This window comes from Cyanobacteria bacterium FACHB-DQ100 (genome assembly GCA_014695195.1).
GTDB lineage: Bacteria > Cyanobacteriota > Cyanobacteriia > Leptolyngbyales > Leptolyngbyaceae > Leptolyngbya.
The window spans coordinates 230687-286468 of the sequence record JACJNW010000019.1 but is presented as its reverse complement, the minus strand read 5'-3'; the positions used below and the strand labels follow the sequence as shown (position 1 = coordinate 286468).

Annotated in this window: 47 protein-coding genes and 2 pseudogenes (1 of these 49 running past the window's edge); 18 read left to right on the top strand and 31 right to left on the bottom strand. The window is 48.0% G+C overall.

Annotation, left to right across the window (positions count from 1 at the left end; genetic code table 11):
- Window positions 1-225: 225 nt before the first annotated feature.
- Together H6F51_06265 and H6F51_06260 are read right to left on the bottom strand one after the other, a co-directional pair.
- Entirely contained in the window at window positions 226-798 is a 573-nt protein-coding gene (locus tag H6F51_06265) for a hypothetical protein (protein MBD1822101.1), read from the bottom strand.
- A gap of 24 nt (window positions 799-822) precedes the next feature.
- Window positions 823-1305, bottom strand: coding sequence for an NUDIX hydrolase (locus H6F51_06260; protein ID MBD1822100.1), 483 nt, complete (start codon window positions 1303-1305; stop codon window positions 823-825).
- Between the two features lie 196 nt (window positions 1306-1501).
- On the opposite strand from H6F51_06260, the gene H6F51_06255 reads away from it, so the two are divergent.
- Window positions 1502-2002: an Orange carotenoid protein gene (locus tag H6F51_06255; GenBank protein MBD1822099.1), complete on the top strand. Its 501-nt coding sequence runs from the start codon at window positions 1502-1504 to the stop codon at window positions 2000-2002.
- Between the two features lie 3 nt (window positions 2003-2005).
- On the opposite strand, the pseudogene H6F51_06250 reads toward H6F51_06255, so the two are convergent.
- Window positions 2006-2413 (bottom strand): annotated as a pseudogene (locus H6F51_06250) (biotin/lipoyl-binding protein).
- Between the two features lie 227 nt (window positions 2414-2640).
- Between H6F51_06250 and H6F51_06245 the strand changes: the two are divergent.
- A complete protein-coding gene (locus H6F51_06245; protein MBD1822098.1) occupies window positions 2641-3840 on the top strand; it encodes a PAS domain S-box protein in 1200 nt (399 codons plus the stop codon).
- A 67-nt stretch (window positions 3841-3907) separates the two neighbouring features.
- Window positions 3908-5944 (top strand): response regulator, encoded by a 2037-nt coding sequence (locus H6F51_06240; GenBank protein ID MBD1822097.1) that lies wholly within the window; start codon window positions 3908-3910, stop codon window positions 5942-5944.
- A gap of 3 nt (window positions 5945-5947) precedes the next feature.
- On the opposite strand, the gene H6F51_06235 is transcribed toward H6F51_06240, so the two are convergent.
- Window positions 5948-6934: a GntR family transcriptional regulator gene (locus H6F51_06235; protein ID MBD1822096.1), complete on the bottom strand. Its 987-nt coding sequence runs from the start codon at window positions 6932-6934 to the stop codon at window positions 5948-5950.
- A 370-nt stretch (window positions 6935-7304) separates the two neighbouring features.
- On the opposite strand from H6F51_06235, the gene H6F51_06230 reads away from it, so the two are divergent.
- Together H6F51_06230 and H6F51_06225 are read left to right on the top strand one after the other, a co-directional pair.
- Complete coding sequence (locus tag H6F51_06230) at window positions 7305-8018, top strand: dienelactone hydrolase family protein (protein MBD1822095.1); 714 nt, start codon at window positions 7305-7307, stop codon at window positions 8016-8018.
- Between the two features lie 50 nt (window positions 8019-8068).
- Complete coding sequence (locus tag H6F51_06225) at window positions 8069-8956, top strand: S1 RNA-binding domain-containing protein (protein MBD1822094.1); 888 nt, start codon at window positions 8069-8071, stop codon at window positions 8954-8956.
- A gap of 69 nt (window positions 8957-9025) precedes the next feature.
- On the opposite strand, the gene H6F51_06220 is transcribed toward H6F51_06225, so the two are convergent.
- The 6 genes from H6F51_06220 to H6F51_06195 form a co-directional block, all read right to left on the bottom strand.
- Complete coding sequence (locus tag H6F51_06220; protein ID MBD1822093.1) at window positions 9026-10003, bottom strand: 2OG-Fe(II) oxygenase; 978 nt, start codon at window positions 10001-10003, stop codon at window positions 9026-9028.
- Window positions 10004-10618: 615 nt separating this feature from the next.
- Window positions 10619-11698: a hypothetical protein gene (locus H6F51_06215; GenBank protein ID MBD1822092.1), complete on the bottom strand. Its 1080-nt coding sequence runs from the start codon at window positions 11696-11698 to the stop codon at window positions 10619-10621.
- A gap of 124 nt (window positions 11699-11822) precedes the next feature.
- Complete coding sequence (locus H6F51_06210; GenBank protein MBD1822091.1) at window positions 11823-12344, bottom strand: BON domain-containing protein; 522 nt, start codon at window positions 12342-12344, stop codon at window positions 11823-11825.
- Between the two features lie 59 nt (window positions 12345-12403).
- Window positions 12404-13537 (bottom strand): DUF2382 domain-containing protein, encoded by a 1134-nt coding sequence (locus tag H6F51_06205; protein MBD1822090.1) that lies wholly within the window; start codon window positions 13535-13537, stop codon window positions 12404-12406.
- A gap of 273 nt (window positions 13538-13810) precedes the next feature.
- Entirely contained in the window at window positions 13811-14323 is a 513-nt protein-coding gene (locus H6F51_06200; protein ID MBD1822089.1) for a hypothetical protein, read from the bottom strand.
- A gap of 34 nt (window positions 14324-14357) precedes the next feature.
- Complete coding sequence (locus H6F51_06195; GenBank protein MBD1822088.1) at window positions 14358-14798, bottom strand: hypothetical protein; 441 nt, start codon at window positions 14796-14798, stop codon at window positions 14358-14360.
- A 221-nt stretch (window positions 14799-15019) separates the two neighbouring features.
- Between H6F51_06195 and H6F51_06190 the strand changes: the two genes are divergently transcribed.
- The 3 genes from H6F51_06190 to H6F51_06180 all read left to right on the top strand — a co-directional run bounded on the left by H6F51_06190 (window position 15020) and on the right by H6F51_06180 (window position 17751).
- Entirely contained in the window at window positions 15020-15529 is a 510-nt protein-coding gene (locus H6F51_06190) for a hypothetical protein (protein ID MBD1822087.1), read from the top strand.
- A gap of 161 nt (window positions 15530-15690) precedes the next feature.
- Entirely contained in the window at window positions 15691-16962 is a 1272-nt protein-coding gene (locus H6F51_06185; protein ID MBD1822086.1) for a hypothetical protein, read from the top strand.
- Between the two features lie 96 nt (window positions 16963-17058).
- Window positions 17059-17751 (top strand): ribonuclease, encoded by a 693-nt coding sequence (locus H6F51_06180; protein MBD1822085.1) that lies wholly within the window; start codon window positions 17059-17061, stop codon window positions 17749-17751.
- An 86-nt stretch (window positions 17752-17837) separates the two neighbouring features.
- Here H6F51_06180 and H6F51_06175 read toward each other — a convergent pair whose 3' ends face one another.
- From H6F51_06175 to H6F51_06120, 12 genes are all read right to left on the bottom strand, one after another.
- Window positions 17838-18107: a YciI family protein gene (locus tag H6F51_06175; protein MBD1822084.1), complete on the bottom strand. Its 270-nt coding sequence runs from the start codon at window positions 18105-18107 to the stop codon at window positions 17838-17840.
- 11 nt (window positions 18108-18118) lie between these two features.
- Window positions 18119-20551 (bottom strand): phenylalanine--tRNA ligase subunit beta, encoded by a 2433-nt coding sequence (locus H6F51_06170; GenBank protein ID MBD1822083.1) that lies wholly within the window; start codon window positions 20549-20551, stop codon window positions 18119-18121.
- A gap of 70 nt (window positions 20552-20621) precedes the next feature.
- Window positions 20622-21431 carry a prepilin peptidase gene (locus H6F51_06165; GenBank protein MBD1822082.1) on the bottom strand — a complete coding sequence of 270 codons (810 nt, stop codon included), beginning with the start codon at window positions 21429-21431 and terminating at the stop codon, window positions 20622-20624.
- A gap of 73 nt (window positions 21432-21504) precedes the next feature.
- On the bottom strand, window positions 21505-21753 hold the full coding sequence (locus tag H6F51_06160) for a hypothetical protein (GenBank protein MBD1822081.1): 249 nt from the start codon (window positions 21751-21753) through the stop codon (window positions 21505-21507).
- Window positions 21754-21893: 140 nt separating this feature from the next.
- The gene (locus tag H6F51_06155) at window positions 21894-23384 is read right to left on the bottom strand and encodes a response regulator (GenBank protein ID MBD1822080.1); all 1491 of its coding nucleotides are present in this window, start codon (window positions 23382-23384) and stop codon (window positions 21894-21896) included.
- Between the two features lie 8 nt (window positions 23385-23392).
- The gene (locus H6F51_06150) at window positions 23393-24373 is read right to left on the bottom strand and encodes a chemotaxis response regulator protein-glutamate methylesterase (protein MBD1822079.1); all 981 of its coding nucleotides are present in this window, start codon (window positions 24371-24373) and stop codon (window positions 23393-23395) included.
- A 3-nt stretch (window positions 24374-24376) separates the two neighbouring features.
- Window positions 24377-27082, bottom strand: a complete 2706-nt coding sequence (locus H6F51_06145; protein ID MBD1822078.1) for a response regulator — start codon at window positions 27080-27082, stop codon at window positions 24377-24379.
- Entirely contained in the window at window positions 27079-27741 is a 663-nt protein-coding gene (locus H6F51_06140) for a purine-binding chemotaxis protein CheW (protein ID MBD1822077.1), read from the bottom strand. The genes H6F51_06145 and H6F51_06140 overlap by 4 nt, the downstream gene beginning before the upstream one ends.
- A 4-nt stretch (window positions 27742-27745) precedes the next feature.
- Window positions 27746-29344: a methyl-accepting chemotaxis protein gene (locus H6F51_06135; GenBank protein ID MBD1822076.1), complete on the bottom strand. Its 1599-nt coding sequence runs from the start codon at window positions 29342-29344 to the stop codon at window positions 27746-27748.
- Between the two features lie 11 nt (window positions 29345-29355).
- Window positions 29356-30519, bottom strand: a complete 1164-nt coding sequence (locus tag H6F51_06130; GenBank protein MBD1822075.1) for a tetratricopeptide repeat protein — start codon at window positions 30517-30519, stop codon at window positions 29356-29358.
- A 4-nt stretch (window positions 30520-30523) separates the two neighbouring features.
- Window positions 30524-30973 carry a chemotaxis protein CheW gene (locus H6F51_06125; GenBank protein MBD1822074.1) on the bottom strand — a complete coding sequence of 150 codons (450 nt, stop codon included), beginning with the start codon at window positions 30971-30973 and terminating at the stop codon, window positions 30524-30526.
- A 74-nt stretch (window positions 30974-31047) separates the two neighbouring features.
- Entirely contained in the window at window positions 31048-32502 is a 1455-nt protein-coding gene (locus H6F51_06120; protein MBD1822073.1) for a mechanosensitive ion channel, read from the bottom strand.
- Between the two features lie 218 nt (window positions 32503-32720).
- On the opposite strand from H6F51_06120, the gene H6F51_06115 reads away from it, so the two are divergent.
- Window positions 32721-34874 (top strand): SLC26A/SulP transporter family protein, encoded by a 2154-nt coding sequence (locus H6F51_06115; GenBank protein MBD1822072.1) that lies wholly within the window; start codon window positions 32721-32723, stop codon window positions 34872-34874.
- 54 nt (window positions 34875-34928) lie between these two features.
- Here the strand turns inward: H6F51_06115 and H6F51_06110 are convergent, their stop codons facing one another.
- Window positions 34929-35291 (bottom strand): hypothetical protein, encoded by a 363-nt coding sequence (locus tag H6F51_06110; protein ID MBD1822071.1) that lies wholly within the window; start codon window positions 35289-35291, stop codon window positions 34929-34931.
- 264 nt (window positions 35292-35555) lie between these two features.
- Here H6F51_06110 and H6F51_06105 point away from each other — a divergent pair, with 264 nt between their 5' ends.
- The 4 genes and pseudogenes from H6F51_06105 to H6F51_06090 all read left to right on the top strand — a co-directional run bounded on the left by H6F51_06105 (window position 35556) and on the right by H6F51_06090 (window position 40469).
- Window positions 35556-39095 carry a HEAT repeat domain-containing protein gene (locus tag H6F51_06105; GenBank protein ID MBD1822070.1) on the top strand — a complete coding sequence of 1180 codons (3540 nt, stop codon included), beginning with the start codon at window positions 35556-35558 and terminating at the stop codon, window positions 39093-39095.
- Between the two features lie 87 nt (window positions 39096-39182).
- On the top strand, window positions 39183-39422 hold the full coding sequence (locus H6F51_06100; protein MBD1822069.1) for a UPF0175 family protein: 240 nt from the start codon (window positions 39183-39185) through the stop codon (window positions 39420-39422).
- Window positions 39419-39922 (top strand): annotated as a pseudogene (locus H6F51_06095) (DUF3368 domain-containing protein). The gene H6F51_06100 and the pseudogene H6F51_06095 overlap by 4 nt, the downstream one beginning before the upstream one ends.
- Window positions 39923-40058: 136 nt before the next feature.
- Window positions 40059-40469, top strand: coding sequence for a hypothetical protein (locus tag H6F51_06090; protein MBD1822068.1), 411 nt, complete (start codon window positions 40059-40061; stop codon window positions 40467-40469).
- Here H6F51_06090 and H6F51_06085 read toward each other — a convergent pair.
- Window positions 40466-41404 carry a hypothetical protein gene (locus H6F51_06085; GenBank protein ID MBD1822067.1) on the bottom strand — a complete coding sequence of 313 codons (939 nt, stop codon included), beginning with the start codon at window positions 41402-41404 and terminating at the stop codon, window positions 40466-40468. The two genes, H6F51_06090 and H6F51_06085, sit on opposite strands and share 4 nt — an antisense overlap.
- A gap of 47 nt (window positions 41405-41451) precedes the next feature.
- Window positions 41452-42132 (bottom strand): response regulator transcription factor, encoded by a 681-nt coding sequence (locus H6F51_06080; protein MBD1822066.1) that lies wholly within the window; start codon window positions 42130-42132, stop codon window positions 41452-41454.
- 78 nt (window positions 42133-42210) lie between these two features.
- Here H6F51_06080 and H6F51_06075 point away from each other — a divergent pair, with 78 nt between their 5' ends.
- Entirely contained in the window at window positions 42211-42858 is a 648-nt protein-coding gene (locus H6F51_06075; GenBank protein ID MBD1822065.1) for an ATP phosphoribosyltransferase, read from the top strand.
- The gene (locus H6F51_06070) at window positions 42855-44654 is read left to right on the top strand and encodes an ABC transporter ATP-binding protein (GenBank protein MBD1822064.1); all 1800 of its coding nucleotides are present in this window, start codon (window positions 42855-42857) and stop codon (window positions 44652-44654) included. Before H6F51_06075 ends, H6F51_06070 begins: the two co-directional genes overlap by 4 nt.
- Before the next feature lie 229 nt (window positions 44655-44883).
- On the opposite strand, the gene recF is transcribed toward H6F51_06070, so the two are convergent.
- Both recF and H6F51_06060 read right to left on the bottom strand, forming a co-directional pair.
- On the bottom strand, window positions 44884-46011 hold the full coding sequence (recF, locus tag H6F51_06065; protein ID MBD1822063.1) for a DNA replication/repair protein RecF: 1128 nt from the start codon (window positions 46009-46011) through the stop codon (window positions 44884-44886).
- A gap of 122 nt (window positions 46012-46133) precedes the next feature.
- The gene (locus H6F51_06060) at window positions 46134-48980 is read right to left on the bottom strand and encodes a cation-translocating P-type ATPase (protein MBD1822062.1); all 2847 of its coding nucleotides are present in this window, start codon (window positions 48978-48980) and stop codon (window positions 46134-46136) included.
- Window positions 48981-49201: 221 nt separating this feature from the next.
- On the opposite strand from H6F51_06060, the gene H6F51_06055 reads away from it, so the two are divergent.
- Both H6F51_06055 and H6F51_06050 read left to right on the top strand, forming a co-directional pair.
- Window positions 49202-50302, top strand: a complete 1101-nt coding sequence (locus H6F51_06055; GenBank protein ID MBD1822061.1) for an ATP-binding protein — start codon at window positions 49202-49204, stop codon at window positions 50300-50302.
- 95 nt (window positions 50303-50397) lie between these two features.
- Window positions 50398-50637, top strand: a complete 240-nt coding sequence (locus H6F51_06050; protein ID MBD1822060.1) for a helix-turn-helix transcriptional regulator — start codon at window positions 50398-50400, stop codon at window positions 50635-50637.
- Window positions 50638-50642: 5 nt separating this feature from the next.
- On the opposite strand, the gene H6F51_06045 is transcribed toward H6F51_06050, so the two are convergent.
- Complete coding sequence (locus H6F51_06045; GenBank protein MBD1822059.1) at window positions 50643-51734, bottom strand: Gfo/Idh/MocA family oxidoreductase; 1092 nt, start codon at window positions 51732-51734, stop codon at window positions 50643-50645.
- A 127-nt stretch (window positions 51735-51861) separates the two neighbouring features.
- On the opposite strand from H6F51_06045, the gene H6F51_06040 reads away from it, so the two are divergent.
- The gene (locus H6F51_06040) at window positions 51862-52521 is read left to right on the top strand and encodes a DUF4230 domain-containing protein (GenBank protein MBD1822058.1); all 660 of its coding nucleotides are present in this window, start codon (window positions 51862-51864) and stop codon (window positions 52519-52521) included.
- Between the two features lie 79 nt (window positions 52522-52600).
- Here H6F51_06040 and H6F51_06035 read toward each other — a convergent pair whose 3' ends face one another.
- The 3 genes from H6F51_06035 to H6F51_06025 all read right to left on the bottom strand — a co-directional run.
- Window positions 52601-53488 (bottom strand): hypothetical protein, encoded by an 888-nt coding sequence (locus H6F51_06035; GenBank protein MBD1822057.1) that lies wholly within the window; start codon window positions 53486-53488, stop codon window positions 52601-52603.
- Window positions 53489-53557: 69 nt separating this feature from the next.
- Window positions 53558-54709 (bottom strand): glycosyltransferase family 4 protein, encoded by a 1152-nt coding sequence (locus H6F51_06030; GenBank protein MBD1822056.1) that lies wholly within the window; start codon window positions 54707-54709, stop codon window positions 53558-53560.
- 18 nt (window positions 54710-54727) lie between these two features.
- Window positions 54728-55782 carry the 3' portion of a glycosyltransferase gene (locus H6F51_06025; GenBank protein ID MBD1822055.1) on the bottom strand. The gene runs 196 nt beyond the window's last position, so only the last 1055 of its 1251 coding nucleotides appear in the window; its start codon lies beyond the right edge, outside the window — the gene reads right to left on this strand; its stop codon occupies window positions 54728-54730.

The window sequence follows — 55782 nt, the reverse complement described above, 5'->3', positions numbered from 1 at the left end:
ATGGCTTTCCAAAGATTTCCGTCAGAAGAGCCATTCAATCACGTTGATCCATAGATCTAGAATACGACTAATTTGCTCAGTCAGCGATCGCGCTTTTCAGTCTTATTTTCCATTGCTACTTAATCTTTACAAGAGCCTCTAAGCAGGTCGAAAATGACTTCTGTAACATCGCTAACAGATGTTCTCCTCAACTCCATTAGAAGAACAGCAGTTTGGCATCTATGCTTACTTTTTCTTATCTTTGCGCTTCTTTTTGCCCGGTTTTTTAGATGCCACAGGTTCAGTAGGATGCAATTTATCGATCAAAGTTTTCGCACCTGAAACCGCACCCTCAACTGCTGTCATCGTCGTGTTACCTGCTGTTCCAACTGCCTGCTGTACCGATCGCCAAGTCCCCACTTTAAGCGTATCCACCACGTCGTCTAGTGTTGGTGCCACGTCTCGAACAGCATCGCGAACTGCCTCAATCACATCTTGTACACCCAGTGGCGAAGCTCCCATCCCGGAGGCTAGGGTCATTCCAGGTTGCTCTACTGGATGCGCGATAGTATGAGGAAGTTCTTGACCATTGCTGCCGTTCTCAGCCGTTGCAGGCAAAGGAGCATGAGCAGGAAACTTTTGCAGGAGGCGTTCGATCGCCGCTTCTATAATCTGTCCAAGCAGCACACTCGCCATCACCATGCCCGCAGTCTTGATGCTTTGTCCAGCGCTATCTAAGCGGGTCTGATTCTTTTGATCTTTAGTCTCTTTGTCTTTAGCTTTTTTATTGTGTTTCTTTTTAGATTTTTTCTTAGTCATATCACTACTTCAATCATAGGTGTTCTACTCTAGCTCTCTGCTCTTGCTCACGCCTTCTGCATTAGGGGAGAGCATTTCCGGCAGTTGGGCAAGCAGCCGTTTGAGTTGAGGATGTTGCACCTTTTTGATTGCTTGTAAAACGCTAAACCAGCGCCGCTTTCTGACTTTCGCTTCTGCCCAATCTTCGAGAACGACTTCAACTTGCATGAGAAAGACTTCGACTCGACAAGGCAGCCCTAGCTTTCGGCGCTGATAGTCTCCGATCGCCGGAGTTTTGACTAAACCGCGAACTCCTGCTTCTTCGTAAGCTTCTTTTGCTGCCGAGTCCGCCGCGGACATGAACGGTTCAATCCAGCCCTTGGGAATGCTCCAACGATCGACGTTTTTGGCGGAACTCCGTTTAGTTGTAGTAACTAAGAGCACCTCAATGTTACCCGATTGAATACGGTACGGAATCACGCCAGACTGATGGATTACTGGAAATTCTTTTTGATCAGAATGAGACAGTTTCAACGATCGTGCGATTGAACTCTTCTTTATTATCTTCTTTATTAATAGTGTTTGTTCAAAGGGAAACTTGCAATCCTGAGAAATTTAAACCATGCTACCTCTGTCTGTAGCTAGGTTCAGCGGTCTATCTCTGGCAGGTCGAGTAAAACAGTTCGTCTTGCTACGGTTTGGAGGTCGAATTGGTAACTACTTTATGACCTATACAACTTCGGGAACCGCAAACGATTTAGTCGAAGCGTTTCAGCAATTAGATGCTGATACTCAGCTTGCGTTGTTCTGGTTTATTTACAAGGAAATGGGCGGTGCGATCACACCAGCCGCACCTGGTGCAAGCACCGTTTCGCCCGCGATCGCAGAAGGTATCTTCAACCAAATTAAAGAACTCCCCCACGAAGAACAATTAAACGTACAGCGCGATTTGATTTGCCGCCGCAACACCCAACTCACTCGCGAATATGGCGCACTGGGTGATACAACCAAGCTGCTCGTCTGGTACTTGTTGGCGCAGGGTATGGAAAATGCAACGATCATCCCCATGCCGCCAGGATATCAGCTTGCAGAAGAGGCACAGTCTTTGCTTGATCGCGTGAAGCAAATGGAGTTTGAACAACAAATCACCTTCTTCAGAGACTATGTTGCACCGATGGGCGTTGATCCAACTGTGGCTGAGGTTGATCCTGAAACCGGACTGTAATTTTTAAGTTTCACAGGAAGTAAACCACTCCCTCCATACCCGCTTAGGGTATGGAGGGAGTGGTTTACGCTGCTCTAGTTGAATTAGGGGTTGTCCCGTCTTAACTTCCTGGTTTTCCTCAACAAACACTTGCTCGACCGTTCCTGAAACTCGTGAGCCGATCGAGCGAATATTTCCAGTAACAGTCGCATTATCCGTCGATTGATGTGCCGAGGAAAATTGCCAATAGAATTAGCCGAATGTACCTGCAGCGATCCCATTGGGAGATCTCAGATGTATTTGGGTTGATAATCGTTTAACGAGGCAGCTTTCATTGGAAATCTCACAGTGAAGCGATGGACAGATTAGAGCTAAGGAGTATTGATATACCTGTTTATTTAGTGCGCTAAATATTTTAACTAGAATGCTCATATGCGAGGATTACCTAGCGTGCGTACTATTTAAGAAAGAGAAAACTGCACCCTTTAATCGGTTCTCCAACAGAAGCGGAGGTATAGCAATCCGAAATGAAGTGGGGAGTGGAGAGTGGGGTGTCGATATAGCTCAGCTCTCTCTTTCAAGTTAAAGCCTGCCGCTAAGCTCAAATATCGGGCTAAATCTCTGATAAAGTTTGCTATGACCCCTGGGATTCATGTCACATGGACGAGACTTTAGACCCGAATCCTCCTGAGCTAGAATTACGCATTCGTGCCTTTAAAGCACAAGCTCAGGCGTTTCAGCGATCGATCACTGCTCTGCCGCAACCCGTTCAACCCGCGATCGATCACTCTCTCTCGACTGTCCTTGTTCAACTCGAAACTCTGCTCAATCCACACTCTGCGTCGCTGCTGATCGCAACCCACCAAACCGAAGAACAATGGTTAGCACTTAGTGCCTGTCTACCCTTTGGCATTTTTAGCTGTAATGTGCAGGGACAGTGTACCTACATCAATTCCCGTTGCGAAGAAATTGTCGGACATACGCTCGAAGAAAGTATTGGAGATCGCTGGCTAAAGTATGTGCATCCCGAAGATCGCGATCGGATCTTGCCTCGCTGGATCGAAGATGCCAAGGCAGAGCGACCTCACACTGAGCAATTCCGGGTTATTACCTCGGCTCAAGAAATCCGATGGTTGCATGTCAGAACTGCTCCGATGTTTTCAGAACAGAACGAGTTAATTGGGCATACCGGAACGATCGAAGACATTACTATTCAGAAGCTAGCAGAAGCCAAAGTCCAAGCGTCTCTACAAGAAAAAGAAGCATTACTCAAAGAAATTCATCATCGCGTCAAAAACAATTTGCAAATTATTTCGAGCTTAATTTATTTACAAGCACAGCGCATTCAAGATCCTGAAGTAAAACAAATTTTCAAGGATAGTCAAAGCCGGATTAGTTCGATGGCATTAGTTCACGATACTTTATACCGCTCTGAAGATTTTGCCAATGTCAACCTCTCAGAATACGTACAATCTTTGACGCTGAGTTTATTCAACACGTATCGAATTCAGCCAGAGCGCGTAAATTTATTGGTTCAAGTTCAGCCAAATATCGTAGTCAGCCTAGAGAAAGCAATTCCATGTGGTCTAATCCTGAATGAACTGATGACCAACGCTTTGAAGCATGGATTTATGGATGAAGAAATCGGAGAAGTAACCGTCATCTTGAACCATGATTCTTCTAAGGTTTGCTTAATCGTAGAAAATGACGGAAAAATTCTTCCTGAAAGTTTTGAGCTACAGGAAATTCGATCGATGGGGTTACGCTTAGTGAATGCTTTAGCGAATCAATTAAATGCTCAGATTACAGTTGAAAAAGCTCAAAAAACTCGGTTCAATGTCACATTCAATTGTGCTTAAATCTGTTGCTTAAAATATCTCAACAGAGCCTACAATAAGAGCGAATTAAGAAGTGAGAACGGTGAGCGTGAAAAGAATCCTTGTGGTCGAAGACGAAAGCGTTGTCGCTTGGCACGTGCAGGAAGTATTGCAAACATTTGGATACCAGGTGATTGCGATCGCAACCAGTGCCCGTCAGGCAATCCAGATTGCCACCACCCAGCGCCCGGATTTGGTCTTGATGGATATTTGCTTGCAGGGAAAAAGCGACGGCGTTTCTGCGGCAGAATATCTCTATCTCAAGCTGAATCTTCCCGTTGTTTATCTCACGGCTCACGCAGACGAATACACGCTCAGACGTGCCACCGAAACCTCTCCGTTCGGCTACTTGATTAAACCGTTTCACGAAGCAGATTTGCACACCACGATTCAGGTTGCCCTGCGTCGTCACCAGATGGAAGCGGCTCTTAAGGATGTCCAGCAATGGTATGCTACCACCTTAGTTAGCATTGGGGATGCCACGCTCGCCACCGATGTCGATGGATTCATCACGTTCATGAATCCTGCTGCCGAGTTCTTCACAGGCTGGACGCAGGAGCAAGCCTTGGGAGAATTTGCAGGACGAGTACTGGATCTAATCGATGAAGAGACCGGAGCGCCCATCAACAACCCGATTCTGGCAGCTTTATGCCAGGGTGATACAATTACATTGCCCGCTCGTGCAGTTTTACGATCGCGCGACGGAACAAAGCGCCCTGTCGGTGACAGTGCCTCTCCAATTCGCAACCGAGATGGGGAGATTATTGGTGGCGTTATGGTGTTTCAGGATATGAGCGATCGCTGCCAGCGCGAGTCGAGTCTAGATGCCCAAAAGCAAATTCTGGAGACCACGCAATCGCTGTTGAGCGCTCAGCTAAAAGAGCGTACTGAACAGCTTCAATTTGCAATCGCGGTTGATCGACTCCGCCAGCGTATTTTCGATCAGTGCGATACCGATCGAACGGAATTTCTCCAGTGGATGCTGCAAGAAATTGGGCAAACGCTAAACCTTCACTACAGTTGGATTGCCTTTCACGACCCAGCCGCGGCGATTTCGACGATCGCAGCGGAGTTTAATGCTGAAGATGCGGAACCGAGATCGCTGCTGCGGCGCACGGTAGAAACTGCGAAATTCTCGTCGTTTTATTCGCGGCTGTTTCAGCGCCAGTGCTGGCTCTGTCCACCCCTAGAGACCCTACCGCCGATTTATCGCGCCCTGGCTCAAGTGATTGTCTGCCCCATTCAGGGAAAGCACGGCACGATCGGCGAATTCGGCATTATTCTGTCAGAGTACCCGCGCTGGAGCGAGTTTCAAGCCGAGGCGATCGGACAACTGGTCAGCCAAGCGATCCGAGCCTATCAATCTGCCCAGCAAAACCAGATTGCACAAGCGCAGATTGTGGAACTGAGGCAGCTCAAGGCGCTCCAGGATGAATTTATTGAGGCGCTGTCTCACGAACTGCGGACACCGCTAACAAATATGCGAATGGTGATCGAGCTAATGCAGCACGGGGTTGCTTCTCTGATCGATCCAGACGTTCCCAACCCTCATGTTCAACGGTTAGATCAATACTTGAACATTCTGCGGCAGGGGTGGCAAGAAAAATTCCGCTTAGTGAGCGATTTACTCGTGTTTCAAAATTCTTCAAGTTCTTCAGATGCGATACCCCTGACCGAAGTGCAAATTCATGATTGGCTAGCGCTCTTAATCGAGCGATTTTCGCGAGACACCACGATCGTAATTCAGCTTAAACAAACTCTAGACCCAGTTCCCAAACTGCTCGTTCACTTGCCCACCCTGGAAAAAGCGCTGAGTCAAATGCTCTTGTATCTCAATCAGTTGACTCCTGATTTACCGATTCAACTCCACACACAAATCGATCTTGAGCAGCAAACGTTTTGCCTCTCCGCCAATTGTGCTTTGAAGAGCGGCAACGAAATCGGGCTTCAGCAAGAACAAAATATTTCTAGCCTGAGATTGGCATTGCTGCGGCGATTTGCATTTGATTTAGGTGCAGATTTAATCGTGAACCAGCAATCGGAAATGACGGTTCTGAAGCTGGCTCTACCCATCAGAATTGCCTAATCCTTATTCCAAACCTAGCTCTCGTCTCAGTAGATTAATCGATTTGCCCACAATAAAGTTTTCGCAGCAGATGACTTGAGGCGGGCGAATGATGTCATCGCGAGAAGCTGAGATCGTTGCTTTTACGCTTGCACAACTTACCTGATCAAAGCAGAAAATCGTTTGTGCCGTTCTCACCATTGCATTGAGTTTATAGCGATCGTCTATCTGTGCGGTCATGACTAACAGGTCATCGCCGCGCAAGCTGTGGATAATCACCTCCGCTACGCCGACAGTTCCACCGCTCAGGCTGACAATGCCTAAACAAGTGCCTTTTGGCATGACTTTGACCAGCTTCAATTCCTGCTCAAAATCGTAGATATCGATCGGAATAACTCGCGCTGCTTTCGGAGACGCGATCGCTTCAGCTTGGGCGATAAAGTAACGACTGGTCACGACGGTACTCGATCGCGTTTGATCTAGCACTTGTCCAAGTTCTTCCATTGGCACAAGCTGCATCGGAATTGCCAGAGCGCGCTCTAGTTCCCGCATCAAAACTTCCCCGTTTGCCAAATCATGTTGGGGAGCTGTCACGAGAACTGAAGCGCTACACCGCAATCGCCAATCAATCTCTGCAAGAAATAATTCTCGCGCCTGTCCGAGTGAACAGCCTTGTTTGACCAGTTCATCCAAGCTAGATTGAATGATTTTGTGGGCTTGGGGATATTGTTCAAGCAGGGGAGACTTGATGTGTGCCCCTGTATCGTGCCCTTGATCGCGCACATAAATTCCAGACCCCGCTTGAGCATCGACCACGCCTGCATCTTCTAGTTGGCGATACACTTTGCTAATTGTGTTGCGGTGTAGTCCGGTTTGCATTGCCAGTTGTCGAGTGCTGGGTAAACGATGTCCGGGTGGAAATTGCCGCGATGCGATCGCAAATAAAATCTGGTTATACAGTTGAGTTGATGCCGGGATATCGCTATCTGGCTGAATATGAAATTGCACCATGCCCGTGCCCTCAAACCTCAATCATGGAATCTTACTGGAAAAATCTTTTAGTGGTTGTGCTTTTAATTAGCCCACAAACGTTGTCCTCATTTTAGAAGAGAGAGGCAATGAGTTGGGTACTTCTTCGGGGTTGCGATCGGTCGTACTGAAATCAGAACGCATTATTCCTCAATCACTTCCGCTTCTATAAACTCAACTTTATCTGCTTGACATCAATTCTGCTGACCCTGATAGAGACAGTATAGCCTGCGATATTTTGATCGCTCTTTTGAATTTGTCACGGTAGTTAAAGTTAGAACGGTCTATTTTCGTCGATCTGGAGCTGCGTTTTTCGTTCAGAATACAGAGTGTTGGGTTGTGAGACGCGATCGTGAATTCCTCCTGGATCAAACTTTCAACTGGTTCGCTTGATATTGATGCCTACATCAGCGAACCGGATGTTTCCGCATCGTCTGCCATTATTGTGATTCAAGAAATCTTCGGGGTGAATTCGCATATTCAAGCAGTGACAAAGCGATTGGCGCAAGCGGGCTACTTGGCGATCGCGCCCGCGATTTTTCAGCGAACTGCACCCGGATTTGAGGTGGAATATAGCGAGGAAGGCACCAAGCTTGGGCGATTTCACAAGGATCAAACGACAGCGGATCAATTGCTGAGCGATTTGAGCGCGACGATCGCGTTTCTGCAAACCAAAGGCTTTAACGAAGTGGGCACGATCGGGTTTTGCTTCGGTGGGCACGTTGCCTATCTGGCAGCAACGTTGCCCGAAGTCAAGGTGACCGCTTCCTTCTATGGTGCGGGAATTGCGACAATGACACCGGGCGGGGGAGAACCAACGATCGCTCGAACGCCAGAAATTAAAGGAACGCTGTATGCTTTTTTCGGTACACAAGATCCACTGATCCCGATCGACCAAATCGACCAAATTGAAGCCGCGCTGAAAGAGCATCACGTTGATCATCGCGTCTTTCGCTATCCCGCAGGACATGGATTCTTTTGCGATCAGCGATCGGACTACAATTCAACTGCGGCGGCGGATGCTTGGGAACAAGTTAAGACGTTATTTTCGAGACTAAGGCACTAGAATTAGAAAGCCAGTTAAGTGGCGATCGTATTTTTCAGGAATCAGTAGAAATGCCAGATCGATCGACTAATGCTTCCTTTTCGATGGAAGATTTCGCTAAAGCTCTAGAGCAGCACGATTACGAGTTTCAAAAGGGGAAACGAGTGACGGGTAAAGCGTTTAGCTATGAAAGCGATGGTGCTTTAGTCGATATCGGAGGAAAATCTCCGGCGTTTTTGCCGATCGAAGAAGCGAGTGTGCGACGGGTGACGGATGTGTCAGTAGTGCTGCCGTTGGATGAGGAGCGAGAATTCGTCATTGTGCGCGAACAGGATGCCGATGGGCGCGTGACCATTTCTCTGCGTCAGCTTGAACTTCAGAAAGTTTGGGAACAGCTTGCGGATTTGCAGGCAACCAATCAGAGTTTACAGGTTCGGGTGACTGGCTCAAATAAAGGTGGTGTTACCGTTGATGTGCAAGGATTACGAGGCTTTATTCCACGATCGCACTTAGTCGAGCGCGAAAATCTCGATGCGCTGAAAGGGCAGACACTATCTGCGACGTTTTTGGAACTGGATCGCGATCGCAACAAAATCGTTTTGTCAAATCGTCTGGCAGCACGAGCGGCAAACTTCAGCCAGTTAGAAGTGGGTCAACTGGTCGAAGCAACGATTACCAGTCTCAAGCCGTTTGGTGCGTTTGCCGAATTTGATGGCACAACGGGTCTACTTCACATCAATCAAATTAGTAAGAACTACATCGAATCCCTTCCCTCGCTGCTGCAAGTCGGACAGGTGATTAAAGCGATGATTGTCGATTTGGATGAAGGGCGAGGACGAATTTCGCTTTCGACTCGTGTGTTCGAGAATTATCCGGGAGAAGCGATCGAGGACTTTGCCAAACTGATGGACGAAGCCGAATCGCGGCAGGAACGCGCTCGGAAAAATCTGCTGGGTTAAGGATAAAGAGGGCGATCAGGCTTGGACTAGAGCGATCGCCCTTCTAAGCAGCATTAAAGCCTCAAAGTTCTAGGGCTTTGAGCCATCTCGCAAAGTTTCTTGATTGTTGTATCGCTTCCAATATTCGATCAATCGATAGTCTGGCTTCTGGAACAAGTTCCACCTGCTAGATTTGAGCAACTTCTGATACTTTTTCGGAGAAACTATCTTTAATGTTGCTGCGGCTGTGCGTAAATATAGCGATCGTAGTCCGGTCTTTTGTAAAAATCTAGCAGCCGCTTCATTGCGATTGATTGCAGTATCAATCAAAAGGATCGGAAAGCGCGTGAGTGCTACATATTTCCAAAACTGTAGCTTCTCTCCAGGAGCAGCAAAGAACTCTGTATCGTGAATGTGTGTATGGCGCTCTTCGGGCGCAGGAAGTTCGGTGTAGTAGTAAAAATTGATTGCCTTACGAGTCATTCCCGCTGGCAAAGTGACATCAGAAACACTGTGAAAAGCATATCTTGTATTTTCAAAGACAACGCAGCGATTGAATAATGGCTCGATCACCACGTTTTGCTTGATTTTCCTATCCCATAAGTTCAGTTCGCCGCCATACCCAGGTTGCCATCCTCGATTGAAGTAAGTGAGCAGGGTGAGACGACGGTAGAAGTGGGTGTTTAAGTGACGATTGCGATCGCGGTGGATTTTATGTACGCCCCCCTTTTTCGCGGTTAAAAATCCGGCACCCTGATAGAGCGGATCGCAGAATAAGGGTTGCTCTACCCCAAAAACTTCTTGCATATACTTCCTGAATTCTGGAGATTCAAGCAGCTTGAACAAGCTTCTTGAGCTTGCGCGTTGAACGATCGTTTGGTGGCGGGGATTGAGGTGCCAACCATCTAGCAATCCATAATCTGGGGAGTGACGTGGCATTTCCTCTGGCTTCGGAAAGTTCCGCTCGATTTGGTGAGCCAAGTCATCGTCTAGAAAGTTATCGATGATGATGTAGGGAAAAGGGTCACGAACGACTTGGATGTTGTTTAGCGTGTGAGTCAATGTCATAGCACTTCGTCAGGAAATGTACGTGTACGAAATGGTAGAAGTCCATCTGAGATGGCGGGAGCGATCCTTGCTTACAATTCTGCGCTCCAAGTTTGGGCATAGTTGGGCATAAGTTCAATCCAGACACTAGGGAATAGACCCGCTGTATGTATGAGGGATCGCTCTGTCTGATACTCTTACTTTCAAATTCTTCGATCGCACCCCTGCAGCCCTGAGCAAGCTTATCTCTATGAGTAAGCGACACAACCTTGATGCGGTTCAATGTATAAGAATTAATCTAACAGTGCAAGGTTTAACGCCAGCCTAAAGCGATCTCTAGCGTTATCTTTTTCTTACTGTAAATTCTTTGTAAAGAAGACCGAAATTCAACGGAGTAGATTGCCAAATCGCATCGTCCTGAATTATAAAAGCAAGATCAAGCTAAAACAGTTCAATAGTAGTATTTTGGATAATGGAAGAATAATAAAATACAGTTGCGAACAGCGCAAAAGCAGGGTATTGCTTCACTCTATTTCAAAAATTTTCCTTAATAACACTGTTATTACGATTAATTATTTAATTATTTGTAAGCAGTACGGTGAGAGTACGTAAATCGATTTACGTACTCTCACCGTACTAAGTAGCAAGTCCTACTTCGTTTAAAGGTTGGGCGTTGCATCGCTGCTCGATCGCACTTAACACCTCCGCTTCTTGAGGAGAAATGCCGTCTTTGCTTTCGGCAATGCGGCGACACTGAGCCAGCAAAGGTGCAGCAAAATCGCAGTTTAACTGATCAAGTAATGCGCCGAGCGGTTGAGGCGATCGTAGGTTTGTCTCGATTGTTTTAAGCGAAGAAGGTTCTAGCTGTAGGGTCTTCAAGTCTGGAAGAATTGACTCCCAGGTTTTTCCTGGATAGCTAGCAAGCAGCATCTGTGCAAGAACTTGATCCATGATGGCTTGCTGATTGATGGCGAGATTGAGATAGTTTTCGCTCTGCTGATGAATGCGTTGGAGTATTTCAGTTTGGGGTTCATTGTTTGCCAGCTTTGCTTCATAAAATCGACTGGCAGCATAGCCCAAGGAGTAAAGAATCGTCGCATTGGTGCTAGCTCCGATCGCGGCTCCCGCAAACGGCACATTTCGCAAGAATCTTAAGCCTGCCTTTAAAGCATTGCTTCCACCCAGCGCTAAACCAAAAATTGCTAATACTTCTCCTTTGCGCTCCGGCTCCCGCAGATTCAATCCGTAAGCGGCTGCAATCTCATACACTAATGCAGTTTGTAGTGCCGTGGTTGCAGCGAGATCGAGCGCTAACAATGCTGTTGCAAACCCTGGAAGGATACTTGTGACAAAACCTGTGCTTCCAGCTTGTACTGCTTTTTTGACAATTAAACGATGTGCAATCTGCGCCGCAGTTTCATCGGGAAATTGGCGTTGAAGTTTTTTCGCTGCTTCCTCGGCTTTTTCGAGGTCAACTTGATTGCTAATTCCAATCAGCCATTCTAGCTTCAGAACACCTGCGAACCGTCTGACAATGGGATTTCGCAGGAGTGGAAAGTTCCCGACAAAATCTAAGACATGACCTGCACGTCTGCTTAAACGCCCGATCCAACCGATCGAGCCTTGGGCGATCGTTCTTCCGAAGTCGAATACGTTTGCAGCGCTGCTTTTGCGGGTGCTTAAAGAATTGTGGGTGGGTTTGCTAGAGGGTGCCATCAATTTAGATTGCAGAACTTTAATTAACAATGATGACTGCTGTAAAGGGCAATTCCATCATTCTTAGTGAACAATCTTGAACAGCCCAGAGTATTAGAAACACTGGGCTGCTGACTAAAAGCGTTTAGTTTTTATTAGTCGTATGATCCTGCGTTATGTTTTTGCTATCAGGATTGGGAGCGTCTGGCTTTGCTGCTTGCTTGGTTTTAACTTTGAGTTCAACGGCTTTGACCCCGTTAATCTGCCTAGCTAAAGTGCCGATTTTACCGAGTTGGCTTTGATCCACAACTGTACCGCTCACTGTAACCTTTCCATCTTTCGCATCTACTGCTAATGCACTGTTTGGCAGATTGGCTTCGAGCTTCGATCGCACTTCGCTCGCGAGGTCACTATCATCCCTTACATTTGGATCGCCGATCGCTTGATTGCGCTGCTCCCGCGATCGAATATCGGAATTCAGTTGCTTTCTGCGAGTTTCGTCAGTCGCATCATTCTGACTCGCTTGTGCAGCAGGTTTGTCTACGTTTTGACTGTCTGGCGCTGTTGTGGTGGTATCAGGTGCTTCACTACTCGTTTTTGCAGGGCCGCAAGCTGCGGTACTAATAGCCAACAGACCACTGAGGAAAAGAAGAGTAACTTTTTTCATGACTTTACAAAATAATTGGCTAAGGAGCGAGAGCATTCTTTCCCGCTCCTGATGTTGATTTAACGTTGGTCTAGATCACGATCGACGATCGCTTCGCCTTCGGTGTGGACATCGATTTCTTCACGACGCAGGGTTTCTTCGACGGCAAGAGTTTCTTGAACCACTTCCTTGCGAACAACCACTTCCTCACGCACAAAAGCTTCCTTCTGAATTTCGGGAGTTTCTTCGTACACTTCTACGTGAATTTCTGCGTTACTAAAAGCATCGCTTCCTGCCACCGCTTCTGTGTTGGTCGGAGTGATCCGCTCGATCACAACCCGCTCTTTCTCGATCGGAACCGAGACTTGACGAGTTTCGGTTTCAATGTGCTTACCGATTGCGACTTCTCCAGTCTTATTGCGATCTTTGTCTACAATCAAGCGTTCTTCGTACAAGCGAACCGCTTCATCATCGGTTGCAGGAGTGCGATCGACAAGGGGTGTTGCAGGCGTTTCCATTCTGGTGGGAGCGACGACCGGAGCCGCTGTCTCAACTCGCTTTTGGGTTGCGACCGGGGCATCGGTCAAGGCGGCACTGCTTTCGAGCGGCATCATTGCGGGCGTGGCAGCAGCCTGATGAGTATTCGTGGGCTGATCATAAACCGCCCAGTCGTGCAGTCCATTTTGGTGATTGAGGATTGTTTCAGCACGTCGGATTTCTTCGTCTGTGCCATCCACAACCACAAGATAGTCGCCTTGCTGAACGCGATCGTTGTAGATCTTAGCTTCACGTTCAGGAATTCCGAGTCCAACTAAGCCACCAAGCAATCCACCCGATGCTGCACCGATCGCGGTTCCTGCGGCTGCGGTTGCCAGCGTGGTTGCGGCTGCACCCGCCAACATAATCGGGCCTACGCCCGGAATCGCCAGAGTTCCTAAGCCGACGAGCAAGCCTGTTAAGCCACCCAATGCGCCGCCAGATACGGCTCCAACACCTGCGCCTTTGTCCGCTTTGTTGCCCATGCGCTTGGTTGTCTCTGCGCCTGCAATGTTCTTGTCGTGATCTGCATCACGAGCAATCACAGAAACGTGATCCATATTAAATCCTGAAGCCTTCAGCTCATGCAGCGCGTTTTCTGCATCTCGGCGATTAGAGAAGATTCCAACTGCTCTTTTGTGGTTGCTCATAGGGGTGCTTTGATGACCTAAAACCATAATATTTAAATTCCAAAATGAGATTGATTAATGAACAGGTTCGTACAGACTCAATTAACACTAAATTGAATGACAAACTCATCAGCTAAAGGAGGCATTGATCAATAGAAAATTTATCCACCTTGAGAGAGATAACGATCTTCAATCAGTCGCGAAGTGGGGAGTAGAGTGCCGTTTCCTTTTCAACATCCCTACTCCCTACTCTTTTTAGCGCTCATTTTTAGCGCTCACAACTCAACCAGAATCGTTATAGATTCGGGGATCGAATTGGGATTAGCGATGACCGAACCATTTCGCTGCGATCGCGCCGAGGGCTGCCCCTACCATTGGATTACTCAGAAACTTCACCAACGCAGGCTGATCTGCCAACACTTCTTGGAAAATATCGGGATGGTTGTGGTACGCAAAACTCGCTAGCTTACTCACATCATCCGCGCTCATCCGGCTAGGATGGTGGGTCGAAAGACCCAGCTGATGTTCTAAATCGCGATCGTGAATACCGCGTTTTTTCAGATGGCTGAAGAACTCACGCGCAACATCATCGCGCTCGTTCGGTTGAATTTGCGCGATCGCTTTTTGCAATTCGGGTTCCATTTGCTGAGTGGGGACTCGATCGGGATGGAAAGACCGTTGGAACAATTGATGGCGCTGATCGCGGGTTGTTCTTTGAGCAAAATCATCAAAGTTTTGATAGTCCTGCGAACTGTCTGTATCTCCCAGGCTTTCTTTGTTTCCGCCTGCTAAGTCTTGCATCACCTGACGCTTGTATGCATCACTACTTGTCATTGTTTTATCTCCTAAGTCAAATCACAATTAATTACTAACCAGCTTGATACTGGATCTGCTTCGATTGCTCATCATATTGAGCAGTCAGAATCAGCTTTTTATCAGGCGCATAAACTAAAACTGTTAAATCTTGATTCGGAAAATTCTTGTGGAAGCCTTGAGCCAGCGATCGAGCTAAGTCTCTCACTTCGTTGGGTCGAACTTGAGGCGAAATCACTACCCCTAGCTTGTTGTTGTCCCGCACATAAGCATCCTTGATCAAGCCTTTACTGGCACTGATCACCCAGGTACCAAAGTCTTGACCCGCAGACGAATTGCCATAGGCAAGTTGTCCATAGCTACTGGTGCGATCGCTTTGCGCTTGAGCGGGGGGTTGTTTTGCCGTTGCTGTCCCACCACATGCGGTTGTTAGTGTTAACAGAAGAACGAGCGCGATCGCGGTTAAAAATCTACGCCCTTGTTGAAAAAAACTCACATTTACCTCCTTCTCTTCTTAAGTAATCGGAGTGCTTTTACTTAAGAGTAAAGAGGTTGCGCGATCGCAATTCACCAGTCTGTGGTGTGATCCCCAAATGCGTCTAACGAAGCCCTAAGATAGACACGATAGACAGATGATGCTTTGATGCCGGATTCCTACGCTGAACATCAGTACACTCGTTTCGATGTTGTACTCAATAGGAATGATTGGATATTAATATGAATTCATTAAAGCTAAATTCTGATGAGTGCTCTGCTTTTGGTCAGCTTGTGTTGCAGTATTTAGAGGAAAATCCGCAGACGAATATGAGCCAGCTTGCAAGAGAGGTAAATATTTCGCGGGCGGGATTTGGGTGGATTTGCCTCAAGCAAAGCAACCCCGACGAAGAAACAGCAACTAAAGTAGCTCGATTAATCGGTGCAAATATAACCGAGGTGTCACGACTGGTGCATGAAAACAAGCTAGAGAAATTGGCACAGCGTCATCAGCTTGTCTATGCAACTCGATTCAGCAAAGATGGGTTTCACGCTGCAATTCCGCTTGAAGATGCGATCGCTGGATTGAATGCTCTGTTTCAAGCCTTTCACACGGTAACGCAGAGTATTCCAGAGCCTGAAAAACCGACTGATTTCCAGATTTATAAACAAGCTTATGAGATTATCAAACGAGATTTTTTAAGCCGAAAAATTTCAAGAAAGCACTACGATTCCCATCAGGATCGAAATTAAATTTGGGCGATCGCACTTTTCTGAATCTTAGGCAAGTTAGAAACCTGTCACATTGCCGATCCTCTTTGGTCTGCATCTCCTTTTAGATAGAGAAAGCACAACGGGGATGTGTTCTAACCACTTCACCTGAATAATCCCCGATTCAGGCGATGAGACAGATTATGTTGAGAAGATTTCGGCGATCGCTACAACAATTTTTTACGCGAACTCGATCGATCAACAAACAACCACTGAATGCAGTGAGTTTGATTGTGATCATTTTGATCGATATTTTCATTTTAGTTAATGTGTTTACGGGTCTGAATGATATTAGTAATTGGACAATCAGCCCGAATGAGGCTTATCCCTGCTATTCGGAGTGGCGCGACTATCGAACTTCTACCGCACAGAACAAAGATTTCGAGAGAGTTCGTAGCGCCGTGGTGAATAACTCTCCTGAGATATTTCCAGGAGAAACATCGCCGCGATCGGTGGGATTTCAGGAGCGATATCAGCAAGCGAATCAGGGAAGATTAGGAAGTGTTTCACCGACTTGTCTAGCGTTTGGAGGACTGAAAGACAAGGTTGATAATCCTACAAACCAGAAGCTTATTAAAACGATCGACCAAAAACAAAACAGCATTGGCAATCTGGAGAATTCTAATCGCACCATTCGCGCTCAATACGATTCGACGCTGCTGGAAAAGATTGCAGGACAAGATCGTGACCAATCGATTAATAATGTGGGTGCCGAGAAAGCTAAAGCACAACTCGAGCAAAACAATCAGCAGATTGCTCAACTGAGAGGAGAGATTGCCAAGCTTAGAACGGAATTAGTCACAAAACCTGAAAGCGTTGAGTTTTTTAATTTTCTTAGAAATGATGGCGCGTTCTCTGAGGTTGAGCGGGGATATAAACAAGCATCCTTCTGGTATCCCAGCATTCAGCTCGCCTTTCAAGCCTTGTTCCTTGTGCCTCTGTTGATTGGTGCAGGATTGGTCTACCGGTTTGCGGAGCGGAGACGCTATGGACTGGTTGCACTGATTAGCTGGCATTTGCTGATCATCTTCTTTATCCCGCTGATTCTGAAAATCTTTGAATTTCTGCAAGTTGGTGCATTATTCAAGTTTTTGTTCGATATCATCAGCGCGATTTTTGGTGGATTGCTGTTTCTGGTGAGCTATGCCTATATTTTGCTCATTCCGATCGCAGGATTTGCCCTGATCAAGCTCTTCCAAAAGATTGCCGTTCGGACTAAACTCCCGCCTTCTGCATTAGTGCAACAGTCTCGCTGTCTTAACTGTACGAGAACCTTGAAGCACAATGAAAACTACTGTCCGCACTGTGGCTATCATCAAAATTTAGAGTGCCACAACTGCCACCAGCCAACTTACAAGCACTTACCCTACTGTCGCAACTGTGGAACAGAGCAAGATTTGAGTCGATCGGACTAAGGCTTTAACCTACAATAATCTCGGTTTGCTTCTCAAGCTCCGAAATTCAGATTGCTCTAATTGATTCTACAAGGACTCTTTGTGTTCAGAAAAGCGATGTTCAAAAAAGCCATTATTCCAGCTCTACTGCTGGCTGGAATTTGCGCCCTTCCAGGGATTTCAGAAGCACGTCCTTCTCGTCCCAAACCTGCTCAGCAAACTCGGAATGTTCCAGGACAATTCGATTATTATGTGATGGCGCTTTCTTGGTCGCCGGATTACTGTGCAACGAATGGCAACCGCGATCCTCAACAATGCGGCGCAGGACGGCAATTAGGCTTTGTCCTGCATGGGTTGTGGCCCCAGTACGATCGCGGCTATCCACAAAACTGCACTACCGAAGCATTTAACCCAAGAATGCAGCAACAGTTTCCGGGTCTTTATCCCAGTTCAAAGCTATACAGTCACGAATGGGAAAAGCATGGAACTTGTTCAGGTCTATCTCAAGTGCAATACCACCAATTGTCAAAAACGTTCAAAGAGAGTGTTACGATTCCCGATCGCTATGTCCGCCCAACTCAACCATTTCGTGTGACTTTGACGCAGTTTAAACAGGATTTTGTCAGGGCTAATCCTGGTTTTACAGCAAACAGTGTTGCTCCGAGTTGTTCGGGGTCAGGACGGTTTTTACAAGAAACGCTGGTGTGCTACTCGAAAGATGGCAAGCCTGGGACTTGTAGTGAAGAAGTGTTACGACGATCGCGAAGAAGTTGTGGTCAGGCGAACTTTTTAGTGCGGAGTGTTCGGTAAGAATTACAGATATACAGTTTCGCTGCGTTGCAAGTAGTTTGCAACGCAGCGAAAAAGTCGAACGGTAACTTTTAAGCGATCGTCGCTTAAATCGCCTGAATCCATTCTTTGATGTCGTATTCCGTCCAGATTTGGTTTTGCCAATACGGATCAGACTCAATCAAATCACGCACGATCGCTTCATTCTCAGCCTCGTAAATCCCAAACACTTTAGTTACATCTTTGGTCGGGCCGATCGTAATCAAAATTCCATCTTCTTTTTGTTTGGCGAGTCCATCTAAATGAGCTTGGCGATATGGTGCTCTTTTTTCTAGCACATCTTCGCAATAGCTCCCCCAAACCACATATTTAGGCACAATCTCACTCCTTAGCTTCTCAGTTCTACGCGGAATTTCTCGGTTAATGCTTCACGCACTTTCTGATGAACCGGATCGACATCTTCATCTTTCAAGGTGCGATCGTCCGCTCGATACACCAGCCGGAAGGCAAGGCTTCTTTGACCCGCCGGAACCCGATCACCTATGTACTCATCAAACAGTTCCACGGATTCGAGCAGCTTACCGCCTGCTTTGACGATCGTGCGCTCTAAATCGCTCACCGCAACGTCACGCGCTGCGAAGAACGCAATATCGCGATCGGAAGCGGGATAAGTTGAGAACGGCTTGAAGATCGAAACCATTGCTTCGTCCGTCTCAAGCTGTTGAATCACGACATCGAGATTAAGCTGGAACACATACACTTCATCCGGTAATCCGCGCTCTTGACGCAGTTGGGGATGGAGTTGCCCAAAGGTTCCTAAGCGTTCACCTTTCACCCACAATGAAGCAGTACGTCCCGGATGCAGTCGAGCATCACGACGATCGGGCTGGTATTCCACGGTTAAACCAACACGATCGAAGACGCTATCTAAAACGCCTTTTGCTTCAAACCAGGTCATCGGCTGGTCTTTACCCCCACGTACCCACTTACCCTGAGCCGGATCGCCGCCGAGAATGCCCGCGATCGCTTCAGATTCGATCAGTTCTTCTTCTTGAGCAAAGATGTGACCCACCTCAAACCCGTTCAAGGCTCCATTGCCTTGCTCTAAGTTGTATTGGAATGCCTCGATCAAGCCATTGATCAAATCAGTTCTCAGGGCAGAGTATTCCGTAAACAGCGGATTTGCCAGAACAACCTGACGTTCTTCTCCAGGTTTACCCAAGGAATAGTGCATCACTTCGGTTAAACCTGCGGCTCGGAATGCTTCGCGAACTTTGCGCTTAATCACCTGATCGATCGACAAATACCCTAGCTCAGTCTTATCCGGCAAAGTATCTGTGAACTTGTTGTATCCATAAAGCCGCGCAATTTCTTCGATCAAATCGATCTCGCGCTCTAAGTCCCGATAGCGATAAGGCGGAACAGTCACAATCCAGGTTTCTGAACCGTTCGACTGCAACTCACAGCCCAAAGCCGTTAAGGTGCGTTCGATATCACTCGCTTGGAGTTCGCCTAAATCCTCATCGAGTTCGACCATACCTAACACTTCGCGAACGCGCTCTAAGCGAAGCTCGATCGTTCTCGTTAAAGTACCTTGTCGATGGTCGATCGTGCTTTGCGCTGTGACCGTTCCGCCTGCCGTTTCGAGAATGAGTTCGATCGCTCGACGGCAAGCGGTTTCCAGTCCTGCCCAGTTGACCCCGCGCTCATACCGCGCCGATGCTTCAGTTCTCAAGCCTTGCGATCGTGCCGATTTACGAATTGCCGCAGAATCAAAAATCGCCGCCTCGAGCAGTACATTCTGAGTCGTATCGCTGACTTCTGTTTCTTCTCCGCCAAACACCCCTGCTAACATCGTCGGCTTGTCGTTCACCGTGATTAACAAGGCTTGCTCTTGCAGTTTGCGGTCTTGACCATCGAGCGTTTTCACCGATTCGCCCGATCGTGCAAATCGCACACCCATTTCGATTTGATCACTTCCAGCGACTTGAATCAAACGATCGAGATCAAACGCATGAAGCGGTTGACCCCATTCGAGCATGATGTAATTGGTCACATCGACAATGTTGTTGATCGATCGTACTCCTGATGCTAACAATCGACGCTGCAACCACAACGGCGACGGTGCAATCTTGACGTTCTCGATCATCGTTCCGATGTAGGTCGGGCAAGCTTGAGCATCGCTGATGTTGATTGACAAAGAGCGATTTTGCTCGACTTGCGGTGCGGCAGGTTGCGGGAGTCGCAGCGTTCCGCCTGTTAACGCTGCGACTTCTCGCGCAATGCCCACTAGACTAAGCGCATCAGCCCGATTTGCGGTCGAAGTCAAGTCTAAAATGGCATCATCTAATCCAAGCAGCGGACGCACATCCATTCCCGGCTGCAACGCGCCCGTCACAGTCTCATCAAAGATGTGAATACCTTCTGATTCTTTAGTCAGACCCAGTTCCGACAAAGAACAAATCATCCCTTTGGATTCCACGCCTCTGAGCTTGGCAGGCTTAATTTTTAGATCAACATTCGGTAAGTAAGTTCCAAGCGTTGCCACTGCCACAAAAATATCGGCTCGGACATTTGCCGCACCGCAAACGATTTGAGAGGGACTTTCACCGCCAATATCGACTGTGCAAACACTCAAGCGATCGGCATTCGGATGCTGTTCTCGCGTCAGCACTTTCCCAACGACGACTCCATCTGCCCAAGTGCGTCGATCTTCTATGTCTTCGACCTCAAACCCCGCCATCGTCAGCTTTTCCGCCAACGCCTCCGGGGTCATTGAAATATCTATCAGTTCCCGCAGCCAATTGAGAGAGATACGCATCCGTTGCCTTTAAATTCACGCTAATCAAGCCTCATTTTACCGCTCTTGTTGATCCTGCTGTCCGGAGAAATCAGAGGGCAAATAATTGCAGGTAGCTCGATAGCATCGCTTGACCATAAAACAAGCTCAAACCCGCGCCCAGCGCTAGAAACGGGCCAAACGGCATCGCTTGACGACGCGATAATCGCCCCAATTTTAGCGCGGCAATTCCCACGATCGCCCCCGTCAAACACGCCAAAAATCCCCCGATCAGCATCAACTGCCAGCCCAGCCACGCGCCGATCATCCCCATTAGCTTCGAGTCCCCGGCTCCCATGGCTGTTTGTCCCAGAATCATCGAAGCGACGATCGCAATGAGATCCAATAGCCAAATTCCGACGATCGCGCCGATTACAGCCGTAATGAATCCCCCAATTGCGCCGACGATGCCGCCGCTTAAAAAGCCAACGATCGTGCTGAACACCAACCCCAACACTAATCCCGATTGCGTCAATGGATTTGGTAACGTCATCGTATCGAGATCAATCATCGCCAGTGCAAGCAGCCAACTGAGAAATGTCCAGTATCCAAGCGTTTGGATCGAGATGCCGAAAATCCAGAACACGATGACAAATAAAATGCCCGTGATCGCTTCGATGAGCGGGTAGCGGGGTGCGATCGAGCTTTTACAATGAGCGCATTTTCCTTTCAGGCGTAGCCAACCGAACACAGGAATATTCTCGCGTTTTCGCAGGCGAGTGAGGCAGTGGGGACAGCGCGACGGCGGATAAATCAGCGAGAGTCCCGCAGGCAAGCGGTAGATTACGACATTCAGAAAGCTCCCGATCGAGGCACCCACAAAAAACACCAAAACCAGAGCCGGGACAGCAAGAAGATCCATACATTCAGCAAGCATCAGGGCAGACTTCATTTAACTCGATCGAGCTGAAATTCGTGCCCTTCTCTTGTGATTTTTACTCGATTAATTCAAACGGCACAAAACATTCTTGAGGTAGTAAAACTGGCTTGCCCGAAAAAATGATTTTGCCGCGATGCGTAATTCGATTAATCGCCACGCCCAACGGACGATCGATCTCAGGATGGACGGCAAAATAGGTTTCATAAATCAGCCGCGCCGACTGAATTAGAGTCGGATCAAGATAAGTTGTAAAGTCATTTTCATTCACGTCGTTTCCAGTCTCAACTTTCGCTAAAACGTTCATTATTCAAACTTGTCCATATACAGATTGACTGTATCCTATGTCAAAATTCACCATTGGTACAAAAAATCAGTGAAATTTGTTGAAAAGGAACTCTGCATATGCACAGAGTAGGATATTGCACAGATTACTTTTCATCAAATTTACTTTTCATCAAATGTCCAAGCGTCTGTCCAGTCTTTGGGAACTCCTCGATCGAGCAATTCCGTTACCCGATCAACATAAAGTTGTGCCGTGTAATCGTTAGGATTTGTCTTTAGAACCTCTTCAAAATGGCGTTTTGCTTGATCGAACTTCGCTTCTCGATAACACTCAATCCCCTGATCAAATATGGACTGAGTCTGCCGCTTCAGCAACCGATTTTCTTCTGTCTCCGCATCTAAAATTTCATACACCGTGATTGGTTCGTTGCGTCCTTTGACGATCGCTCGATCGAGAAAGCGAATTTGATATTGCCCCGGATTACTCAGATACTCTAAGGTTTGTCCAGAGATTAACATCGAAACCCCATAGTATTTGGTCAGTCCTTCCAGCCGAGAGGTGAGGTTGACGGTATCCGAAAACGCATCGCCTTGAATCCGATTCGTTTCCCCAACCATGCCCAACATCATGTGTCCAACATGAATTCCGATGCCAACTTGAACCGGCAAATCTCCCCGTGCCATTCGCTCAACATTGTATTCTTGTACCCGAAGCTGTTTCGCGACTCCAGCCGCCACCGCATCGTCTGCTCCTTCTGGAAACACTGCCATCATGCCATCACCGAGAAATTTGACAATAATGCCATAGTGATTGCGAATTTCTGGACTGACACGCTTGAGATAAGCATTGACGAAGTTAAAGTTATCCTGCGGCGACATCGATTCTGAAATCGTCGTGAACGATCGAATGTCACTAAACATTACCGCCATTGTTTTACTGACATAATCGCCCAACTGCACTTCGGTGACAGACTCTTTGCGGAGAAAGCGCAGATACTCAGACGGAAAGAAACGGGCAAAAGATTCATTCAGCCGCTTGAGTTCTTCCTGGCGAGTGTTAACCGTGCCGACCATCTGAACAAACACACGCGATAGCTGTCCAAGTTCATCGTTGCGATCGCTGACTTCGCTTAAATCTTCGGGCTTAAAGGTATGTTCTTCAACCGAGACGGCTGCTTTGGTGAGCTTATTCACTTGCTCAATGTACTGTGCTTGACGCAGGTTCTCATCGCGCAGTTGGGCTTCGGCTTCTTGGCGCTTGCGGAGGTTATTGTAGGCTCTGGAGTGATAGCGAATCCGGGCAATCAGTTCAACCCGATCGGGCAACTTCACTAAATAATCGTTTGCACCCAGTTCAAAAGCTTGAGCCTTGATCAGGGGTTCTTCTTTGCTAGATAGAACAATCAGGGGCACATCCGCAGTCGGGGCATCTTGCGATCGCAAAAATCGCACCACCAATAATCCATCCATTTGAGGCATCACTAGATCCTGCAAAATCACAGTAGGATTGCATTGTGCTGCGGCTTTCAGCGCATAAAGTGGATTGTTGCAGTAGTGGAAGGCAATATCTGCTTCAGGAGCCAGCATCTTTTGGATGGCTTCGCTAATGATCGCTTGATCGTCAATGAGTAGAACTGTGATGGGATCGCTCATACTCATGATCAATGGAAACGGTGCAGTAAGGCAGTAGCGATCGCGTCAGGGTTGAGCACATCCACAGCCGCATTTAGCTCGATCGCGGCTTTGGGCATTCCATAGACCACACAGCTTTCCCCAGCTTGAGCGATCGTGTACCAGCCTCGCTGACGCAATGTTCTCAATCCTTCTGCTCCATCCCGCCCCATACCTGTGAGTAAAATAGCAGCACCTTGATCTTTTCCATATTGTGCCACGCTTTTGAAGAAGACATCGACGGACGGACGGTAAGGATAATCGGTTGGATAGGGCGTATAAGCTAAGGTTCCGTTCGATTGCAAACAGAGATGATCATTGCTACAAGCAAATAAGACTTTACCTTTTGTGGGTCGATCGCCGCTCATGGCTTTGCTGACAGGGAGCGCGGTTTGTTGATCTAACCAATCAATCATTCCCATCGCAAACTGCACATCAACGTGCTGCACAATCACGATCGCAGCGCTAAAATCGGGTGGCAATTGAGCAAGAATTGTGACAATGGCTTTTGGCCCGCCTGTTGAAGCCCCAATGACGACTAAGGGCGATCGTGACTGGATGGGAGTGAACTCAGTCTTCCCAATCAGTTTGCCAATGGTTTTGATCTTTGACAGCAGTAACCGTGCATCTTCGGGCGTTCCTGAACTGCTGAGAATGGGTGTATTGACAGCATCGAGTGCGCCATGTCCCATTGCTTCAAACACTTTTGCAGAACTATGCTCCACATCTGCTGTCACTACCAGAATGGCACAGGGCGATCGCTGCATGATTTGCCGCGTCGCTTCGATGCCGTCCATTTCTGGCATAAACAGATCCATTAAAATCAAATCGGGTTGATCCTGAGCGCATTTTTGTACCGCTTCTGCACCGGTGTAGGCAATCCAAGCAACCTGATGTTGAGGAGCCTGCATTAACACTCGTCGCAGCGCTTCCACGGCTAAGCTCATATCATTGACGATCGCAATTCTCATAGCTTACTGCCCGATCAAGTCAACGACTGCCTGAATCAAAGAGTCATCCTGAAAGCTATTTTTAGTTAAATAATAATCCGCTCCCGCTTCGAGTCCTTGCAGTCGATCAGATTCTCGATCGCGATAAGACACTACAATCACCGGAGTCGATCGTAGATGCGGGCTAGCTTTAACTTGCTGAATTAGCTCGATTCCGTTCATTCTAGGCATATCAATATCTGTAATCACTAAATCATAAGTCTGATTGCGAACTGCGTTCCAACCTTCCATTCCATCGATCGCGACATCGACTTGATAGCCTTGTTTCTCCAGCAGCTTGCGTTCGACTTCACGCACCGTAATCGAGTCATCCACGACCAGAATCCGCTTTTTCGGCTCTGTGGTTTCAGTGTGGCGCGGAGCCGTGAGTCGCCCCGCATCGAGCAATGTGTTGATCGATCGCACCAAGTCCGAAACATCCACAATCAGAATTAATGAGCCATCCGTCATTAACGCTGCGGCGCTGATATCTTGAACTTTTCCTAGACGCGGATCGAGCGGACGCACGACTAACTCTCGCTCTCCTAACGTGCGATCGACGATTAATCCATACTGTGCAGATTGGTAGCTCAAAATCACCACGCAAAGAGAATCAGGCAGTGCAGGCGCGTGGGGTAAATCAAACACTTGAGCCAGAGAGATTAAACCGATGTTTTGCTCGTTGAACGTAAAGTACGGCTGGTTTTCGACCAGGGAGATTTCCGCACGATCGAGCCGGAGGACACGATCGATGCGAGAGAGAGGAAACGCATATTGCTCGCTAGAAACCTCGACCAGTAAGGTTCGGACTACAGAAAGCGTCAGCGGTAACTGAAAGTGAAAGCTCGTTCCGGTTCCCGGTGAAGCGATGGCGCGGACAGTACCGCCGACTTCCTGCGCCATCGCTTTTGCAATATCTAGTCCAACACCGCGTCCAGAAAGTTCTGTGACTTTTTTAGACAGCGAAAACCCAGGGAGAAAAAGAAATTCCATCAGTTCTGTATGGGTCATGCGACGGGCAACTTCTGGAGGTGCAAGCCGACGGCGAATTACCTGTTGCCGTACCTGATTTGGATCAATCCCCCGACCATCATCGGAGACTGTAATGACGAGCATTCCACCCCGATGGAAGGCTTCAAGCTGAATGGTGCCTTCGGGAGATTTTCCGGCACTGATGCGATCTTCGGGAGGCTCTATGCCATGATCTAGAGCATTTCTTAAAAGATGAGTCAAGGGTGCTTCGAGTTTGGTGAGAATATCGCGATCAACGGCTGTGTTTTCGCCGAGAATTGAGAGTTTGACTTGTTTTCCAAGCTGTCGCGCTAGGTCTCGCACCATGCGAGGAAAGCTTTGCACTCCATCGGAAAACGGGCGCATCTGCGACTGAATGACTTCCCGGTAAAGCTGATCGCTGAGGTTATCTGTGCGACGAATGTATTCACCGAGTTCAGCGATGCGATCGCTCAATAAATTCCGACATTCTCGCTCTTGTTGGCGTAATTGGTCGAATGCTTCAATTTCGTGAGACTGTTGAAGTTCTTCTAGCATTTTAGACAGGGCTAACTGTCTTGAGCGAATCTGCATCAATGACTCGGCAAAGGGTTGAAGCCAGTAAGCTTCGACCATTGATTCTCCGGCAAGTCCAACAATTCGATTGAGATTATCGGCGCTGACCCGGAGGACGCGATCGAGCTGGGCAGTGTTTTCAGGTTCAGGGGGATCGTGTTGGGGAGTGGGGAGTGGGGAGTGGGGAGTGGGAGTGGGGAGTGGGGCTAGGATAGGTTCGGATTGATCTAGCGACAGCGATCGGTGGATTGTTTCTAGTTCAGAGCGGTGATGAGAGAACCATTGCTGGACATCTTGCGTTTGGCTAATGGATTGAATTAAATCCACACCTCGAAACAAAGCATCGATCTGGGCAGCATTTAAGCTGAGGGTTTGTTTTTGAGCAGCGACGAAACAATCTTCCATCTGATGAGCTAACTCGACTGCAACATCTAGACCCACAATGCGGGCGGCTCCTTTGATCGAGTGGGCAGCTCTCATCAAGGCTTCGAGTTCTTGGAGTGAATTTGGAGTCGCTTCGATCGCAACTAACCCACGATTAAGAATTGCAGTTTGAGCCTCGACTTCTTGCCGAAACAATGCCATCAATTCTGGATCACTCTGCATTAAGTTCTGAGCAGGTGCAGGTGGGGCTGTTTCTTTAATAACTTCGATTTGTTCTTGTGGTGCAGGAGAAGCGATCGACTTGGGTTGTTCCGGCTGAAATGAAGTGATTTCAAATTGAGGGGAGCGATCGACATGGTAGCCATCATCGATCAAAGTTTGCGTTTTCGCTAAATCCTCAGCGTGATTGAACAACCATTGTTTTGAGTTTGCCGGATCGAGCTGACCCATCTGGAGCAATAAAGTACAGCCATGCAGCAATGACTCAATCTTGTCAGGGGTGAGAGAAAGCTGACCAGCATGAGCCGCAGTGAGACAAGACTGAATGACCTCTGCTAAGTGAGTTGCAGCATCGAACTCAATCAAATGAGCAACGCCCACGATCGTCCGAATCGATTGCAACGCCTTCTCAATTTCATGAATTAGATCGGGTTGTTGTTGGAGAGCAGTCAGGGATTGTTTTAAGCGATCGACTTGAGTTTGGGTTTCTTGCCGAAACAGATCGCGCATTGAATAGCTCATAGCAATCTCCGATCGAGCGTATCAATCAGCAATTCTGCATTCAGATAGTTCACCTTTTGATCGTTACAGATCACAATGCCCTGGGTATAGGCTGCATTTGTCTTTGTGATCACAACGGGTGGAGCTTGAATCTGGCGCAGCGGATAACGATGAATGCCATGCACTTGATCAACCGGAAACACCCATTTCCGCTGAGACGTGCCGACAATCAGCATTCGATTGTCATCCGAAGACGCAGCAGCTTCTAGATTGAGAAACTCTCGCAAGGATGCACAGAGCAGAACTTCACCCCGAACATTGGTTAATCCCAGAAATAACCGATCGCTCCGCCGAGGCAGCTTATGAATTCGAGTCGGACGAATCACTTCTTGCAGCGATCGGATCGAAATTGCAAACTGCTCCTGTCCCAGTCGAAACAGAATCAACGACAGCATTTCTTCCGTTGATCGATCGCTTAAAGCTGATCCGCGTTCAGCAATGCTCGTTGTCCATTCCTGAACATAATCGATCGGCACGTCACGTTCGAGCAGAAGCCGTCCGGACTCCGAATACACAGAGCAATTGTGGCAATGCGTCACCTGCGCCAGTCGCTCGCAAGTCTGATTGCCTTCTACGCCAATTCGATTCCAGCAATCATTGATATCCTCGATCGTGATCATGGCTTTACACCTTGAACTGCGAAATCTCACGCTGTAAGCCTCTCGTTGCATCATCAAGCTGCCTCAGAGCGTGGTTGGTTTCTTGAATCGACTGGACGGTTTGTTGTGAAGCATCGCGTAACTGAGCGATCGCAGTGCTAATCTGCTCGGCTCCTCGATATTGTTCATCCATACTTCGGTTGACGGTGACAAATTGCGGCGTGAGTCCCTGAACTTCTGTGATAAAGCTTGCAATTTGCTCACTCACATTGCCAACTTCTTCGACGTATTGCTTCACTTCATTGCGGAATTTATCAACCTCAATCACACCACTGGACACAGAGGACTGCATTTCTTTCACCATCTGTTCAATTTCCAGCGTTGCCACTGCGGATTGGTCAGCGAGACGACGAATTTCACGCGCCACGACTGCAAATCCGGCTCCGTATTCTCCAGCTTTCTCAGCTTCGATCGCAGCATTAAGCGATAGCAAGTTAGTTTGATCCGCAACCTTTGTGATTGTGGTGACGACTGTATTGATATTGTTTGCCTTTTCGTCCATCACTTTCAGCTTTGAGGAGATCGAATTCGTGGCGTAAGCTAATCGCTGCATTGCGGATTGAATCTTGTCCAGATTCGTTTGACTATTGGATGCAGCATTGGTCGTTTCTTGTGCAGTTTTTACAACCTCATCCATCGACTTTACTAAGCCTCCAGCCGTCATCGCAATCTGTCGCGCTGTTGCATTCACTTCGTTCATTGACGCAAACTGCTCGTTGACCGTAGCTTCGAGTTGTTTTCCGGCGGCTGCAATCTGCGTGGTTGAGGTGCTGATTTGAATGCCTGATCGCTGAGCTTGCGAGATTAATTTATTCAAGCTTTTGATCATGTTTTGAAACGCATTCAGCAGTTGTCCGACTTCGGTTCGGTCTTTGGTGTCATCTAGGGAGTAAGCAAGGTTTCCGTCTGCGATCGCTTCTGCGGCATTCACGACTTTGGGAAGCTGCTGTCTTAAAGGCAGACTATTCAACAAGCCAACAATCAGGGTTAAAATGAGTGCGAGCAGCGTTCCAACAATAATTAATCTCAGCAAAAAACCTTGAGAGTCGCCAGCAGAAGCTTGAATCTGAGCAAGTTCGTTTTCAAGCTCACTCACAATTCGATTGCGCCGTGCTTGTAAGTCTGTAATTCTAGTGCGTAAAAGCTGTGTTCTTGCTTGAGGCAGATTGTTCTGACCCACTAAGCGAAAAACATTTTGGAAGGTTTCATCGGACTGCTCGATCAGTTGCGACAATTCATTCGCTGCCCCTCTCACTCTGGGATTGTCGGCAGTTTGTAGCTGTTGAGCTTTTTCGATCGCTTGGCTGCGCCCGTCGTTGTAAACTCTCGTAGAGTTTGCTCGTTGTTCTGGAAAGATATAGTATCCCCGAGCGGCCGCGACCATTCGATTGATGCCATCCACTAGGGCATCGGTATTTCTAATATTTTGCTCGGCTCTTTGGGCTTGGGCTTGGAGTTGAAAGGTGCGAGTAGAGGTACGATAGACGATCGCGCTTAAGATGATCAGAAAAATTAGCGGGATTGAGTATCCCAGTAGAATTCGATTGGTGATTTTGTTCAGCATAAACGTAATAACTATAAATTGAGAAGCCGTTGTACTCTTGCTTTTAGGCGGGTTGCTGTTGCGAGATCTCCTTGTTGTTCTTTTAAGACTGCTAATTCAATCAAAGCATCATAGAAGTTAGGGTTAAGATAGATTGCTTTTTGAAAGGCTTGTTCTGCGGGTTGAATTTGATTGAGTTCTTGATAGATTTTACCGAGCAATAAGTAGGCGTTCGCGTTCGTGCGATCGAGCGCAAGATGGGCTTTACAAAGCTGTGCGGCTTCGGTCAGTTGTCCGCGATCGACCAGTTGTTTAGCTTGCTCTAGTTTGGAAAGTGAGACTGCGGGAGTAGGCTTTGGTTTTGGCGGTGCAGCAATGGGTGCTTTAATAGACGCTTTTTGAGGTGCGGCTGGGGACGGTTTAATTTTCTGATAAGCAAATGCGACAGGATGAGCCACAGGCTGATACTGTCGCGATGAAATCTGTAAGGTTTCTGCGGAGCCAACAAATAGTAAGCCAGAGAAACTGAGAGCTTGATCTAGCGTGTTGATTACCTGCGATCGTGCAGGTTGATCTAGATAAATCAGCAGGTTTCGACAGAAAATAACTTGATATTCATGCCTCAGTAAACTGTTCGGTTCTAAAAGATTCTTCCGCATGAATTGAACTGTCTCGCGAATGTGCGATCGCACCTGATATCGGTCGTCAACGGTTTGAAAATATGCAGGATTAATTGATGTTTCTCCCCGGAATGCTCGCTTAGTATAAGTAGCTCTTTTCGCTTTTTCCAGAGCAACTTGACTAATATCGATCGCGTCAATCCGAAACTGAGCGCTGCTTAGTCCTGCTTCGAGCAGAGTTATCGCGATCGAATAAGGTTCTTCCCCCGTTGAGCAAGGTGCCGACAAAACGCGCAAGGTAGAATTTGGATTCCACTCAGTTTTGATCCAATGTTTTAAGCACACAAAAGGTTCACGATCGCGAAAGAACCAAGTCTCAGGGACGACAACCGTTTCAATCAGTGCATCGAGTTCTTCAGATGAATGCTTCAGGCGATCGTAGTAATCTTTCAAGGTCGGAAGCCCGCAACACAAACGGCGCTGATTGATCGCATAAGCGATCGAATTTGAGCCGATACTGTTTGCATCTAATCCGATCTTCTGTCTTAACATTGCTTCAATGGTTGTTTGTAGCATTCACCTAACCAGTTCCTCCCCCAATTAATGCAACGTTTTGAACATCTGAGACCAGCGCCTCCCACCGTAATCGCTGAATCATGTCTTGTTCGTGCATCAAGACTTCGCCCAGGTAAGAGCCATTATCACTTTGAGCCGACGGCATTAGGTCAGGCTGATCGAGCGTTTCTGTGACTCGCTCGGCTAACAATCCGACATAAGCGCGATTGCCCTTTTTGGTAGTGTAGTGCAGCATCATAATTCGGGTACTGTAGCGCGATCGGCAAGGCTCCCCCTGAATCAGTTGGCATAAGTCAACGACAGGCACAATACAATTGCGATATTGAAACACACCTGTGATGTGCTTCGGAGCTTGGTGAATTTTTCGCAGCAGCACAAGCGGCAGCACTTCTACAATGTGAGTGCTGTCGATCGCATAGATATCTCCAGCAATATGAAAAAGCAACAATAACATTGCTGTGGGCTGCCGAAATAAGTTCGTTGCTGAGCCTACCGCGAACTCAACTGCCGCAGTATCTATCTGGGGAATTAAAGATCGAAGATTGACTCGATCTGCTTGCGGATTAACTGAAATGGCGTTTCTTCTTTCGTCGCTTCAGTCACGGTCACTCCCAAACTTTTAAGCGCTTCTTGACGCTGAGACAGTGCCTCCGCGATCTGATCGGCTAATTCATGATGGCTACTGAGTAAGCTCTGTAGATTAGCGTGATCCACGATGAACAGAATGGTATCTTCGATCGTGCGTAACGTCGCGCTTCGGGGTGTCCCTAACAACAGCGACATCTCTCCGATAAATTCGCCTGATCGTCGGACTGCCACTTGTTGATCGATCGATTCCACCACCACTTCGACCGCACCCGAAAGAATCAAATAAAACGCATCGCCCGGATCATTTTCCCGCACAATCACTTCACCTGCTGCTAGCTTTTTTCGATAGCCTTTTTCGATCACTTGGCGCAATTCGACATCAGAACAATGTTGAAAGTAGCTCACTTTCTTCAGCAAATCGCGCAAAAGCCAGCCGCTAATCGGTTTATCAGGTGCGATCGCTTTAGGCGGTGAACCATTTTGGATACCTTGTAGCAGTTGAGCGATCGTGGGTAAATCGTTAAACACAATATCAGTCGGAGCTGCTTTCGTATCCAGGTCGCGATCGCGAAATTCTGCTTCGATCAGGAATTGTAGAGCGCTTTTGATTGAATCTTGCTCGATCGGACGCTCGATCCACACCAGCAATTCAAACTTCAACATCGATTTTTCAGCATCCAATCCCTTAAAGTAGACTTCCGGTGAAGGAGCCGCTAATACTCGTGATTCTTGACGCGCCGCTGCTAACAGGGCTTCCATCACCGTAAGCGAATCACTTTCGTCAACGACTAAAATCGGAATCACAATGCGACACTTTGGATCGCGATAGCTCCAGTTGACGACACCATTCTCTAGAAATCGGCTATTCGGCACAATCACAAACACATTGTTAATTGTCCGGATAGTTGTACTGCGAATCGAGATGTCTTCAACAATTCCCGCTAATTGCTCCACCTCAATATAATCTCCAACCTTAACAGGCTGCTCAAATAACAATGTGATGCCGCTAATGAAATTACTGGTAATGTTCTGTAAGCCAATCCCAAATCCAAGCCCGATCGCGCCTGCAAACACCGTCAGTGAACTGAAGTTAATGCCCGTTGATTCAATCACCACGAAAAAACCAATCAGCGTCACTACGTAACTACCGATCGTGGACAGGGATTCGCTTGTACCGATATTCAAGCCAACTCCCGGAAACACTCGCTGTTTCAAAAGCTGCTTGGTTAAATTAGAAATAACCAGAACAATGATGAGTTGGAACAACAATTCGACCATAGAGCCGATCGAAAATTGCTTCCCACCAAAGGTGAATAAGTGAGTTGAAAAGAAGTTAGACAACTCTTCAAATAATCCCTGAACAACGATTCCGTTGAAGAGTTCCTGAAATTCCATAAGCACAGCGTTTGAACCTACACAGAAATTAACCCTCTGACTGCACCAATCGTTTCCATCTGAAGAAGGATTTCGATCGATCTCGCGTGACTTGTTTTGGTGAGCTAGTGTAGGCTGAAATTGCTTTCCATGCTTTTTTATCAATTCAACGCGTGAAGAATGCACCTGCCAAAAAGCATGAGAACCAATTGTTCCTGAATCTCATTTCAGGTGGAACAATGGGGACTCTCACGGTGATTACCAGCGTTTCGTTTGGAGCAGTCATCTTTTCAGGTGGATTCTCTGAGGCGCTTCCCTGGGGAATTGGCGTGCTGTTGTTTAGTGCAGCAGTGATCAATACGATCGCTTCTTTATTCAGTTCGTATCCAGGTGTAGTTGCAACGCTTTCGGATAATTCGATCCCAGTTCTGAGCCTGATTGCGCGTCAGATTGTCGAATTGATGCCGAATGCAACGACTGAACAAAAGTTACTCACGCTGTCTGCAACGATCGTGCTGAATTCGATTGTGGGCGGTGCAATTCTAATGGCGTTGGGTAAGTTTCGGCTTGGTGGACTGATTCGATTTATTCCTTATCCGGTCGTGGGTGGGTTTATTGCCAGTACAGGACTATTGTTAGTTCAGGGTGCGCTTCAGTCGCTCAGTGATGTTGATTATGATCATTTAACCGTGTCAGTCTTTTTGCAACCGAATGTGCTGCTTCAATGGCTACCTGCGGTGTTTTTTGCGCTGGCGATGTATGTTCTGCCAAAGTCGTTTCAGCATTTTCTGTTGCTTCCAGGAATTATTGTGGCATCGATCGCGCTCTTTTATGCTGGGCTTGCCCTTACCGGAACCACAATCCAAGAGGCAACAACACAACAATGGTTACTCGGAGAAATGCCATCAGGTGCATTATTCCAATTTACTGCGATCCCAGCCGTTACCCACGCTGATTGGACAGTTATCACTCAACAGCTTCCGACTCTAGCCGCATTGTGGCTAATTGAAGCGATCGCGTTATTGCTCAACGCGAATGGCATTGAACTATTGGTGAAACGCGATTTTGACCTGAATCAAGAATTGAAGATTGCAGGAGCAGCTTCGATCGTCTCTGGTTTAGGGGGTGGTGCGGGTGGGTTTTCGAGTTTGAATGAAACAACACTCGCGATTCAGTTGGGTGGACGATCGCGATTAGTCGGACGAATGATTGCGGCGCTGTGTTTTGCAATTGCGTTTGGTAGTGCTGAGAGTTTAGCCTACTGTCCGAAGTTCATTCTGGTTGGACTGCCGCTTCTATATGGAATTGAACCCTTGTATGAGTGGATTTATCAAGCTTGGTTTCGGTTTTCACGATCGGACTACGGGATTATTTTGCTGATTGTTGCGGTGACGGCAACGGCGGGATATTTGCAGGGAATTGCAGTCGGATTGATGGCTGCGATCGTGCTGTTTGTGATTCAGTATAGTCAACTTGCCATCACGAAACGCATTAGCTCAGGGACATATCATCACAGCAATGTTCTCCGAACACCCGAAGAAATGGATATCCTTGAAGCAAAAGGTCAGCAGATTTTGGTGCTAGAGCTACAAGGATTGATCTTTTTTGGCACAGCAAACAAGTTACTCAATCAAATTCGCGCTCATTTAGACCAGAATTCACAAGTCAGGTTTGTCATTCTAGATTTTCGATTAGTGAGCGGACTTGATGCTTCTGCGGTGTTAAGTTTTGCCAAATTAGGACAGCTTGCAACCGAGAAACAGGTGCATCTATTGTTTACGCAATTGTCTCGTGAAGCAAAGCAATGGTTAAGTCAGGGAGATTGTTTAGATGAAACTGCTCCGTTGTGTCATCGATTTGATGATCTCGATCGTGGCTTAGAATGGTGCGAACAACAAATCCTACAAGCTTACCCGTTAATCCAACTTGAACCCAGTTCAGAGTATCCCGATCGTGCCTTTCGTCGCTATTTGAAGTCTGCGTTTCTCGATCCGGAGCAGGTTGATCGATTGATGTTGATGCTGAAAACTTGTGTGCTTCAGCCTGGAGAGTATTTGTTTTATCAGGGTGATCCGTTTGATGGATTGTACTTTGTTGGTTCAGGGCAAGTGAGCGTGGTGATAGACCTGGATCAGAAGCAAACAAAGCGAATTCGGACTTATACGATCGGGAACACGATCGGTGAGATGGGCTTGTATCGCCAGACAGTACGCATGGCTTCCGTCGTGGCAGATAAGCCGAGTGTGCTGTATTTCCTCTCTTCTGAGGCATTCGAGCAGATTGAAAGTTCTAATCCGTTGTTAGCTGCGAATATTCATCGCTTTGTGGTGAATCTGCTAGCGGAACGGCTCGAACATCGCGAACAAGAACTCAAGAATTTGCTGAGTAACTGAATTGCAAAGTAGCTACCCCGGAATAGAGCAGCTACTGATGTTGACTGAACTCAATTAGCGAACTAACCCCGCTTTGGGTTTACGGCTAGGAGGTTTACGATCGGATTTGCGCTTGAGTCCGATCGCGAGTGCTTCTTTGCCATCAGAACCAAATTGCCCTTTGACAACTTCTTTCATCGCAAGAACCGCATTATGAAAAGCCTGTTCTGCCTGACGTGCAGCTTCGGCAGCTTCGCGGGCGAGCACTTGCTGTTCAATTTGGCGTTGTTGCATAGTCAGCATCGTTCGGTAAGCAGCTTGTAAGCCTTCTGGAGTTGCTTCTGTACGGTTTGTTTGATAACCAGCAATGGTACTCAGCCCATTCATTGACTCGATATCTTGTTGCAGAATCTCGCGGGAGAGACGTTTAGTAGGCATGGATTTTCTCCATTTTTAAAGGGTGTATTGTTATTGTTCCCTGAGAGAGATTGGAAATTGGAAGGGCATAGATCCGGCTTGCTGAGGGACGATTTACAAGTTTTCCGTAAATTTCACAAGGAAATAAAATTCGCACGTTGTCGAATTCGATTGACACAATGAGATTATGTATATTCCGCAGCGCCAATCGAATTCGACGCAGAGAAAATCGAATTTGACATAGGGAAAATCGAATTCGCGTGACAGAATTATGTATATCCCGCAATGCCGATCGAATTCGACGCAGGGAAAATTCGATTCACGCTTTTGCTCTTTTATCTCACGATCGATCATTCTCTAAATCCCCTCTCGCCCTTAATTCAACGATCGATGTCTTCTCAGTTTCAGCCCTATCTTGAGTCGATCTGTGCCACTTATGAAAAGTGGTGGCAGCTTTACACGCTAACCGATGCTGCGGGAAAAGAACAGCAGGCAAAACAAGCAGCGTCGAAGTTTGATTTTGGGCTGATGGTTCAAACGGTGAAGAAAGAAGAGCGGCGTGAGGAGGAAAAGATCGAGCGCTTTCTGGTACTCGAAGGGATTCGGAAGTATGCAGAGCAGCACGTTTTGTTAGTCGGGCGACCGGGTTCGGGGAAGTCTACAGCGCTGGCGCGGTTGATGCTGGAAGAAGCAACGATCGCATCGTCCAGACTTCCGGTGTTGGTCGAGTTGCGGTATTGGCAGGGGTCGATCGAGCAATTAATCCGCGATTCGTTGATGCGACATGAGATGCCTGCTGAATTGTTTGAGGAAGCGTTAAAGCGATCGCTGCTCTTGTTCGATGGGGTGAATGAATTGCCATCGGAGGAAGCGCGATCGCAGCTTTCCGCCTTTCGCCGCAATCATCCCAAACTGCCGATGATCTTCACCACGCGAGATCTGAGCATTGGGGGAGATCTGGGAATTGAACAGAAATTGGAAATGCAACCGCTCACGGAAGCGCAAATGCAGACGTTTATTCGCGCTTATGTGCCAGAGCAAGCAGAGGCAATGCTGCGGCGGTTGAAAGACCGATTGCGTGAGTTTGGACAAACGCCGTTATTGCTGTGGATGCTGTGCGGGGTGTTTCAGCAAACCGGGACGATTCCAGAGAATTTGGGATTGGTGTTTCGGGAGTTTACGCAGGGGTATGAGCGGTATTTGAAAGACGATGTGAGGATTGAGAGCGACCGGGCTTGGTGGAAGCCTGTGCTGCAACAGTTGGCTTGGGTGATGATGCAGGGAGAGAAGCCGACAGAGTTTCGAGTAGCGATTCGGAGAGAAGAGGCGGTGAGAGCGATCGCGCAATTTCTAGATGGAAAAGTGCAGTATGCAGAGGATTTTGCGCGGAAGTGTTTGCGGGATTTGCAGAAGTATCATTTGATTCAGGTCGGGACGAACCGTGAAGAATTGGAGTTTCGGCATCAACTGATTCAGGAATTTTATGCAGCAGAAGCACTATTGGAGCAGCTACGAGATTTGACGGGGGACAAACTCAAGCAAAACTATTTCAACTATTTGAAGTGGACGGAGCCATTGGCGTTAATGCTGGCAACGGTAGAAGATGAAGCGCTGGCGATTCGGGTGGTGGAATGGGCGTTAGGGGTCGATCGAAAGTTGGGAGCAAGATTGGCGGGGGAAGTGAGGTCAGAGTTTCAGGCGCGGACGGTTGAATGTGTGGATGCGCTGGAAGTACCGACGTGGCTAAAAGTTAAGTTTTTGGAAGAGACGAGATCGGATATTGCCATTAATAGCTTGAGCAAGCTGTTGGAAGATTCTGAGCCTTATGTGCGTTGGAGTGCAGCAGAGGCACTAGGCACGATTGGAACTGAGCAAGCAGTAGATGGTTTGCTCAAGCGGTTGGAAGATTCTGACTTTTATGTGTGTAGGAGTGCAGCATCGGCATTAGGCACGATTGGAACCGAGCGAGCAGTAGATGGTTTGCTCAAGCGGTTGGAAGATTCTGACCCTAATGTGCGTTGGAGTGCAGCAGAGGCATTAGGCACGATTGGAACCGAGCAAGCAGTAGATGGTTTGCTCAAGCTGTTGGAAGATTCTGAGCCTGATGTGCGTATGAGTGCAGCATCGGCATTAGGCACGATTGGAACTGAGCAAGCAGTAGATGGTTTGCTCAAGCTGTTGGAAGATTCTGACTTTTATGTGTGTATGAGGGCAGCATCGGCATTAGGCACGATTGGAACTGAGCAAGCAGTAGATGGTTTGCTCAAGCTGTTAGATTCTGAGCCTGATGTGCGTAGGAGGGCAGCATCGGCATTAGGCACGATTGGAACTGAGCGAGCAGTCGATGGTTTGCTCAAGCGGTTGGAAGATTCTGAGCCTGATGTGCGTGCGAGGGCAGCATCGGCATTAGGCACGATTGGAGCTGAGCAAGCAGTAGATGGTTTGCTCAAGCGGTTAGAAGATTCTGAGCCTGATGTGCGTATGAGTGCAGCATCGGCATTAGGCACGATTGGAACTGAGCAAGCAGTCGATGGTTTGCTCAAGCGGTTGGAAGATTCTGACTCTAATGTGCGTAGGAGTGCAGCAGAGGCATTAGGCACGATTGGAACTGAGCAAGCAGTAGATGGTTTGCTCAAGCGGTTAGAAGATTCTGACCCTGATGTGCGTTGGAGTGCAGCATCGGCATTAGGCACGATTGGAACTGAGCAAGCAGTAGATGGTTTGCTCAAGCGGTTGGAAGATTCTGACCCTGGTATGCGTATGAGTGCAGCAGCGGCATTAGGCACGATTGGAACCGAGCGAGCAGTAGATGGTTTGCTCAAGCTGTTAGATTCTGAGCCTTATGTGCGTTGGAGTGCAGCAGAGGCATTAGGCACGATTGGAACTGAGCGAGCAGTAGATGGTTTGCTCAAGCGGTTGGAAGATTCTGACTTTTATGTGTGTAGGAGTGCAGCATCGGCATTAGGCACGATTGGAACTGAGCAAGCAGTCGATGGTTTGCTCAAGCGGTTGGAAGATTCTGAGCCTTATGTGCGTTGGAGGGCAGCAGAGGCATTAGGCACGATTGGAACTGAGCGAGCAGTAGATGGTTTGCTCAAGCGGTTGGAAGACTCTGACCCTGATGTGCGTAGGATGGCAGCATCGGCATTAGGCACGATTGGAACTGAGCGAGCAGTAGATGGTTTGCTCAAGCGGTTGGAAGACTCTGACCCTGATGTGCGTAGGATGGCAGCATCGGCATTAGGAACGATTGGAACTGAGCAAGCAGTAGATGGTTTGCTCAAGCTGTTAGATTCTGAGCCTGATGTGCGTAGGAGGGCAGCATCGGCATTAGGCACGATTGGAACTGAGCGAGCAGTAAATGGTTTGCTCAAGCGGTTGGAAGATTCTGACCCTAATGTGCGTAGGAGTGCAGCATCGGCATTAGGAACGATTGGAACTGAGCAAGCAGTAGATGGTTTGCTCAAGCTGTTAAAAGATTCTGACTCTAATGTGCGTGGGATGGCAGCAGCCGAATTACTCGAGGTTGCAAAGAAATACGCAGACACGATCGCTCAACATCTTTCCCATCTCCTCACCTTAATTCCAACGGATTCCGGTCAAGATGTCTTTCGTGTCATCCTTGCCATCCAAGAGAACTGCAAATACTACAACTACGAAATCTATCAAGCTTATCTAGAAGCACAGAAAGTCGATCGACAAACTCCCCAAAACAACGATCGCTCACCTACCACCATTTACAACATCGGATCTGTAGGAAATCTCAACCCTGGCACTGTTCACATCGAAGGCAATCAAATCGGTGAGCAACACAATCATCCATAACTGAGACGCGATCGCTTCACTCAACCCAATGTTCGCACTTCTTTCCCAAGATAAAATCAAGTTATTCCCGCCGCTCCATTCATCATCATGCAAATCACAATCGATCTTCCTGACTACAGCTCCTTAACCGAAGCCGATCTGCGACTCGAACTCGCGATCGTTCTCTTCCAGCAAGACCGCATCAGCATCGGCAGCGCCAGCAAAATCGCAAAAATGCACGTTATGGATTTTCAAAAAGTGATTAGCGATCGCGGAATCTGCGTCCACTATGACGTAGAAGAATTCCAAGAAGATGTTCAGCATCTTCGCGATCGAGGCTGGTTATGATCATCGTGAGCGACACTTCCGCTTTGTGTAATCTTGCGATCGTCAATCATCTTTGGTTACTTCAAACGATCTATGGCAGAGTTTTAATTCCAGCGATCGTCGCACAAGAACTGAGCAATGCTACAAATCCGATCATTCAAACAGTCTTATCATCTGATTAGATAGAAACGAAAGCAATTAACAATCTATCAATGGCAGCTTCTCTACAGCAAGATTGCAATCTTGATCCAGGTGAATGTCATGCGATCGTCTTAGTTCTGGAGCAACAGGCAGATGAACTCCTGATTGATGAACGCAAATGACGACGAGAAGCCGAAAAACTAGGAATCTCGATCGTTGGAATTTTAGGCATTCTGTTGATTGCAAAACAACGTCAATTAATTCCTCAAATTCGACCCGTTCTAGACGCGCTAATCGAGCAAGCCTATTTCAGGGTTAGTTCTGCACTCTATACTCAAGTTCTACTTCAGGCGAACGAAGCTTCTGATATTGAAATTTGATAAGATGATTAAAACCGCTTTTACTAATATCTAACCCCAAACGCCCAACCATTCCAGGACATATTGAATCAGAAAAACTTCCAGCAGGCTCAAATCGCCATTGTTGCAAACCAATTCAAATCGATTCTTCAACCTCATGACTGAATCTTCCAAAAACCATCCCGTTTTCCACATCAATCAAGTCGGTAATATTAACTCCGGTGATGTCACGATTCAAGGTGATCAAATTGGTATTCAGCATAACCATGCTCCAGAGCCAAACACTGAAGCGAATCAGCAGCTTGCCCATCTCCTGACAAAACTACGAACCAGATATCCAACCAAAACCGATGCAGAAATCTTCGATATCTTAATCAACGGCTTCGCCACCATGCCCCAAAACGATCCGCAAAATTGGCAACGCTGGCAAGATATCTTCAGCATCATTTTTGCAGGCGGAATCGAAGCCATCAAAGTTCTCATTCCTGTTGCCGGAATCCCGATCGAAGTCCTCAAACGCCTCTACGAGATTTACGATCGCAACCGCAAACAACTTCCAGAAGCCTAAGTCCGACTGAGATACTGTTCAAAGTCAAAGAACTCTAGCAACTCTTTCAACGAAGTTCGATCGCTCCTCGGTGTCGTCGCTTCTATTTCTTGAATGGTTGCCGCAGTTAGATACTGAAACACCTCTCGACGCAGCTTATCGATCGCACCCTTCGGGAACGCTTCGATCTCCTGCTCAAACCTTGCCAAACGACTTTTTGCCAAATTCACCTGAAATCGGCAGCGTCTTAACAAGCGTTGTCGAATGTTCTCTGCAAGTGCTGGATCAGTCACTTCAAGATCAACGATCGCACCGGATTGCAGCAATGGCACCACATCTAAGTTTTCTTCCAAAAACAATAGGCTGCCTTCCCGGTTGTACATAGCAATTCCATCTATTCCTAACGCACCTAAATCCGCAAGTGCGAGAATCCGAGCGACGATCGGCAAGTCGGGTTGATTGAGAGCAGGCTGATAGATAGATTGTTCTCTCACATCAAAATTACAAATTGTTGCATTGATCGCAGATCGAATGATGAATCGATCGCCTTCAATCGAAACCGTCGAACAGTGCAAATCAAGATAGTCAAACAACCGCGCAAGCGTTGCTGCCTCACTCACCCCTATCGATCGATATCTCGCCATATGAGGCTGTAACTGCACTTCAAACACTTGCACCATGTCGTGAGCAATCACACAAAGATCAAGCAAGCGTTCAATTTGATCAATCGCATCTGCGCCCAAATCAGATCGAATGGCTTCATAAATCAACTGCGATCGACGCTGCACCTGAACAATATGATCGCGGGTGTGATAATACAGTTGATGGGCTTGAATCTGTCGATCGAACTCTTGCAGCGATAGGGCTTTCACCTTGTTAATACAATCGATAAAAGTCTGTGAAGATAAATCAGATTGCGGCACGTCGGGACTCGTCGAACAACGATTGGAGAGCACTTAATTGTAGTAGATGAGTCTAAAAATGAGTATCTTCCTAATGAAGTTCAAGCGCTTCCAAATCGATAACCTTTACCATAAACAGTCGTAATCAACGGAGTTTCGCCTTTCGCTTCTATCTTGCGACGGAGTAGTCGAATCTGCGCGACCAAAGCATTACTGGTCGGTTTCTCACTCTCGCTCCAGAGATACTGTGAAATTTGCTCGTGCGTCAGAAGCTGATTCGGTTGCCGCATCAAATAGGCAAGCAGTTGACTCTCTTTTTCGGAAAGCTCGATCGCTCGACCATTACGATATGCCACTTGATTTTGGACATCTAACTCCAAGCCATCGACCCGCAATCGAGGGATAGCAGCAGGCTCGATCGTCGTAGGTCGGCGCAACAACGCCCGCACCCGCGCCAGAAGTTCTCGCAATTCAAACGGCTTGACGATGTAATCATCTGCCCCGGCATCGAGTCCCTGAACACGATCGTCGATCGTATCTTTTGCCGTGAGAAACAGCACCGGAGTCGCGTCCCTGCGCGATCGAAGATGCCGACAAATTTCTAAGCCAGAGTGCCCCGGCAGCATCCAATCCAAAATCAACAAATCATACTGATTCGCCGACGCAAGCTGTAAGCCACGATCGCCATCCTGCGCGACATCCACCTCATACCCTTCACGGGTCAACGAACGGCTCAGTGGTTCAGCCATTTCAATTTCATCATCGACCAGCAGAATTTTCATGCCCCAAGACTTAAAGGAAAAAGAATCGATCCGGATCTAAGATATAGATTCTGACATTTCTCTTAAAGAGTTTGATGTATGTTGACGGTTGCATTGCCGAAAGGCGGATTATTAAAAGACAGTATTCGGTTATTAAACGCGATCGGGCTAGATTTTAGCGCGTTTCTCGAACCTGGCAATCGACAACTGCAAATTACAGACCCAACCGGAACCGCGAAAGCCTTATTAGTGCGGAACGCAGATGTTCCGGTGTATGTCGAATACGGGCAGGCACAGCTTGGAATCGTGGGTTATGACGTGCTACGAGAAAAAACGCCGAATGTGGCGCATCTGGTGGATTTAGGGTTTGGGCAGTGCCGGATGTCGGTTGCGGTGAAGGCTTCGAGTCATTATCGATCGTCGTTAGAATTGCCGCTGCATGGTCGTGTGGCATCTAAGTTTGTTCACTGCGCCCGTGAGTATTTTGAGAACTTAGATTTGCCGGTCGAAATCGTGCCGCTTTACGGATCAGTCGAGTTAGGCCCAATTACGGGAATGTCAGAAGCGATCGTCGATCTAGTCGCCACTGGAAACACTCTGCGAGAAAACGGACTGATCGAAATCGATGTGTTGTTTCACAGTACAGCGCGGCTGATTGCTCACCCCTTAAGCTATCGGCTGGATACGGACAACGTGAGTCACGTTATTGATCAAATTCGGAATCAACTTACTGCCGCGATCGTATGATTTCTTCTCGCCGCCCCCAACAAACTGACTGGCGTTTATTTCTCAGCCTTGCGCCTTACGCCCGTCGGAATGCGCGATTTTTGCTGCTGTCGCTGGTGTTTCTGGTTCCGTCAGCGATCGCCAGCACCGTACAGCCGATTCTGATTGGTAAAGCAGTTTCTCTGTTGAAGCGTGAACCTTCCGCCTTCGATTTTCCCTTTGGTTTTTTGCGCGACTTCTCTCTGGAAACTGGATTAAATGCTCTAGCGCTTTTATTGCTTGCGACCGTCTTACTTCGATTGGTGTTCGATGCGGCTCAGGGCTTCTTAGTTCAGAATGTCGGTCAGCGAATTACTGCGAATATTCGGAGTGATTTGTTTACTCATGTGACTTCGTTGGCGGTGCGATTCTTCGATCGCACTCCAGTTGGGAAGTTAATCACGCGCCTCACCAGTGATGTCGAAGCTTTGGGAGAAGTCTTTTCAACAGGTGCGATCGGGGTCATTGGCGATCTGGCAACGATGCTGTTTATCGCGGGCGCAATGTTCCTGATTCAGTGGCAACTGGCGTTACTGTTGATTTCCATGCTGATTCCGGTGACGGGATTGATTGTGTATTTTCAGCAGCAGTACCGCAAAGCGAACTATCGAGCGCGTGAGGAACTTTCGGAACTCAATTCGATGTTGCAAGAGAACATCACTGGAATTGGAGTGGTGCAACTGTTCCGACGAGAGCAATTTAACAGTGAACTATATCGCACTGTGAATAAGCGCTATATCAAAGAAGTCGATCGCACGATCTTTCACGATTCTGCGGTTTCTGCCACCTTGGAATGGGTTTCGCTTGTTGCGATCGCAGGCGTTCTTGGGGTTGGTGGCTGGCTCGTCACAGGTGGAAATCTCAACTTTGGGGTGCTTTCAACCTTTATTCTGTATGCTCAACGTCTGTTTGATCCGTTGCGTCAGTTTGCCGAAAAATTCACCGCAATTCAAGCCGGATTTACCGCAGTTGAGCGCGTCAGCGAGATTTTGACGGAACCGATCGAGATTCGCGATCGGGCAGACGGACATATTCCTCCTTCTAAAAACGAAGGTGAAATCCGCTTTGAAAACGTCTCGTTCGCCTACAAGTCGGATGAATATGTGCTGCAAAACCTCGATTTCACGATTCGTCCGGGTGAGCAAGTTGCGTTAGTTGGACCGACCGGAGCCGGGAAAAGCTCGATCATTCGCTTACTCAGTCGGTTGTACGACCCCACTAGAGGCAGAATTTTACTGGATGGAGTAGATATTCGCGATTTGCCTCAGGCAGAACTGCGGCGACGAATGGCGATTATTTTGCAAGATGGCTTTCTGTTTGCAGGGGATGTGAAGAGCAACATCACGCTAGGAGAATCTTACAGCTTTGAGCAAGTTCGATCGGCGGCTGAGCAAACCAATGTCGATCGCTTGATCGAACAATTGCCCCAGGGCTACGACACCATGCTGCGGGAGCGCGGCACGAATCTCTCTGGCGGGCAAAAACAGCTTCTTGCATTTGCTCGCGCAGCGATCCGCGATCCGAGAATTCTCGTTTTGGACGAAGCGACCGCCAGCTTAGATGTCGGAACCGAAGCCCTGATCCAAGAAGCGTTAGAACGATTGCTAGTGAATCGCACTGCGATCATTATTGCTCACCGACTTTCGACGATTCGGAATGTCGATCGCATCTTGGTATTAAAACGCGGTCAGCTTGTCGAATCGGGAACGCACGACGAGCTTTTAGATTTGGGTGGACTCTACGCCAGCTTGTATCACTTGCAGATGTTGGAGAGTTAATAGATACCTGAGTTCGGCGGATTTTTCGCTTCGTTGATGTCCAGTCGTGCCCCCTAAATCCCCCATTTTGGGGGACTTTGAGAATCCAATCTTCTTCTTTGGCTTGAAGTCCCCCAAATGGGGGATCTAGGGGGCTTGCAAGAGCTGTAGCGATTAAAGATCAATTTGGTATGAGATTCATACAATCAGTTCGTTTCCCGACAACTCAAACGCAGTGAGAGAACCCAGCTCACGCTTGATAAAGTTGTCCCGCCTTCACCTCTAAAATCTGTGCTGAATCTATCCATTGAGCATCAAACGATCCTAGATGTGTTGTGGTAATCAAGGTCTGAAACCGATCCTGAATCGCTTCTAACAATTGATTTTGTCGGTTTAAATCCAATTCCGCCAACACATCATCTAACAATAAAAGCGGCGGCTCTCCGATCACATCTTCAATCAATTTAAGCTCTGCTAACTTCAACGCTAAAACTAAAGTCCGTTGTTGACCCTGTGAACCATACTGACGAGCAGGCGTTTGATTAATCAAAAACTCCACCTCATCCCGGTGCGCTCCCACTAACGTCGTTCCTTGATGTTGTTCTGCGATCGCTCTTGCCTGAATTTTCTCTAAAAATGCCTGCTGCAACGCTTCCGGCGTATCCGTCTCAGCAGTAACATTCGGCGCATAGTGAATCTCTAACTTTTCCGTACTACCACTAATTGCTTGATGCCACTGTTCCGCAAACGGCGCTAATCGACCTAACACTCTCGCACGCCGTCGAATTACTCTTGATCCGGCGATCGCTAACTGAGCATCCCACAGCGCTAAATCCGGTGATGAAACGGCTCTGCCTTCACTTTCCTCTTTTAATCGCGCTCTGAGTAAAGCATTTCGCTGCCGCAGCACTTGGTTATATTGTTGCAGCACATACGCATAAATCGGCTCAAGTTGAACTAAGAGCGCATCAATCCAATGTCTACGCTGATCCGGCCCTCCCCGCACTAAGTCCAGGTCTAAGCTAGAAAATTGCACCATGTTTAACGTGCCGAGAAAATCGAGTTGTCGCCGCATTGATACCCCATTTTGCGCGACCGATCGCCGCCCACTTTCGCGCAGCGTCATGCTTAGCTCAATTTCTCCAATTTCGCGCTTTAAGTTTCCGGTGATTTGAGACAGCGTTTCACCGTCGTAAATCAAATCACGATCGCGGGAAGTTCGATGCGATTTTAGCGAAGACAATAGCTCCACCGCTTCCAGCAAATTCGACTTTCCCTGAGCATTGTTGCCGAGCAGAATCGTTTTTGCAGCCGTAAAATCAATGTGCTGGTCGTGATAGTTACGAAAATTGCGAAGATGCAGGGAGCGCAGATACATATAAGCGACAGAACTGAGCATTCGGAATTCGGATAATCCCCGAATTCTTCCCAAGTGTATCAAATCAAGCATAAAAGCCGCCCTCGATCTGAGAGCGGCTTAAGGCTGATGAGAAATTGAACTTAGCGCTTCTGGCTGAAATAGAACCGGAAGAATAACTTCTCTAGTTCAATCCACACAAACATCAATGCACTCACACCCACACAAACCATCAATTCGTTGAACGGTAGATAGTGTGTGCCGAAGAAGGCGCGTAGCGGCGCAACATACACTAACAACAATTGCAGAATCGAAGTCAAAATCACCGCGCCCCAAACATAGAGATTGGTAAACGGATTCAGTTCGATCGTTAATCGATTGTTGGAGCGAATTGCGATCGCGTGTCCCATCTGTGCGAGACATAGAGTCGTAAACACAATCGTTTTCCAGCGATCGGCATCCAAGTTGCCGCCGAAGTTTGTCGTCGTGTAATTGTACGCCCAGACCATCGTTGAAATCGCGAGAATCGCTAACACAATCCCGATCCGAATCATGTACGTCCCCAAGCCGCGCGCAAAAATGCTTTCTCCCGGATTGTTCGGCGGACGGTTCATCACGTTCGGTTCTGCCGGTTCAACCGCCAGCGCCAACGCAGGTAACCCATCGGTTACAAGGTTCATCCACAGAATTTGTAGCGGTGTGAGCGGGACGCTTCCGGTGGCAGCGACGGCTGGAATTAACACCACTGAAGCGGCGATCGTAATCACTTCCCCAATGTTCGATCCCAGAATGTACTTGATAAAGCGGCGAATGTTGGTATAAACCACGCGCCCTTCTTCGGTCGCAGCGACGATCGTCGCAAAGTTATCATCCAGCAGCACCATATCCGAAGCTTCTTTACTCACATCGGTTCCGGTAATTCCCATTGCGATCCCGATGTCTGCTTGCTTCAGTGCAGGGGCATCATTTACTCCGTCTCCGGTCATTGCGGCAATTTGTCCCCGACGCTGGAGCGCTTTTACAATCCGCAGCTTGTGTTCCGGTGCAACCCGCGCATACACACTGACGCGATCGACGTTCTGTTCGAGTTCTTGGTCGCTCATCACTTCAAGTTCGCGCCCAATTAGCACTTCATCTCCGGGTTTGGAAATGCCCAGATCCTGTGCGATCGCGCTGGCGGTCAGTTGGTGATCTCCAGTAATCATTACCGGACGAATGCCTGCGGTGCGGCATCGCTTCACCGCTTCGCGCACTTCAGGACGCGGCGCATCGAGCATATCCACCAAGCCTAACCAGACTAATCCTTGCTCTGAAGCTTCGTCGGCAGTTTCTGGCGGCACTTCTTTCAGAGGCTTGTAAGCGAATCCCAAGACCCGCAGACCGTTTCCAGCAAGTTCATTGTTGCGCTGAAGAATCTGAGCGCGCTGAGCTTGAGTAATTGGCTCGACGCGATCGCCAATCTGAATCTGATGACAGCGCTCTAGAACAATTTCTGGCGATCCTTTCGTGAACATCAAGAAAGGCGTAGAGAGAAAGTCTGTTTCCGATTGCAGTAAGCCTGCGGCATCTTTGACGATCACACTCATGCGTTTGCGATCGGACGAGAACGGAAACTCTGAAACCCGCGGAAGTTTGCTGCTCCACTGATCGCGCTCTAATCCTGCTTTCGCCGCAGCCGTTAACAACGCTCCCTCAGTTGGATCACCGATAATAATCCACTGTCCGCCTTCTTGTTGCAGAATCGAATCGTTACACAAGGTACAAGCGAGAAGCAAGGCTCTCAATTCCGGCTGATCTGCGGGAATAATTCTCGATCCATTGAGCAGAAATTCGCCGTCGGGTGCATAGCCTTCACCTGTAATCTTTGGACTGGAGCTAATCGTATGCAGCGATTGCACCACCATTTTGTTCTGGGTCAAAGTCCCGGTTTTATCAGAACAAATCGTCGTCACAGACCCCAGCGTTTCTACCGCAGGCAGCTTCCGAATCAACGCTTGCCGACGCACCATGCGCTGAGTTCCGATCGCCAACGTTACTGTAATGACCGCAGGCAAGCCTTCTGGCACGACTGCCACCGCCATACTGAGCGAGGTTTGCAGCAAGTTTTGCAGTTTGCTGAAATCGCGAGTAATAATCAAGCCACCGATCACGACGATCGCCACCAGTACCAGTGCCCCTGTCACTAGCGCTTTACTCAACTGATCCATCCGCTTCTGCAACGGAGTCGGCTCCGATTCCACACCCTGAATTTGTGCAGCAATTTTTCCGAGTTCCGTTCGCATTCCGGTTCCGGTCACTACCACCGTGCCGCGACCGTTGACTACTTCAGTGCCTTGATAGATCATGTTGATCCGATCGGCAGGCATCGCATCCTCTCTGACCGTAATCTTGGCGTTTTTGTTGACGGCTTCGGCTTCTCCGGTGAGTGCTGCTTCTCGGATTTGCAGGTTTGCCGCTTCGAGAATCCGCCCATCTGCCGCCACCTGAACCCCTGCTTCCACCAGCATCACATCACCCGGCACCAGATACTTGGAATCGACCTCGGTGACTCGTCCTCCCCGCAGGATACGTACCCTCGGCGACGAAAGTTGCTTAAGTGCTGCTAACGCTTTTTCAGCGCGGCTCTCCTGAACATACCCTAATGCACCATTTAGCACGACGATCGCCAGAATCGCGATCGTATCCTTAAAAGGCACTTCACCAGGCTTGAGATTGTTCTGCGTTAGTGCGATCAGATCGAGAATTCCAGAGACGAGAGCGACACCAATCAGCATCAGCAACATGACGTTCTTGAACTGATCGATCAAGATTTCCCACGGGCTACGACCGCCAGATTCCTCTAGCTCGTTGGTTCCGTATTGATCCAGGCGGAGTGCCGCCTCTTGTTCACTTAAACCCGACTGGACATCGCTTTTCAGGGTTGAGAGCGATTGGGTGGTATCTAAGGTATGCCAAGCTGTGGTTGGCGACGGAAGTGAATGACCAGACATAAGAGACTCAGAAGTTATGGGATAACTGCCGTGTGGCACTTTAACATAGTGCCCAACAGACAAAGCATAGCACTAGCAATTAGTATTTTTTCCAAATCCGTTATAAAATCTAGACAATACCGTTTCAGGATACCGGTGTGAAGCGTCTGAAGGTACAGATTGAGCAGGTTACAGATTGAGCAGGTTACAGATTGAGCAGTGCAGATTTGCGACTTTAAATAATGGTGAGCCATCCGTTTCTTCCCCCTCAGTTAATCGGGCGAGATCAAGAACTCGATCAAGTCAGTCGAATTTTGCTCAGCGATCGCGATCTGCTCTTAGCAGGTGTGCCCGGAATTGGTCGGCGTACTCTGATTCGAGCGGCGGCTCGTGATTGTGGCGCAAAAGTGCTAGAAATCGACTGTCTCCGCGCTACAAATTATTGCCGATTCTTGCAGTTACTTGCAGACGCGATCGTCACGACGTTTGAATCTCCCGAAGAGCTGACCTTTATCGATCGCTGGAGTAAAGATCATCCGTTCATTTTGCGATCGACGGGCGGCAGATCCCAGATTATCTGGCATTCGTCACCGGGTAAGGAATGGGCTTTGTTTGAGGCGCTTTTGAGGCTGCCACAAGCCCTAGCAGAATGGTTTGACAGTCGGGTGGTGATTGTATTTCTGAACTTTCCGCATCTGAGGTCATTCGATCGGTCGAATAAATGGGAGCAGTATTTACGTCAGGAAGTCCGGCGGCAGAGTCGGGTGAGCTATGCGCTGATCGCAACTGTGGCAGAGCGTTGGACAGAGACGAAAGAATTGCCAGTCGTGTCGCTAAGTCCCATATCGAATAAAACGATGCAAACTTGGATTGCTCAAGCGATGCTGACTGAGCGGTTAGAGCTTGAACCAGAGAGCTTAGTGCTGTTTCTCAACTATGTGCAGGGGCATTTTGGCGATGCGATTACGCTGGCGCGGCGGATTTGGCTGGAGTATGGCAAACGTGAAGCGGTTCGCAAGAATTTTGAGCCAGTCACCGTGATTCAGCCGCATCATGTCGATCGCGCTGCGATCGGGCTGATTCAAGATCTTTCGGTAACGTTTGAGTCGCTGATTTTGCTGTTGCCGTATAGCCAAGTCCGGGTGCTAGAAAGCTTGGCGCTTGATCCGACAGATAGCCCTCATGCCCGCGAGTATATTCAGAAGCACAATCTGTCGCGGGGGGGCGGGCTGCAAGGAGCGCTAGCAAGCTTAGAGCAGAAGGGTTTGGTGTACGGAGCTGAGTTGGGCTATCGGATTGCCTTGCCGCTATTGGGCGCGTGGCTGAGACATCGACTCACCTAAAAAATACTTCGACTACCATAGGTGCGATTCAATTTATTTGCACAGAGGTTAAAAACCGATATAGTCAAAGCATCCACTGTTATGCAGAGCAGACTATGTCAAGAGCAGGGAGCGCATTAAGGCAGGTGCTTGAATCCCACAGCATCACGCAATATCAACTGTCGGCGATGATGGGGGTGAATCGATCGAACTTCAGTCGCTGGCTCCGGGGTGAGCGTGATCCATTAGCTGAAGTTGTAGTTGAAATTTATAAGGCGTTAAAGTCAGTGAATCCGAAGGCGGCATCGGAGTTCATTCGCTTGTATTTAGAGGTCGCACCTGATGAGGAGATTTAACCTCTTTACCATTGCGGTACGTTCACCCAAGTTCCAGTCTCGTTTGATTCGTGCGCGAGATCCATCAGGAGTTGTGAATATACGCCTTCTTTTAAGGAAGGTGAAAGGGACTCTTGGCGATCGATCCCCAACACCCATTGATCAACGACGCGGATAAACGGCGCGATGCGTCCATCTGCAAACACTTGCTTAAACGCAAAGTGCGGCGGAATTTCGAGTTCTACGAGTTCTTGTCCTATAGGGGCGCCCCAGAGCTTGAATCCGTGAACGTAGTCTTTCTGATTGTCGCTGCCGAGAATGAGAGTGCCGCGATCGCCATACACCTCAATCCAGTGTCCCCGTCCTTGAGCGGTAACGGAACTGATACAGATTTGGCAGGGAGTTCCATCTATCAGTTCCAGCGTGACATTACAAGTGTCATCGGAATCGACGGGTTTGAGTTCGCCTGTAGCGGGATCAAAACGGCTCGAAATGGCGGTACTGAGACTGGCAGTTAAGCGATCGACTTCACCAAACAGCCACGTGATGTAATCAAACGTATGAGAGCCGAGTGCGCCCAACGCACCGCCGCCTTGATCTTTGCAGGCGTACCAATTCCAGGGGCGAGAGGCATCAGCGCGACTAGAGACGAGCCAATCGATTTTGATTAAGCGTTTCTGTCCGACGTAATCTTGCGCGAGCAAATCCGCGAAATGCTGCCAAGCGGGAACGAAACGGAACTCAAAGTTCATGCTGGTAACAACGCGATTCTTTAGCGATCGACGATACAAGTCTTTTGCTTGAATCACGTTTAATGCGGTGGGTTTTTCTAGCAGCAAATGTTTCCCGGCATCGATCGCCGTTTTTGCCATGTCGAAATGCAAAAATGGCGGCGTTGAGATGCTGACAGCATCAAGGTTTGGCAGTGCCAGAACTTCCTCGATCGTTGAGCAAGCGTGAGGAATTTGATGAGCGTGTGCGATCGCCTGTGCTTTTTGTGCGTCTCGATGATAGATTGCAACCACTTCAGTCCGTGGATGTGCTTGAAGTCCAGGAATGTGAACTTTCTGCCCAAATCCCGTTCCAACAACTGCTACACCAATCTTAGAGCCTGTCATTTTATTGAAGTTCGATCGCGTCTTGCTCAGTCTACTGCAAAATGGAATCGATCTCGGCGTACTTAACAACGGGCAAACTTATTCTCAGCTAGAATCACCAATAGCACTGGAGTTTAGGAGCAGGGTTATGCGGTTTTGGGACGCGTTGCTGAGTCAAAGTGTGGAAACGGTGATCAATCCGATCGTTGAGAAATTTAAGTGGCTGATTGTGAGCGCGATCGTGCTTCTGATGCTCGGTCTATTTGGTTTACAGTTCCTACCGCATTCCGCAACCACGGTTGAGCTGAGAAATCTTATCTTCTCAGGACTGCAAAACGCAGATCAACTCACCTCAGCGACAATGACAGCTAAAGCGACCATCCGTATTGAAAAACCGAGTGACGTGTTTGGCTTACAAGTTGGACAAACCAACCTGGTTTACGAAGGCGTATCCCAAGTGCAAGCAGGGATTGATCTGAAACAGTTGCAAGTGAAATCTGTAAGTCCGGGTAAAGTTCATCTAGTGCTGCCTGCACCTTACCTTCGAGACATCGGGCTAAACGTGGGACATTCGACCATTCTGGCAAACTATAGTGAATGGTTTGCCCCCAAAGCCTCTGCCGAACTGGAAGAAGAAGCGCAACTCAAAGCGATCGCAGCCATCCGCCAAGAAGCTTGTGAAAGCAATATTCTCGAATCAGCCAACAACAGCGCTAAACAATTGCTCACTGAAGTTTTGCAAAAACTAAACTATGAAACGATCGTGATTGAAACGCAGCTTTCCCACGATGGAGCCTGCGCCAAGTGAGGCTAACTTGATCTGATGCTTGGTTTGATTTCCTGGCATCTGTGCTGAGAGCTTTGGGCGCTGACCGTTTCTAACCCTCTTAACGTTTAGCCCTTTTGACAATTATCTTACGCAATCTAGTCAGTCCAATCACACCAAACCCCAACAATGGATTAAACGCAAAAGGAACTGGCGTTGGAGAATACTCGACCTGATTTAGCCTAAAGCTCCCTCTTGCAGAAGTTGTATTATCTCCTATAAACACAGAGTTAGGCGCTGCATAGATAGCTGAGACTCCTCCAAAAGCAGCTTCGGGTCGGTAGTCCCGCAAACGTCCTGTGAGTAGAGGTGTGCTGTAATCGCCATTAACATAGAGAAAATAGCTATTGCCTAAAAACGACAAGTCATAACGATTCACGCTTGATTGCGTATTAAAAGCAGCTCCTTCTGCTTGAGTGAACCGCGTTCCACTTGGGCTAATGGGTGTGGGTGGATTAAGATTTGTTGTACTTGGATCAGCTTTGACTGCCCCATCTTGCTGCGCCCAAATTCGATCTGTCCAAAATCCAAGCTCGATCGCTTTTGAAGCATCAGAACTGATCACAGTAATGCTCAAACCTGCACGATCGTCGGTGTTATCGACTGCCGTATTGTTTGACGCTGCGCTATTACGAGCCTCATTCAGCAATTCCAAATCAAACCGCAAATTAAATCCGCTATTTGCGTCTAAGCTGACACCCAAGGGAGCCAAACCAGGAGTCCGAGCGTAGCCAGTTCGGATACTAAAGTCCGTTCCACTACTACCATTTGTATCGAGAATTGTGCCGCCACTACTAAAAGATTGAGAGCCAGTTCCATTTGAAAACCAGCCTTGATTCGTTGGAAAATTGCCCGCAGAGCCATCGTAGAGAACGGTAAGAGCAGAAGCTTTTGCCGCCCCTAAGAGCAGAAAGGCACTGGTAAGAGTAGCTGTGAGTAGTTTGTTCATGCAAGTGCTCAAAAACGATACAAAATGTCGATCGTAGTTTTCCCATTGAGAGAAAGCTTTACCATAAAATCAGCGAGTCGTTAGCTTTGGTGTTTGTACCGGAGCTTCAAGTGAAAGCTCTAGGCTGAGAATTTTACATAGCTTACTTAATTGTTGTGCTGGATCACAAAGCGCGACTGCTCGATCGACACAACCTTGCGACAGCCGATCGCGCTCTGTTGCGTCCGTCATTAATCGCTTTAGAACTTGAGCGATCGCGCTTGGATCTCCCGCAGGTACTAAACACCCACAAGTATCATTCACAATTTCTGGTGCAGCCCCGATCGCAGTTGTAACAATAGGCAGTCCAGCATACAGTGCTTCAATAAAAGCAATCCCGAACGGCTCTCCTCCACTATTCGGTTGACAATGAATATCAGCAGCAGCTAACAAGTTTGGTACATCCGATCGCTGACCTAGAAACTTCACGCGACCATCAATCCCTAATGCTTTTGCTTCCGCCTGAAGCGAAGCTAGATAAGCTTTTTCATGCGAACGCTGTGCTCCTCCCACAATCCACGTCTCCCAGTTTGGCACATCTTTAAGTTGTCCCAATGCTGACAGCAACAATCGATGCCCCTTCCAAGGTTCTAAACGGCAAGCCTGAATCATCACAACTTGATCATCGGGGGTCTGAAACTGCGATCGCACCGATCGCCGCAATGAAGCTTGATCCGGATCAGCCGAATTTAAAACCGGATGATAGAGTAAGCAGCTAGGAGACGATGGATAAAGAAGCTTGAGCGTCGATCTAGTGAAATCACTATTCGCAATCACTAGATGCGGAACTGTTCTTTTAGCCCATTGCTCTAACCATCCACGACCCGATACCGTATCATGAGCAGAAAATACTAGCGGCAGTTTCTGTGCTTTCACCACTGCTCCAAAGATTGCCTGTACCCAGCAAGCATGAGCAATCACCACATCGAAATACCCTTGCCGCAAGAGTGCTTTTAGTCGCGATCTCGCTGCCCACACTGTCCAAGGCTTGCGAACTTTCACCGCCCCCAGCTCATGCACGATCGCGCCTGCCTGCTGAAGCTCACTCATCAATCGCCCCGAAAAGCACAGCCCGAATTCATGCTGCATTTGTGGCATTAGTGTTTGAGTCTTGGCTAATGTCACTAAATAGGTCTCAATCCCTCCAAATAAATTTCCAGCATACAAATGCAGAATTTTCATCACCTATTCTCTCTTCATCTAAACCAAAATTGGCTGTACCACTCCTTGATGAATTGCCCGCTGATAGATTCGTAAACTTTCTTCCGCCATCAACACTTGGTCAAACTGCTGCGATCGGGTTTGAGCCGCGATCGCAAACTTACCACGCAGATGTGGCTCTCGCAGCAATCGATTCGCAGCATTCGCCAGTGCGTCGGGATCATTCACTGGCACGGTTAATCCCTCAACTTCATGACGGCTCACCCAAGTGACTCCACTATCCGGAATTGCTGCATTGATCACAGGACAAGCACTCGCCATTGCTTCCACTTGCACCAAGCCAAATGCTTCGCTCCGAGCATTCGACGGAAACCATAAAGCGGTCGCAGCACGATAAGCTCCAATCAGTTCATCCTGGCTGACATGCCGCTGAAACACCACACGATCGCTTACGCTACAGTCGATTGCATGTTGCCGCAGGGACTCAGCAAGCTCTCCTTTGCCCACAATGATCAAAGTTCCGGAGACTTTTTGCAAGGCTGAAATTGCAATGTGCAGCGCTTTATAGTAAACCAATCGTCCTACACAAAGCCAAATTGGGCCTGGATATGTAGCCCTAAGCTTTCTCTCATACGCGATCGCAGCCGCACTTGGTTGTCGATAGACCGACAAATCAACTCCTAATGGCAACACTTCAACGCGCCCTTGGTACGGACGCAAAAAAGTTGACCCTGCTAAATAGCTCGGATTCGTGACCAGAACTCGCGCTGCACGTTCATATACATAGTTTAATAAGGGATTTACAACATGCTTAAGGACTTGCTGCTTCACAATATCACTGTGATGCGTCACCACGAGCGGCACGGAAGAATTTGCTAACGCCCAATGCAATGCCATTGCCGGATTGGGTGCGTGTAAATGAGCAATATCATAGGAAAAATCCTTTCTGCTGAAGTGCTGAGAAAAGGCAGTAAACAAATCAAACCGTGCTACTGTTCCCAATCGCCCTAAGCGAATCACGCGAACATTGCGATCGACTTCTTCGATGGTAGTCGTTCGGCTCGTTTCTTGACCTGTTTGATCACACGCATTCA

Coding starts and splice junctions, on each gene's coding strand:
- H6F51_06050 (MBD1822060.1), top strand. CDS start 50,398: ATGTCAAGAGCAGGGAGCGCATTAAGGCAGGTGCTTGAATCCCACAGC.
- H6F51_06255 (MBD1822099.1), top strand. CDS start 1,502: ATGACCTATACAACTTCGGGAACCGCAAACGATTTAGTCGAAGCGTTT.
- H6F51_06130 (MBD1822075.1), bottom strand. CDS start 30,519: ATGCTACAAACAACCATTGAAGCAATGTTAAGACAGAAGATCGGATTA.
- H6F51_06035 (MBD1822057.1), bottom strand. CDS start 53,488: ATGAACAAACTACTCACAGCTACTCTTACCAGTGCCTTTCTGCTCTTA.
- H6F51_06105 (MBD1822070.1), top strand. CDS start 35,556: ATGCCGATCGAATTCGACGCAGGGAAAATTCGATTCACGCTTTTGCTC.
- H6F51_06140 (MBD1822077.1), bottom strand. CDS start 27,741: ATGATCACGATCGAGGATATCAATGATTGCTGGAATCGAATTGGCGTA.
- H6F51_06215 (MBD1822092.1), bottom strand. CDS start 11,698: ATGGCACCCTCTAGCAAACCCACCCACAATTCTTTAAGCACCCGCAAA.
- H6F51_06055 (MBD1822061.1), top strand. CDS start 49,202: ATGGTGAGCCATCCGTTTCTTCCCCCTCAGTTAATCGGGCGAGATCAA.
- H6F51_06100 (MBD1822069.1), top strand. CDS start 39,183: ATGCAAATCACAATCGATCTTCCTGACTACAGCTCCTTAACCGAAGCC.
- H6F51_06045 (MBD1822059.1), bottom strand. CDS start 51,734: ATGACAGGCTCTAAGATTGGTGTAGCAGTTGTTGGAACGGGATTTGGG.
- H6F51_06170 (MBD1822083.1), bottom strand. CDS start 20,551: ATGCGTATCTCTCTCAATTGGCTGCGGGAACTGATAGATATTTCAATG.
- H6F51_06030 (MBD1822056.1), bottom strand. CDS start 54,709: ATGAAAATTCTGCATTTGTATGCTGGAAATTTATTTGGAGGGATTGAG.
- H6F51_06150 (MBD1822079.1), bottom strand. CDS start 24,373: ATGAGAATTGCGATCGTCAATGATATGAGCTTAGCCGTGGAAGCGCTG.
- H6F51_06190 (MBD1822087.1), top strand. CDS start 15,020: ATGAATTCATTAAAGCTAAATTCTGATGAGTGCTCTGCTTTTGGTCAG.
- H6F51_06145 (MBD1822078.1), bottom strand. CDS start 27,082: ATGAGCTATTCAATGCGCGATCTGTTTCGGCAAGAAACCCAAACTCAA.
- H6F51_06090 (MBD1822068.1), top strand. CDS start 40,059: ATGACTGAATCTTCCAAAAACCATCCCGTTTTCCACATCAATCAAGTC.
- H6F51_06200 (MBD1822089.1), bottom strand. CDS start 14,323: ATGACAAGTAGTGATGCATACAAGCGTCAGGTGATGCAAGACTTAGCA.
- H6F51_06060 (MBD1822062.1), bottom strand. CDS start 48,980: ATGTCTGGTCATTCACTTCCGTCGCCAACCACAGCTTGGCATACCTTA.
- H6F51_06155 (MBD1822080.1), bottom strand. CDS start 23,384: ATGAGCGATCCCATCACAGTTCTACTCATTGACGATCAAGCGATCATT.
- H6F51_06220 (MBD1822093.1), bottom strand. CDS start 10,003: ATGACATTGACTCACACGCTAAACAACATCCAAGTCGTTCGTGACCCT.
- H6F51_06165 (MBD1822082.1), bottom strand. CDS start 21,431: ATGGATCTTCTTGCTGTCCCGGCTCTGGTTTTGGTGTTTTTTGTGGGT.
- H6F51_06115 (MBD1822072.1), top strand. CDS start 32,721: ATGGGGACTCTCACGGTGATTACCAGCGTTTCGTTTGGAGCAGTCATC.
- H6F51_06235 (MBD1822096.1), bottom strand. CDS start 6,934: ATGGTGCAATTTCATATTCAGCCAGATAGCGATATCCCGGCATCAACT.
- H6F51_06040 (MBD1822058.1), top strand. CDS start 51,862: ATGCGGTTTTGGGACGCGTTGCTGAGTCAAAGTGTGGAAACGGTGATC.
- H6F51_06225 (MBD1822094.1), top strand. CDS start 8,069: ATGCCAGATCGATCGACTAATGCTTCCTTTTCGATGGAAGATTTCGCT.
- H6F51_06245 (MBD1822098.1), top strand. CDS start 2,641: ATGGACGAGACTTTAGACCCGAATCCTCCTGAGCTAGAATTACGCATT.
- H6F51_06210 (MBD1822091.1), bottom strand. CDS start 12,344: ATGAAAAAAGTTACTCTTCTTTTCCTCAGTGGTCTGTTGGCTATTAGT.
- H6F51_06180 (MBD1822085.1), top strand. CDS start 17,059: ATGTTCAAAAAAGCCATTATTCCAGCTCTACTGCTGGCTGGAATTTGC.
- H6F51_06110 (MBD1822071.1), bottom strand. CDS start 35,291: ATGCCTACTAAACGTCTCTCCCGCGAGATTCTGCAACAAGATATCGAG.
- H6F51_06080 (MBD1822066.1), bottom strand. CDS start 42,132: ATGAAAATTCTGCTGGTCGATGATGAAATTGAAATGGCTGAACCACTG.
- H6F51_06185 (MBD1822086.1), top strand. CDS start 15,691: ATGTTGAGAAGATTTCGGCGATCGCTACAACAATTTTTTACGCGAACT.
- H6F51_06125 (MBD1822074.1), bottom strand. CDS start 30,973: ATGTTATTGTTGCTTTTTCATATTGCTGGAGATATCTATGCGATCGAC.
- recF (MBD1822063.1), bottom strand. CDS start 46,011: ATGTATCTGCGCTCCCTGCATCTTCGCAATTTTCGTAACTATCACGAC.
- H6F51_06070 (MBD1822064.1), top strand. CDS start 42,855: ATGATTTCTTCTCGCCGCCCCCAACAAACTGACTGGCGTTTATTTCTC.
- H6F51_06160 (MBD1822081.1), bottom strand. CDS start 21,753: ATGAACGTTTTAGCGAAAGTTGAGACTGGAAACGACGTGAATGAAAAT.
- H6F51_06075 (MBD1822065.1), top strand. CDS start 42,211: ATGTTGACGGTTGCATTGCCGAAAGGCGGATTATTAAAAGACAGTATT.
- H6F51_06120 (MBD1822073.1), bottom strand. CDS start 32,502: ATGGAATTTCAGGAACTCTTCAACGGAATCGTTGTTCAGGGATTATTT.
- H6F51_06205 (MBD1822090.1), bottom strand. CDS start 13,537: ATGGTTTTAGGTCATCAAAGCACCCCTATGAGCAACCACAAAAGAGCA.
- H6F51_06135 (MBD1822076.1), bottom strand. CDS start 29,344: ATGCTGAACAAAATCACCAATCGAATTCTACTGGGATACTCAATCCCG.
- H6F51_06265 (MBD1822101.1), bottom strand. CDS start 798: ATGACTAAGAAAAAATCTAAAAAGAAACACAATAAAAAAGCTAAAGAC.